This window comes from Mesorhizobium sp. WSM4813, assembly GCF_055811555.1.
Genome location: NZ_JBVVQU010000054.1, coordinates 1 through 45,329, shown reverse-complemented (window position 1 = coordinate 45,329; position 45,329 = coordinate 1). Strand labels below are relative to the sequence as shown.

Below are 45,329 nucleotides of genomic sequence, written 5' to 3'. Positions count from 1 at the left end.
AATCGTCAGGGACCAAAAACCATGGCAAACAGCTTGACTTCCAAGACAGTCGCTCTGTCCTGCCGGACATCTCCCCCCTCGTGCAGGGCTGTCCGGGGAAAGTTTTGAGTGAATCGAAATGCCACATGTGCATGCCCGTAAAACGGGTTTTGTCCGTCTTCTCTCTGGTTGTCGAGACTCAGAAAAGGAACGGGGCATGCGCTTTGCACCTAGCATCTTCGGGCAGCTTCTTGAACCCATCGATCGGCGTCAATTCCAAGCAATTGTGGATCGCCACGACGGGGATGCGTACGACAAATCGTTCAGAAGCTGGGATCATCTGGTGGTGCTGATCTATGCCCAGTTCTGCGGCAGCAGCGGTTTGCGTGGCCTGGAAGACGGCTGGAACGCCAACAGCCAGCATCATTATCATCTGGGCAGCGGTCCCTTGATGCGTTCGACCTTGTCGGACGCCAACAGACGGCGTCCGGTCGCCATCTTTGCCGAGGCGTTCGGTCTGGTGGCGAACCTGCTCGACAGGCAAACGCGGCGCGAGGGCGAAGAAATGCTGCGGCTGATCGACTCGACCCCCATTCCGCTCGGCAAACTGTGCGATTGGGCCAAGTCGAACGGGCGCATCCGCGGCATGAAGGTGCATGTCGTCTATGATCCGAAGGCCGACTGTCCGCGCGTCCTCGACATCACCGACGCCAACGTCAACGACGCCCAGGTCGGCCGCCAGATCACGATCGAAGCTGGAGCGACCTACGTGTTCGACAAGGGCTACTGCCATTATGGCTGGTGGACGGCGATCGCCGAAGCCGGATCGATCTTCGTGACGCGGCCCAAGGCCAACATGGGGCTGGCGCTGGTGTGCGATCGCCCTATAGCCGAGCCGCAGGGCGACGGCTTCCTAGTTGTGGAAGACAGTGAGGTAAGCCTGGTCAGCAAGGGCGTTTGCAAGCTGCCGATGCGTCTGCGTCGCCTGCGCGTTCAGCGCGAAGAGGGCGACACCATCACGCTTTTGACCAACGATCTGGAGCGCTCCGCCGTCGAGATTGGACGGCTCTACAAAGGCCGCTGGCAAATCGAGCTTCTGTTCCGATGGATCAAGCAGCACCTCAAGATCCGCAAGTTCCTCGGCAACAACGGCAATGCAATCCGCCTGCAACTCTTTGCCGCAATGATCGCCTATGCGCTGCTGCGCATTGTCGCGGCCACCCGCCGCGTCCCTATTCCAATCCTGAGGTTCACAGAACTGGTCGCTCAATACTTGTTCGGGCGGCGGAAAATGCCCACCATCCACAAGCCGCCACCGGTCAATCCAAGTCGACCAAAAGACCGAGCCTCTCCCAATCAGATGGCCTTCATATATGAATAACTTTCCCCGGACAGCCCTGCCACAAGGGGGAGATTGGCAGTTCCGCCGACAGCGCCTCTTTTTCGAGGTTGGCGATTGGCGAAATCAAAAGATGACGGCCGATCTCCCCCCTTACAAGGGAGAGAAGGGAAGTCAGCAAGGCGAGAAGGTAAGTCAGCTTTCCGCCGGAACGGCCTTCGGCTTGCCTTCGCCGTCCAGCGCCACCATGACGAAATCGGCATGGGTGACCTTCTCCATCAAATCGGAGAGGTAGCGCTGCGCCCAGGCCTCGACCTTCAGCGTCATCGAGGTGCGGCCGACGCGCTCGACATGCGTATAGATGCACAGCGTGTCGCCGATCTTCATCGCTTTGGCGAACGACATTTCCTTCACCGCCGCCGTCACCACCCGGCCCTTGGCGCGCTCGGCGGCGCGAATGCCGCAGGCCAGATCCATCTGCGCCATCACCCAGCCGCCAAAAATGTCGCCCGCCGCATTGGCGTCCGAAGGCATGGCCAAGGTTCTCAGCGTCAGATCGCCAATCGGCCGCCCGTCTGCGTAATGCACCATGCGCCAAATCCCCTCGATATCGATCTTCTCCCGTATCGGGATGGCACCGATGCGTCAACGCGCACAGCCAGGTGCTAAACTGCGCACGGTGAGTTGAGAAAGGCAGCTGACATGAAACTTACCTTTCGTCCTCTGACATCAGATCTATGGCCCGCGCTCGAGGACCTGTTCGGTGAGAGCGCCGTCTGCGGTCGCTGTTGGTGCATGTACGGGCGTATCGGCAGTTCTTATCGAAAGCGACCAGGCGAGGAAAACAAGGCTGCGTTCCGGCAAGCCGTCGAGCATGGTCCCTCCCCAGGCGTACTTGCTTTCGACGGCGGTACTGCTGTCGGCTGGTGCCAGGTGACACCGCGCGATGCCGTGCCCGGGCTCGATCGGCTGTGGCAGCTCAAGCGAGTGGATGACGCGCCGGTCTGGTCCTTGTCCTGCCTCTACGTGCGAAAAGCATACCGCCGGCAGGGCATCACATCCCACCTGATCGCAGCGGCACTGGATGCCGCAAGGCGCGCAGATGCCCCTGCGCTTGAGGCCTATCCTTTTGATGGCGATGTATCGCCGAGCGCTTCCGGCAGTGGATACGCCTCCACCTTCGCTCGCGCCGGGTTCAGGGTCGTCGCCCGCAGGGTGCCAGCCCGCCCGATCATGCGTTATGATTTCAAGCAAAATGCTGATGATGGCGTATGATGCTTGGACCGCTTGTCCACGAGGCAAGGGCCGCTTCGGGCAGGACGCCGAATGCAAACGAAGTACCGGTCGCTTTTTTCACAGGCGATGCCGGAAGCTCCGGTGATCGCGGCGGCTCGCGGCGTCTAGGTTGGGTTAAAGTTCGGAGCCGGCCGCATCCATCATGCAGACCTTTGATTTCATCGTCGTCGGCTCCGGCTCGGCCGGCTCGGTTCTGGCCGAAAGACTTTCGGCCTCCGGCCGCTTTTCGGTTCTGGTGCTTGAGGCCGGCGGCAGCGACCGCCGTTTCTACGTGCAGATGCCGCTCGGCTACGGCAAGACCTTCTTCGATCCAGCGGTCAACTGGAACTACAAGACCGAGCCGGACCCCGGGCTCGCCGGCAGTGTCGACCATTGGCCGCGCGGCAAGCTGCTCGGCGGATCGAGTTCGATCAACGCGATGGTCTGGATCCGGGGCGCGCGCGAGGATTTCGACGCTTGGGCAGCGGCCGGCAATCCCGGCTGGGGCTTCGATGACCTCCTGCCTGCCTTCAAGGCGCTGGAGGACAATCAGGCCGGCGCCGACCAGTGGCGTGGCGTTGGCGGTCCGCTGCACATCACCGACTGCTCGACCTCAGTCCATCCGCTCACCAAGCGCTATCTGGCGGCCGCCAATCAGGCCGGCCTGCCGTTCAACCCGGATTTCAACGGCGCCTCCCAGGAGGGCGCCGGCATCTATCAGATCACCACCAAAAACGGCCGCCGCATGTCGGCCGCCCGCGCCTTCCTGCGACCGGCGATGAAGCGCAAAAACGTCCGCGTCGAGATGAATGCGCTGGCCACCAGGATCCTGTTCGAGGGCAAGCGCGCCGTCGGCGTCGAGTATCTGCAGAACGGCGAGACGAAAACTGCCCGCGCCGGCCGCGAGGTCATCCTGTCCGGCGGCTCGGTCAATTCGCCCCAGTTGCTGCAGCTTTCCGGGGTCGGCCCGTCGGCGCTGCTTGGCGCGCTCGGCATTCCCGTCGTCCATGCCAACGAGAATGTTGGGGCGAACCTGCAGGACCATGTCGGCATCAACTATACCTTCAAGGGCAGGCTGCCGACGCTCAACCAGATACTGCGCCCGTGGTGGAGCAAGCTCATGGTCGGCATGCAATACATAGTGATGCGCTCCGGCCCGCTGTCGCTGTCGATGAACAATGCCGGAGGCTTCTTCCGCACCGACCCGGCTCTTTCACGGCCCAACATGCAGCTGTATTTCCAGGCATTCTCGACCGTCATCCCAAAGAGCGGCGAACGCCCGATCCTGACGCCCGACCCGTGGCCGGGCTTTTCCATCGGCCTGTCCAACTGCCGTCCATCGAGCCGTGGTGAGATCATGATCCGCTCCAGCGATCCGCTTAACTATCCGAAGATCGTCGCCAATGCCTTTTCGACCGAGGCGGATGTCGCAGAAATGCTGGCAGCGGTGAAGTTCATCCGGACGATCGCCGCCATGCCGGCGATGGCCGAGATCATCGAGGAAGAGGTTTTGCCGGGCCCGTCAATCACGTCGGACGCGGACCTCATTCAGGATTTCAGGAAACGTTCGGGCACCGTTTACCACCCGGTCTCGACCTGCCGCATGGGACCGGACGCTGCGCGCGCCGTCGTCGACCCGCGCCTGCGGGTTCACGGCCTCGCCGGCTTGCGTGTCATCGACGCCTCGATCTTTCCCGATAACATCACCGGCAACACCAACGCCGCCTCGATCATGACCGGATGGAAGGGCGCCGAACTGGTTCTGGAGGATCAAAAATGAAAATCACCGAGGTAAAAACCTGGGTTGTCGGCAATCCGCCGCCCGGCATCGGCGGCAAGTATTTCATCTTCGTCAAGCTTACCACCGACGGCGGCGTGGTCGGCTATGGCGAGGCCTACAACGCCACCTTCTCGGCTCATGTCACCGCCAGGATGGTCGAAGACATGGCCGAGCGCTATCTCATCGGCCGCGACCCGCACGACGTCGAAAACTTCTTCCGCCGCGCCTATTCGTCCGGCTTCACCCAGCGCCCCGACGTGTCCGGCATGGGCTGTTTTTCGGCGCTCGAAATCGCCTGCTGGGACATCATCGGCAAGGAGGCCGGCAAGCCGGTCTACAAGCTGCTCGGCGGCCAGGTGCACGAAACGCTGCGTTCCTATACCTACCTCTACCCACACAGCGGCAGCGTCCACTCGGAGGATGCGCGCGGCAAGAACGTCTACAACGATCCCGATATGGCGGCCGAATGCGCGCTCGAATACGTCGAGCAGGGCTTCAGTGCCGTCAAGCTCGATCCGGCCGGCCCCTACACCGCCTTTGACGGTCACCAGCCGCGTCTCGTCGACATCGATCTCTCCACCCGCATGATCAAGGCAATCCGCGAGGCGGTCGGCACAAGGGCCGACATCCTGTTCGGCACGCACGGCCAGTTCACCGCATCGGGCGCGCTGCGCATGGCCCGCGCCATCGAACCTTACGACCCGCTGTGGTTCGAGGAGCCGGTGCCGCCCGACATGCCGGAAGTAATGGCACAGGTGGCGCGTGGCACGTCTATCCCGATCGCCACCGGCGAACGGCTGACGACCAAGTTCGAATTCGCCCGTGTCATCGAGAACCGCGCGGCGACCATTTTGCAGCCGGACCTCGGCCGTTCCGGCGGCATTCTCGAAACCAAGAAGATCGCCGCCATGGCCGAGGCCTATCACATTCAGGTCGCCCCGCACTGCTATTGCGGACCGATCGTCGGTGCGGCCAACATCCAGCTTGCCGTGACCTTGCCCAACTTCCTCATCCTGGAATCGCTGAAACAGTGGGACGGTTTTCACGAAAACCTGCTGAAGAAAAAGATCGAATGGCAGGACGGCAACGTCATTCCGTCGAAGGAACCCGGCCTCGGCGTCGAGCTCGACGAAGCCGTCTGCGATGCGCATCCCTGGACCGGCACGGACCTGCATCTGCAGATGATGCAGACGCCGCTGATGCCGTGAGCGCGCGCGAGCGTTACGCCTTCATCGGCCTTGGCCATCTCGGCGGTCACCTCGCCGCCAGCCTGATCCGCAATGGTTTCACCATCACCGTCTTCGACCGCGATCCCACCGCTGTCGAGCGCCTGTCGACACTCGGCGCCACCGCCGCAAAGAGCCCAGCCGAGGCGGCCGCCCTGGCCGGCAACGCCATCACCTGCCTGCCGTCGCCTGATATCAGCGAGGCGGTACTGGCCGGCCCCGGCGGATTGCTCGATGGCCTGCCCAAAGGCGGAAGCTGGGTCGAGATGTCGACCAATGGCCAAGACGAGATCCTGCGCCTTGCATCCCTGGCTTCGGCAAGCGGCGTCGAGACGCTCGAATGTCCAGTTACTGGCGGCGTGCATCTGGCGGCCGTCGGCAAGATCACCGCACTGGTCGGCGGCGATCCGGCACTCTATAAGCGCCACCGTCCGGCCATCGAGGCGATGTGCGCAAAGTCTTTCCTGATGGGGCCGATCGGTTCGGCGGCGGTGATCAAGGTCATCACCAACATGCTGGCCTTCATCCATCTCGTCGCCGCCGGCGAAGCGCTCATGCTGGCCAGGAAGGGCGGGCTGGATCTTGCCCAGTCCTACCACGCCATATCAGCCTCGTCCGGCAACAGCTTCGTCCACGAGACCGAGAGCCAGCTGGTGCTGAACGGCTCCTACGACATCGGCTTCACCATGGACCTGGCATTGAAGGACCTCGGCTTCGCCCTGGGCATGGGCGAGAAATTCGGCGTGCCGCTCGAGCTCGCCTCGCGCGTCAACGCCATATTCGAACAGGGCAAGAATACCTATGGCGGCAGCGCCTGGTCGACCATGATCGTCAAGCTTCTGGAAGATGCGGTCGGGACCGACCTTCGTGCGCCTGGTTTCCCGGCCAAGCTCGACGTCTGACATCAGGTAATTGTCACGCGATTTCAGTACATTGACTGGATCGCCGAAATCACGCCCGTAACGACCTGAATCAGTCTCTCAGCGCGTTGATTCAATACCTCAGCGTGAGCGCCCCCGGCAGGATCTCGAAGGTCGCCGGTATGCGCCCCGGCGATTCACCGTCTACGTCGACCAGCGCACCGTTCTTCTGCACATCGCCCAACGGTTCGACAACCACTTTCTTGCCGCGCAAAATGGTGATCGCCGGATGGTTGCGATGCCGCCCGCCATAGAGCAGACGGATATCCCAGATCAGTTTCAGCTTGCCGGCCGCACGCAGGATGACGATGTCGAACTGCCCGTCGTCCAGTTCGGCATCCGGCGCGATCATCATGCCGCCGCCGAAGAATTTTCCGTTTGCCACCGCCACCAGCGCCACGCGCGCCTCGACCGGGACGCCGTCGTCGACGGTGATCACAACGTCCTGGAACCGGTAGCGCATAAATTCCCACACCGTGCGCCAGTAGAACAGCGCTTTGGCCGACACCTTGCCCTTGCGCTTGTCGGCGTTGACCGCGCGATCGGTGGCGCCTGAAAGCCCGAGGCTGGCGATGTTGATGAAATGACGGCTGGCCAGCGCGCCATGGTCGTCAACATAGGAGATGCGGCCGGCATCGACCTTGTGGGCCTTGGCATCGGCGACGCGCTTCAACGTCAGGTCGACCTCGCCAGACAGGCCGAGCCCGCGGGCGAAATCGATGCCGGCGCCGCAGGGCAGCAGGCCGAGCTCGGCCGTCCGGCCGCTTTCCGCAAACGCCTGCAGCAGCCCGTCGGCCACCTCGCTGGCGGTGCCGTCGCCGCCCGCCGCGATCACCAGGTCGAAGCCGCTGGCAGCAAGGACGAGCGCCAGCCGTTCGGCGTCGCCGGTCGCCTGCGTTTCGCGCAGCTCGAAATCGCCGAAATGTTTCCTGAGCGAAGCACTGACCTCAGGCCAATGCCGTTTGAGCCGGCCGCCACCGGCAATCGGATTGAGAACCACCCCGACCTTCAAAAACGCCCTCCCTAAGGACGGCAACGACGCTGCTGTCCTAAAATCCTTTTGCCGGCATTGAAGCCCGCGCCGCTCTGTGGGGCAAGGGCCGAATGCTTGATCACGCTGCTCGCCGCAGATGAGGGCGTGTCCCGCCCCCCTGCATCTCGTCCAGAAAAACGCTCCGACGCCGAACTCAGTCCCCGATGATCCCGCTATCCACAGGCGCGCGGCTGTTTCGCCAAACGCTTATCCGGCGTACATTTAACCCATCTCAGGCGGCTACCGATCGCCAAGTTGAAAGACAAAGCGAAACGGCGGATTTCCTGAGGCCCGTACGGCCCCGAATGAAAGCAGGCTTGCCTGTTTTGAGGACCGAGACCTACGGGGCCGCGGAAAGCGTGCGAACGCCTACGGCGGACCGATGCTGCCATGAAGGACGGCAAAAACCTTCGATGGCGCGCTGGCCGAAGCCCGCAAGGGTGAAACTGGCGAGGTCCCGAACGGACGCTGCCCTCGGGCGGTGGCTGGCAGGACCGTCAACATCAAGGCCGGCATGGCGCGACGTCTTTACGGAAGTTGCTGCCGCGACCGTGTCCTGATCTGACAGGGAGGCGCTGGGAGAAATCCCGGCGCCGACTGTCTTTTATAGCCATCCCGCGAATGTTATGGGCGCGGCTTCAGCGTAACGCCGGACCTTGGGCGAGCGCGATTACGGTGCCGACGGCACGATCTTCATCACCAGGCGCTATCAAGCTGCACTCCGGTCTGCCGCCTGATGAAGGCAGGCGCCAAGCTCGATCACGTCGACGACTACCTGATGCCGTTCGGCCACAGGCGGAACTCCTGAAACTTTCCCTTGTGCTCCGCCACGCACAATCCCCAATCGCGGCCAAATCCCGCCTTGATCCACGGCGATTGGTGACGCATCAGCGCCGCACGTTCTTGAAGCACTGCCAGGCTTTGCGAGTATATCGGCGAGACGCCGGCCAAGTGGTCGACGATCGCCGACTGCGAAGCGGCGATGAAAAGCCAGATGTTGCACGAGCGCAATTTCAACTACCCGCTCCTGTCCGGCATCTGCCGCACAACGCAGACGTTGTCGCGGCTTGCCGCGACGGCCCGACGCTTGAGTTGGCGGCGGCAGCGCAGACCGCCACCGACCCACTCCCGTCCGAATTGAGCCGTCGGCCCAGCGTTGCTGTCGGGTCGCAGGCAACAGCCACGGAAACAGAGGCTGCCAGGCCGGTCGCCTTTGAAGCCGCGGTCGATGGCGGACGCTCGGTGCTGTATCGGACGAAGACCGGTTACGCCTTGGTCAAGACCGACCTTGGCCGGGCCGCATTTGCAACGATCGGCTTGGCGAAGCGGTCGGCGAACTGGCTGGCTGCAAAAATGCCGGGCGGTTTGTAAGCGACTCAAGCGATGCCGCTCAGCGCCTGGATCGCACGGTAGAAGGTCGAGGAGAACAGCTCCGGGTCATGCTGTCGCTTCCTCGCCAGTGCAGCTGGTAGGGCAGAAAGGAGCGCCCACCACGCCTAGTCGTCACGTCGATCAGCGCCCGTGTATTCGTCGGCCATGCCCAGACCGCTTCCATCGATCTTCGGCATGAAGCTGCGCTTGAAAATTCAAGCTCGATGCCTAATGATCGCGGCGTTCTGGTGAAGGTAGAAGGCCGCCGCCCCATGAAGCTTCCAACCCGCACCATGCTGTCCTTGATGTTGGCGCTTGTTCCGGCATCAGCTGGGGCACAAAGCCCTGATCAGGGCGGCGACAGGCTCCTTACCGTGGGCCCGGACGATCCGGAGATGGCGGCGGCGATCGAACAGGCACGCGCCAGCCTCGATCAATTTCTGACACTGTCCGAGACGCCGCCGCCCGGAACAGCCAGGTTCAAATTGAAGGTCGTGGTCGAGGACGGAAACGCAGCCGAACACTTCTGGGTCATCCCCTTCCACCTGACCGCGACCGGATTTGCAGGAACATTGGCAAACGAGCCGCAGGCTGTGCGTAACGTCGTGAATGGCCAGGACATCGAATTCACCCGGGATGATATTTCCGACTGGGGATACACCAAGAACGGTCGCCAGGTGGGCAGCTTCACCGTCTGTGTGATGTTGAAGAAGATGCCGAGAGAAGATGTGGATTCTCTCCGAAACAACTACCGCTTCGACTGTTAAGCGTGACCTTCTGCCAATCCTGCTAACCCGCCGCCTCGTCTTTTGGGCCAATCTTGCGCACCAGCGCCGCCGTCGCCAGCATCGCGCCGATGTCGGCGATCATCGGCGCGATATGCTTGGCGTAGTCGAGCGGCACTGAGCTGTCAGGCAGCTCGAAGAAGTCTTTCGTCTGCGGCAACAGCAGGAAACCGTCGCTGCCATTGAGTGCAACCCGTGCCGGATCATCAGGCCATGTCTCGCTGAGCCATGTCAGGGCCTGCGCCAGCCGGCCGCTCACCAGCGGCTGCGCCGCCTCGACATTGTCGGTGCGGAAGTCGTAGGCGGCATCGAGCTCGGGCACACCGCATGACAATTCCTGCATCTTGCTGGCGAACATGCCGCGAAAGAACCCGACGGCCATGTCAGTCCGGCGGGCGGCCACCAATATGCCGGGGAACGGCACGATGGTTTCGAAGGCGACGACGATCCCCTTGAACGCTATCGTGCCGCTCTTGCCCGTGCCTTGCCGGAGATCGGCTTCGTAAAGCTCGAACGGAAATCCCTCGTAGCGGCCGGATACGATGTCGTCGAAGCGTTTGGTGTTAAAAGTGCCGATAGTCTCGCGCGGCAGCCGGTCGAATGAATTCGGTGTCACATCATGCTGGTAGCGCATGCCCTCAATGAAACCGAAGATGATCGGCAGCAGCGTCTTGCGGAACGATCGCCGCAACGTGCTCGCCGGCTTGATCGCCTGGAAATAGAGCAGGATCGCCGCCACGAACCCGGCGACATAGAGGAGCACATGCGGCGTCGAGAACCATCGCTCGTATGGATCGGCGACCGCGTTGAAAAGCCAGGCCACCAGCGCCACGACCACCAGCACCAGGCCGACGAACAGCGGCACCCGCCAGCGGACTTTCCGGTAGGCCGAAGCCCTCCTGGCCTCATAGGCCGCGAGGTTGCTCTTGATGCCGGCGATGTCAGCTTCATCAGGCATGAAATCCGCCGCTTCCATCGCCATCCCCGTCGAAAGACCGAACACCCAACTCGGACAATAGCCGATTTCGCTGAAAGTCGCGCGACTACAGCGTTGGAATGGTGGTGAGCCCACACGATTTACACGAGCCATCAGTCAACTGTGGCCATCAATTCCGGTTACCAAAAACCGCAACGAAACGGGCCGTAACGTTTTGCCTTAATGCGCCCTCCAGCGCTTCAACGGGAACCAGCTGCTCATGGTCGCCGGCACGCAACCGCATGAAGGGATGCAGCCGGTAGGCGGCAATGGCGCCACGCGTGCCGGCGTCGGCGCTGATATCAGCGGTCAGGATGCCGCCCATGCGGCCGGGCCACGGCTGGCGCGCAAAGGCGGTGCCCAAGAAATCGCCGAGCCCATAGGCGACGAGCGCCTTGCCGATCCGCTCCACCGGCTGCACGACATGGGCATGGTGGCCGGCGATCAGCCCGACGCCTTGCGCGGCCAAATGCCGTGCCAGTGCCCGCGTTGCGGCCTGTGGAAAATGCCGGAATTCCCAGTCCCAATGTGGCACGGCACAGATGATGTCGAAGCCGTGAGCAGCATCGCGCGGCCATCGTGCCGGGTCGCCTTGCATCGACACACGGCCCGCGAACACAGCCGCGCCGGCATTGCGCCACAGCGTGAAGGCGGCAAAGCCTATTGTCAGCGGCCCGACCGCAAGGCGCTCGACCGGACCGGCGGCGGCGGTACCGACACTGCGGATGCCGAGACGGTTCAGCGCCGCCACGGTCTCGTCGAAACCCTCGACGCCTTGGTCGAGCACATGATTGTTGGCGAGCGACAAAACCAGCTTCTCGCGCGCGATGCCGGCGGCCGCCAGCGCCTCGGCGAGAAACCGCTCGGTCATGGCGTGACGGGTGCCAAGCTTCGTTCCCATCGTCGCGCTCGGCCGCTCCACCACCGGGCTTTCGCAATTGCCGACCACCAGATCGGCGGAGGCGAGCAGCGCGATGATCGCCGGGTCGCAGTCCGGCGCGCTTCGATTGGCCACTGCCGAGATATCGCCGACAAAGGCGAGCCGCACCGTCCGCGCCGGCGGCGGCTCGATCATCGTTCCTGCCGCCGGTGCAAAACCACGGGCATCGCCGCCAAGAGTCGGCTTCAGGAAACGCGGCAGCCAAGACAATTTGTAGGAAAGCGGATAGTTCGACACGCGCAGCCTGCACCCGGGATGAACGGCCACGGTAGACGATGCGCCCGATATAGCGAAGCGCCTCCGTTCGAAAGGTCAGATACCTGCAGTAGGCGCAGCACACAAGATGCGTATATGGTTGCCGCCGAACGGCATACCGGAGGACCAAGATGACGCGATTTTCGAACCTGCTGGCATCGGCCCTTATTCTGCTGCTGCCGGTTGCTTCCGCCGGTGCCGCAGCCCCCGAACCGGCCGCCCTGTTCGAGGCAAAAACCGTAGCCCACCGCGACAGCACGCTTACCGCGCTGGAAGCCGCTGCACCCACTGATCCCGCGTCGGCCTATGCCGCCGGCGCCGGCCAATTCTTCACCGCGCTGGAGATCCTGGCCGGCGGCCTGCACCGCCACGGCTTCGAAAGCCCGCAATCCTTCATACTGCCGCTGATGCGGCTGCCGGTGCCCGACAATCCCAATCCCGAGCCGCTGACCTACGACGGCTTCCGCGCCATCCTGGTCGCCTTCCGCGATCGGTTGGAAAAGTCCGCCGCCACGCTTGGATCCGTGCCTGCCGATGCCGACATCGGCATGGAGGTCGACCTCACACGTCTCGGCATCGACCTCAACGAGGATGGCCAGATCGCGCCGGACGAAAGCGCCGCCGCGATCATGGCATCCCTGTCACGCGGCGGTGCGCCAGACCCGGCCGCATCCGCCCTCGCCTTCCGCTTCGACCGCGCCGATGGCTACTGGCTGCAGGGCTATGCCGAATTCCTGATGGCGCAGGCCGATTTCTGGCTAGCGCATGATTTCAGGAACGCCTTCGACGGTTCGTTCCACATGCTGTTTCCGCGCGCCAAACTGCCGCTGCAGGACACGCTCGTTCCGCCAGACGGCGGCATGAGCGGCGGCATGTTGTCGTCCGAGTGGCGCATCGCCGACTTCATCTCGCTGGTTCATCTGGTCAACTGGCCAGTCATCGAGCCGGAGCGCCGGCAGGGGGCGCGTCGCCATCTCATGGAAATGATCCGGCTGTCTCGCGAAGACTGGAAAGCGATCCGCGCCGAGAACGACAACGACCGTGAATGGCTGCCCGGCCCGCAACAGAAAGGCGCCAGCCCGCTCACCGGCCTGGAAGTCGGCGAGGAGCAGGTCCAGGCCTGGCACGCCGCGCTTGATATGGTCGAGGATCTGCTCGAAGGCCGCACCTTGCTGCCGCATTTTCGCTTCGCCGACAAAGGCATCAACATGAAACGCTTCTTCGACGAGCCGAAGCCCTTCGACTTGGTGCTGTCGATCACCGGCCCGGCCATCGCGCCCTATCTCGAGAGCGGAAAGATCCTCACCGGCGAAGAGTTCAACCAGATCCAGCGCCAGTTCGGCGGCGCCGGGTTTTTGACGTTTGCGCTGTGGTTCAACTAAGGGCGCGTTTCGACATCGCTCCTGACACCCTTGTGTCAGCAGCTTGGTTTCGTCTCGCGCCCCTCACCACTCCGCTCTTTCCATTTTGGCCGATACCTCCCATATTCGGGGCATGGCCAAACTTTCCGATAAAAAAACGCCGCCGCCGGCGCGTGATGGTCGCGCTTCGCCGCCCAAGCGGCGCAGCCCGCTGACCGATTTCCTCGATGCCTCGGAGCCGTTGCACAAGGGCGGCTTTGCCGAGGCGCCGCAGGCCGAATTCTCAGGCACGCCGCTGACCGGCTCGATCGCCGATTGGGCCGAGCAGATCGAGCAGGAAGCCGAGAAGGAAGGGCGCCAAGTCGTTCCCGACAAGAATGGCGGCAAAGACGCCGGCAAATCGCCGAAGGCGGCGAAAAAGATCCCCGAGCGCTCCTCCTCTCCGGGCCGTACGGCGCGAGGCACCTCGATGGGCGGCGCGGCGTCGGCGCGGGAGCGCACCGCGGCCGGCCTCAGTCCTGTCGCCGGCCTCGATGTCTCGCTTGAGGAGGCCGAGACCATGGCCTCCGGCGGCGTCACTGCCACCGTTGCTGCGCTGTCGGCACTGATCGAATCCGGCAATCCGCTGCACAAGGATGGCGTGCTATGGACGCCGCACCGCCCGGCCCGGCCCGAAAAATCCGAAGGCGGCATTGCCATCAAGATGGTGTCGGATTTCGAGCCGGCCGGCGACCAGCCAACGGCGATTAAGGACCTTGTCGAGGGCGTCAACGACAACGACCGCACGCAGGTGCTGCTCGGCGTCACCGGCTCGGGAAAAACCTTCACCATGGCCAAGGTGATCGAGGAGACGCAGCGCCCTGCCCTGATCCTCGCCCCCAACAAGACGCTGGCTGCGCAGCTTTATTCCGAGTTCAAGAAATTCTTCCCGGAAAACGCCGTCGAGTATTTCGTCTCCTACTACGACTACTACCAGCCGGAAGCCTATGTGCCGCGGACGGATACCTTCATCGAGAAGGAATCGTCGATCAACGAGCAGATCGACCGCATGCGCCATTCGGCGACGCGCTCGCTGCTGGAGCGCGACGACGTCATCATCGTCGCCTCGGTGTCCTGCATCTACGGTATCGGCTCGGTCGAAACCTACACGGCGATGACTTTCCAGATGCAGATCGGTGACCGGCTCGACCAGCGCGCACTGCTCGCCGACCTCGTCGCCCAGCAATACAAGCGCCAGGATATCAACTTCGTCCGCGGCTCGTTCCGCGTGCGCGGCGACACGATCGAGATATTCCCGGCCCACTTGGAAGACCGCGCCTGGCGCATCTCGCTGTTCGGCGACGAAATCGAGGCGATCACCGAATTCGACCCGCTGACCGGCCAGAAGACCGGCGAATTGAAGAGCGTCAAGATCTACGCCAATTCGCACTATGTGACGCCGCGCCCAACCCTGAACCAGGCAATAAAATCGATCAAGGAAGAGCTCAAGCACCGCCTGGTGGAACTCGAACGGGCCGGTCGGTTGCTGGAGGCGCAGCGGCTGGAGCAGCGCACCCGCTTCGATCTCGAGATGCTTGAGGCGACCGGCTCCTGCGCCGGCATCGAGAACTATTCGCGCTATCTCACCGGCCGCCAGCCGGGCGATCCGCCGCCGACGCTGTTCGAATACATTCCCGACAACGCGCTGGTCTTCATCGACGAAAGCCACGTCACCGTGCCGCAGATCGGCGGCATGTATCGCGGCGACTTTCGCCGCAAGGCGACGCTGGCCGAGTACGGTTTCCGTCTGCCGTCCTGCATGGACAACCGGCCGCTGCGCTTCGAGGAGTGGGACGCCATGCGCCCGCTTTCCGTCGCGGTTTCGGCGACGCCCGGCGGCTGGGAGATGGAGCAATCCGGCGGCGTCTTTGCCGAGCAGGTCATCCGCCCGACCGGCCTGATTGATCCGCCGGTCGAGGTGCGCCCGGCCAAGACCCAGGTCGACGATGTCGTCGGCGAGATCCGCGACACGACCAAGGCCGGCTATCGCACGCTGGTCACCGTGCTGACCAAGCGTATGGCCGAGGACCTGACCGAGTATTTGCACGAACAGGGCATTCGCGTCCGTTACATGCACTCCGACATCGACACCCTGGAGCGCATCGAGATCCTGCGCGACCTGCGCCTCGGCGCCTTCGACGTGCTGGTCGGCATCAACCTTTTGCGCGAAGGCCTCGACATCCCCGAATGCGGCTTCGTTGCCATTCTCGATGCCGACAAGGAGGGCTTCCTGCGCTCCGAAACGTCGCTGATCCAGACCATCGGCCGCGCCGCGCGCAATGTCGACGGCAAGGTCATCCTCTACGCCGACCAGGTCACCGGCTCGATGGAACGGGCGATGGCCGAGACCAACCGCCGTCGCGAGAAGCAGATGGAGTGGAACGCGGCCAACGGGATCACTCCGGAATCGGTCAAGTCGCGCATCTCCGACATCCTGGACTCGGTCTACGAAAAGGATCACGTCCGCGCCGACATCTCGCAGTTCACCGACAGCGCCGGCGCCATGATGGGCAACAATCTGAAAGCCCATCTCGACGCGATGGACAAGCAGATGCGCGACGCCGCCGCCAATCTCGATTTCGAGAAGGCAGCCCGCATCCGCGACGAGATCAAGCGGCTGCGCGAAATGGAGCTGTCCATCTCCGACGACCCGCTGGCCAAATATGCCGATATGGAAAGCCCGGTTTCGGGTCGCGAAAAGGGTAAGCACAACAAGGGCGTGGCCAAACATCGTACATCAGAGGAACAGGAGCGTTTCCGCAAGCTCGACGAGGTACATGCCGCCGAAGAGGCGGCCAAGGCTGCCCGGCCCAACCTCTTCCGAAAGCCGGCGCTCGACGAAATGGGCGCCGACGGCGCCGTGCCGGTGAGGAAGCCATTGTTCGCAAAGCCGTCGCTGGACGATATGGGGCCAGGCACCGACATGCCGACGCCGTCAGGCGCGGTGTCCCGTTCGCTGTTCAAGAAGCAGTCGGCACAGGAGGCGCACGGCTCGGATTTCGGTATACCGGGTGAACCGACCAAGCCGCTGTTCAAGAAGAACTCGCTCGACGAGATGACGGTGCGGCGGACCGAGAAGCCAGTCGAGGGAAAGGTGCCGGCGAAGCCGCAGCCGATCTCCCCCCGTGTGGGGGAGATTGGCAGCTTCAGCGCTCAGCTCACTCCTACACGCCACTTGCCATCGGCCCCACCCTTGGTGTAGCCAATCTCCACACTCGAACGTCTCGAAAGGAGGGCTGCGTGTCTTTCGACCACCACCGTCAGCGCGGCCCTGTTCCTGCCCTGCGAGCTTGCTTGCAGGGCTGACCAGAGACGGTCCGGGTTCTCCCGCTTCGATTTTCTTGGTCTGCCCTTCGTGGTGCTGCAACGCCGAGCCTGATGGCCAGCCTGCGCACCGTCAAAGTGCATCGAACCGGAGCTTCCCTCCGGGCAGACCAGAGAAACCCACATGGCCCTGATCAGCCTCAAGTCCCTCGGCGTCACCATGAGTGCGCCGCTCTTCTCCAACCTCGATCTCACCATCGGCACCGGCGACCGCATCGGCATCGTCGCCGCGAACGGCCGCGGCAAGTCCACTTTGCTGAGGTGCCTGACCGGCGAAATGGAGCCGACGTCAGGCGACATCACTCGTACGCGCGGCCTGCGTGTCGGCCATGTCGAACAGTCAGTTCCCGCAGCATTGGCCGAGCATGGCTTTCAGCAGGTCGTGGCCGACGCCTTGCCGGCCGAGCAGGCTGAAAGCGAGCAATGGCGCGTCGACGTGGTTCTCGATTCACTGGACGTACCGCAGCCGATGCGCGAGCGGCCGATGCGGGCCTTGAGCGGCGGCTGGCAAAGGCTGGCGCTGATCGCCCGCGTCTGGGTCACCGATCCGGACGTCCTGCTTCTCGACGAGCCGACCAACCATCTCGACCTCGCCAAGATCAGCCAGCTCGAAACCTGGCTGAACGCGCTGCCGCGCGAGGTGCCGGTGGTGATCGCCAGCCACGACCGGGCGTTTCTCGACGCAACGACCAACCGGACGCTGTTCCTGCGCCCCGAACAATCGCCAGTGTTCTCGCTGCCCTATTCACGGGCACGCGATGCGTTGAGCGAAGTCGACGCCTCGACCGAGCGCAAATTCCAGCGTGACATGAAGGTGGCGCAGCAATTGCGCCGGCAGGCGGCCAAGCTCAACAACATCGGCATCAACTCGGGCAGCGACCTACTGACGGTCAAGACCAAGCAGCTCAACCAGCGCGCCCAGCGCCTCGAGGAGGTCGCGGCACCGGCGCATCGCGAAAGATCTGCGGGTGCGATAAAGCTTGCCAATCGCGGTACCCATGCCAAGGTGCTGATCACGCTCGACGACGTGGCGGTCGAAACGCCTGACGGCACGCTGCTGTTCAGGACCGGCAAGCGCCATATCTGCCAAGGCGACCGCGTCGTGCTGGTCGGCCGCAACGGCGTCGGCAAGTCACGGCTCATCAGTCTGATCAGGAATGCCATCGTCGGGCCGGAGACGGCGGCGCAAGGCGTGAAGGTGACGCCGTCGACGGTGCTCGGCTACAGCGATCAGGCATTGTCTGATATCAGCGGCGACGACACGCCGCTGGCGATGCTCTCGCGCAGCTTCGACGTCGGCGAGCAGCGCGCCCGCTCGCTGCTGGCGGGTGCGGGCGTCAGCATCGACATACAGGAGCGCAGCATCGACGTGCTGTCGGGCGGGCAGAAGGCGCGGCTGATGATGCTGGCGCTGAGGCTCGCCAATCCCAATTTCTACCTGCTCGACGAGCCGACCAACCATCTCGACATCGACGGCCAGGAAGTGCTGGAAACGGAACTGCTCGCCCATCAGGCAAGCTGCGTGCTCGCCTCGCACGACCGCTCCTTCATCAGGGCGATCGGCAACCGCTTCTGGCTGATCGAGAAGCGGCGGCTGACCGAGATCGACAGCCCCGAAGGTTTCTTCCGGGAGGTCGCCGAGGCCGCGGGTTGAGTGATTGGCGGCAGGATGTCTGTCGAGGATCTCTGGCAGATGTGATCTGACCACGAAGGCGCCGCTTGCTCGGCTGAGCGGCACTTCTGAATGCCCTTCATAGGTGGAGCAATAACGCCCCGGATGGAGACAGACACTTATGACGACGTTCCGACGCGCCAGCGCGACCTTCAGATCGCTAAAATTTCGTATCACACTATGAGACGCTTCCTTGAGTTCCGCGACGTATCATGCGACGGTACGTCTATAAGAGACAGCAGCAGATGATCCGCTCGTTTAAGGATAAGACCAGCGAGGCGGTTTCGAAAGGCAAGGCCCCAAAAGGCTTCCCCTCTGATCTTGTTCGTTCGGCTCAGCGCAAGTTGTTCATGATCGATAACGCCGCTGAACTGGCGGACCTGAAGACGCCACCCGGCAACAGGCTTGAACCGCTGAAAGGCAATCGTGCCGGTCAGCATTCAATCCGCATCACGGATCAGTTCCGCGTCTGCTTTCGGTGGGTGGACGGGCAAGCAGAGGATGTCGAAATCACCGATTAGCACTTAGGGCTCGATACCACGATGCACGACGCATGATCATCGCTTTCCTTGGCAATTAACCGTTGTCAAACCGCTCACTGCCAGGAGTTTGTTATGTTGTATTTTGACACCCCGATCCATCCCGGAGAAATCCTTCGAGAGGAATTTCTTGTTCCGCTTCGTCTGAAGCCTTACACGCTGGCCAAAAAGCTGCATGTTCCGCGCACGCGCATCGAGCGCCTGGCCAGCGAGACGACACCGGTAACTCCCGACACCGCGCTGCGCCTTGCCAAGTTCTTCGGAACAACGCCGCAGTTTTGGATGAACATGCAGTCCCGTTACGATCTCGCGGTAGAGGGCGAAGCCAAGAAGGCCGAACTCGACGCAATCGAGCAGATGGAAGCTGCTTGAGATCATCGACGGCGGAGTAAATCCGGCCTTGCGGCAGAAAAATTCCGCCAGCCTGTCGGATCGCGAGCGCACGCCACGTCCTTGGGTTGCCGACACGGTGATGCCGGCGCCAATCGAGGAGAGAGCATCATGTCTATTCTGTCATCCGTAGGTCGCATCGCGATCCGTTACTCGGCAGCTCGCGCCCGCTACCGCAGCGAGTGCGCCCTCCTTTCATTGCCGATCGAACTGCGCAAGGACATCGGCTGGCCGGAAATCGTCGTCGACGCACAGAACAGCCCGCGGATTGGCCTGGCTCCGTGACAAGGGCCGGCCATCGCACGGTCGGCACCAAAAAAACGCATCGGCCATGTAGGATCGCCGCTGCCTCATTCGTCCTGTGGTTCGCAACGCCCAACCAAAGAGGAGCAAGACATGAACGATCAGCCCCAAACCCAGCCTGCCGCGAAAGTTCTCGGCGGATTGACGCCCTACCTTCAGCTGGACGGCGCCTTCAAGGCTTCAGAGTTCTATCAGAAGGCATTCGGCGCCGAGCAGGTCTTCTTCTACCCGCCGGACGAGCAGGGCCGGACGATGCACATCCATCTCCACATCAACGGTTCGACCTTGATGATTTCCGACTTCTATCCCGAGCACGGAATGGCCGCGGTGAAGCCGCAGGGCTTCACCATGCAGCTCCATCTCGGCAGCGACGACATCGACGCCTGGTGGCAGCGCGCCATCGATGCCGGTTGCCAGGAAGTGATGCCCTTGCAAGTGATGTTCTGGGGCGATCGCTGGGGTAACATGCGCGATCCGTTCGGTGTCGAGTGGGCAATGAACGCGCCCGTGAAGGCCGCCTAGCTGAACAGCGCCACCAGCCAAGGAGAACCATAATGTCCTATGTCGATGGCTTCGTACTCGCCGTGCCCAAGGCAAATCTCGATGCCTATAGGGAAATGGCGCAGCTCGGCGGCACCGTCTGGAAGGAGCATGGCGCGCTCGCCTATGTCGAATGCATAGGCGACGACGTGCCCTATGGCGAGGTCACCTCGTTCCCGCGCGCCGTGCAGGCCGGGGAAGACGAGGTCGTCGTCTTCTCATGGGTCGTCTATGAATCGCGGCAGAGCCGCGATGCGGTAATGGCCAAGGTGATGGCCGATCCACGCCTGAAATCCGACTGGTCGGCGATGCCGTTCGACGGCAAGCGCATGATCTTCGGCGGCTTTCAGCCTTTCATTGAGCTGTAGGGCCGCGTTACGCTAGGCGGTCGAGCAGCGGCTTGAGCCGGTCGCCATAACGTTTCCACAGATCGACCGAGCCCTGGTACATCGGCTGGCGCACCTGCGCTGCCGACGCTGTGCGCACCGGCCGGTCGGTCTCGTGGAACGACAGCACCGCTTCGTCCCATGGCAGATCGAGATGGGCGATCAGCGCCCGCGTCTGCCCTTCCTGGTCGGCGACGAAATCCTCGTAGCGCACATCATGCACGACATCAGGCAGAACGGTGCGCCAATGCGCCATGATATCGGTGTAGAGATTGTGGAAATCGGCGAGCTCGCCGAGGTCGTAGCCGTAGCGGTGGCTGTCGCCGCGGAAATGCACCTTGTAGATCGACAGGCATGTCGCCGCCGCATCGCGCACGCAATGAATGATCTTGGCCTTGGGCAGCATCAGATGGATGAAGCCTACCAAAAGGAAATTGCCGAGCATCTTGTCGGTGACGTGCCGGAAACCAGGATAGCGGGCGTGCAGCAGGTCAAGATAGGTTTGGCCTGCCTCGGCATAGGCCTTGTCGGGCAAGTCGGCGATGCCCCAGGGAAAACCGCCCTTCATCCCAGGTGGAAACTGCTTGCCGACCGCCGTCTTCAATATGCTGAGCTCACCGGCGCCATAGACCTGCGGATGGCTGGCGATGATCTGCTCGATCAGCGTGGAGCCGGAGCGCGGCATGCCGACGACGAAGATCGGCGTGTCGTCGGCGATCCCGCTCGGTCTGTGCTTGTCGAAGAAGGGCTTGTCGAACACCGCCTTCATCGCCTCGAATTCGGCGCGTGTCTTGACCGCATCGTAGTCGATGCCCGTGCGGCGGATCGCATTGCCTTCGGCGAAATAATCGAAGGCACGGCCATAATCCTTCAAATCGTCATTGGCCTTGCCGAGGCCGAACGAAAGCTGCATGCGCGCCAGGCTGCCTTCCGGCGCCTTGGCGTGCTGCGCCTCCATCCCGGCAAGCTCGGCGTCGCGCTCCTGCTGGCGCTTGACCTGGGTGAGCATCAGCCAGGCCCTGGCCATGCCGGGATCGACCGCCAGCGCCTGCCGGAAATGCTCCGCCGCCTCTCCGAGGCTGCCCTTCTCCATCAGCCCGACGCCCAGACCGTGCAGCAAATCGGCGTCCTTCGGCCGAATTGCCAGTGCTTCGCGGAAGACGGCAAGCGCCTCGTCGAGCCGCCCAGCCTCCTGCAGCGTTTCGGCAAGCCCGATGCGGGCGCGGACATGGAACGGGTTGCGACCGATGGTGCCGCGATAGATCTCTTCCGCGCCCTCGAACTGGCCAAGCTGCTTCAGCGAGGAGCCGAGATTGTCGCGCGCCGCGAGTTGGTCCGGCCGGATTGCCACCGCGCCACGAAAGAAATCGACGGCTGCACTAACACGGCCGAGGTCGCGCATCACCGTGCCGAGGTTGTTGAGGAAATCCGGATTCTTGGGCTGCAGGCGCACCGAATGTTCGAGGAGATCGAGTCCTTCGGCGCTGCGCCCGGTCTGGTGCAGCAGCAAACCGAGGAAATGCGCCGCCACCGCATGATTGGCCTTTTGCGCCAGCACCTGCCGGTAGAGCATCTCGGCTTCTTGCCGGCGGCCGGCCTGATGCAATTGCAGCGCCTGCTGCACGCGCTGATCGAGGCCCAGCGGCGGCTGTCCGCCTGAGCCGAAATTGGCGCCCGCGCCTGCCGGTCTTCTCTGATCTCTGTTGATGGGAAACCTGCCGTGTTTTGTCCGCCTGCCGCGATCTAGGCCATCGGCGCGGCAGGTTCAAGGGTTCGCAGGCCAGCTTACCGGAAATCGGCCTGGGTCAATACATACATGTTCTTGCGGCCGTGCGAATAGGCTTCGCGCGCAACATCCTGGATCGACGAACGCTCCGCATCGAAGGCGCTGAGATACTCGGCTTCCGCTCCGCTCGTGGCCGTTGCCGCCGAAAGCGCTGCAATCTCCACAAAGAACGGCACTTCGAACATGCCGTCATGGCCGACAAAACGAATGCGCCTGGCCGCAGCGTCGTAGGAGCGGCTGCGGTTGGGGAAATTGAGCGTCATGATCGAGTCCCTCAGCGTATGACCCCGAACCGGAGGCTCGGAAAGGATCATGTTCAAAATCAAGATACTACAGCGCCCTTTGCGCGTCCAAAAGGGCGCGGCGCTGTAGGGCACAGCAAGCCGGCCATGTCAGATCAGGCGATTGGTCTCCGCAACCTGTTTGGCCCGCCGCACCGTGCCGTCGGTGTCGGCGATCCTTCGCCGTGCCGCCTCGTCACTTCGTATCGTCAGACGCGCCGACATGACTTTCGCAGGCCCGACGGTCGGCTTGGCGACGGGATTGATTGTTACGGTTACGCCACTCGGCGTTTTCACAGAGATCATGAAATTTTTCCTTCCGAACGAAATAAAACATAGATGCCGGCACAAAAGTTCCGGCGACATATCAGACATTTTCAGAAATCTCTTGAATCATATCAGCATTCTACAAATAATCATAGAGAGCGAATTTTGTGAATCGATCATGATCCGGCAGGAATCTTCTTGAATAAACCGCAATTTCGGATTAAAGAATTGAGATCGTTTTTTGGGCCAAGCTTGGCATCTCGCGGCGTCAGAGGTTCTCGACCCGCCAAACTCATTCCAGATCGCCGATACCCAAATTGCCGCTACAGTGACACACGACATTTAAGTCCCCGGTGCCGCGAAGCGGGCGCCACCTTATCGGATCCAAGCTGGAAACGAGACTTCGAGGCACGAGAATGTCTGGCCGAACTACCCATTCCATAGCGCATTTCGAGGCACCCTTCGGGCTCGGCGGGCTGGAAGGAAAATTGCCGGCCGGCGACTACGACATCGACCACGATGAGGAGCTTATCGATGGCATGTCGTGGCTTGCCTGGCGCCGTGTCGCCACCTTCATCCATCTACCGGCAAGGACGGTGAAAAGCCAGACCAGCCAATTGGTCGCCATCGACCTCGCCGAACTCGAAACCGCGCTGAGGCGCGACCAGGAGAATGCCGCATGATACGTTTCCAGCAGAACGCGCGCCCGCGCACCGACACGCCCGCGCATCTTTTCGCGATCGGCCAGACCGTTCGCATGAAGAGCCGCACCGGCCTTGTGCAGAAGACCGCAGAGCTGTTCCAAATCAAGAGCAAGCTGCCGGTCAAGGACGGCTCGCCGCAATACCGCATCCGCAGCGACGAGGAGACCTATGAGCGGGTCACCACGGAAGACAATCTCGAGGTGGCCGACAATCCGAGCGCCTAATGCATGTCGCCCAAAAGCATGCCCACGGGCCTGACCCGAGGGTGCGAAGCGGTTTGGGACAACGACATGCATAAAACAGAAATTGAAAGCGCGTCGGCTGAATCCTTTTCAACGCGACGCGCTTTAGGCCCACATCAGCCGCCACCGTTAACCAATCACGAGGGACCAGGAAATGGCCAAGGGTCAACAGCGCAGCAACCGCGAGACACGCAAGCCCAAGAAGGACAAGGCGGCGGCAAAGCCGGCTTCGCCCTTCGGCTCGGCCGTCAAGCAGGCGGAAGCGGGTTTGAAGCCGAAATCCAAGGGCTAAAGCGCGTCGCGTGCGACCCGCCTCATGCGACGCGCTTTAGGTTGTTGTTTTACGCATGTCGTTATCACAAAACCGCTGCACACTTTTGCGCGACATGCATTAGTGGCGGACGGATGAGCAACCCTGCATTCATCTAGCCCCCGCGCGGATCGGATTAAAGATCACGTAACGTCGAAGCCATATGGTCAGGATTGGCTAGGGCCGAGTTCATCGCCCATTGCCATAACGCTAGGCTGCCGGCGTAGAGGCAAGAGGTGCCGGTTGCCGTCGCCCGCCTGTGTCCAGCTAACAGATGGAGCCCTCCCCGTCCGGAGACGGGGAGGAAACCAGCCTCTCAGCAGGGACCGTCGTCAACGATGCGATAGTCGGCGGCGCGAGCCTCGCAGGCGTTGGGGAAGGTGCGCAATTCGCCACGGCGGCGTGCGCAGACAGGGGCATACTCGCGCGTGCAGAATGTCTGCTCTTCACCACCGCCGCCGCCGTCGCGGCACTGGCCGTCGCGGATGATGCGGTACCCGGCCCGCTCGGCAAGGCAGGCATTGGCGAAGGTCTGGCGGTCGCCACCGCGCCGGGCGCAGACCGGATCATACTGCCTGGTGCAGAATTGCGGCCCGGGCCTTGGCGGGCGGTACCCCGGTCCTTCCTCCACCACCACCGCGGTACAGGCTGCAAGAACTGCCGACAGCAACAGGATGGCAAAACCCTGCCGCGAGAAGATTGCCGCAAGAAATTTCATAACTATACCTCCCGAGCCCCCGCTCCGGCGCAAGATGCGCTCCACTCTAGGCCGATCCTCGCCATTCCGCTGCCAAATGCAACCCCTGTTTGCAAGCTGCCCCAGCCCGCTGGACCATCCGTGGCCAGGCTCTGGCCGATGACCGGGCGAGCCCCCGTCCTATCGATGCCATGCGTCGGAATGCGCCCATCTGGCGGCCCGCGGGCGCTACCTTGCAACGATCACCTTTCCGTGCGATAAATTTCGTGTTCGGGCATTTGCGACCCGGAGAGCGGAACGTTTTGGACGACCTTTCCCCGATACTGTGAATCTCTGACGGCCCCGTTTTTCGGCGGGGGGTTTTGACCATGCGCCAATGCATGACTGCCGAAGCAACCACCGGGACTTGCCCACGGCGTCAGGCGGCGGGCAAACCACAAAGACTGACACGGGTGAAGGAGTTTCCCCAATGGCCCAGACCGGCACCGTTAAATTCTTCAACGCTACCAAAGGCTTCGGCTTCATCACGCCAGATGACGGCGCCAAGGACGTGTTCGTCCACATCTCCGCGATCGAGGCTTCGGGCCTGCGCACGCTCGTCGATGGCCAGAAGGTCACCTTTGACGTCGAGCCCGACCGCATGGGCAAGGGGCCGAAGGCGGTCAATCTCCGCGCGGACTGAACCGTCGGCGCGCGCACGTCCGCGCGGACGTGCCAGGAATGTGTCCGAGGCCCCTCCAAAGGCCTTGAACCGGCTTTCAGGGCCGACCCGAGTTTCGAAGGCGCGGCGGTTTCGTCGCGCCTTTTTCGCGGCAGGGCGGCAAGCCAATGCTCGCAAAACTTTCTCTTGCCGATAGCGCTAAAATAAAGGACAAATTTCCACTCGGGCATTTGCCGGCCCGAGACTGGACTTGATGGGATCAAAGGAGCTTCCCATGCCGCAGACCGGCACCGTCAAATTCTTCAATCATGCCAAAGGCTTCGGCTTCATCACGCCGGATGATGGCGCGAAGGATGTCTTCGTCCATATTTCGGCCGTGCAGGCGTCGGGTCTTCCCGGTCTTGAGGATGGGCAGAAGGTAACATTCGACACCGAGCCGGACAAGCGCGGCAAGGGTCCGAAAGCCGTCAACCTGTCGATCGGCTGAGCCGAGTTCGAGACAGCGTCGGACGGTCCCGTGGCGCAGGTCCGCTCCTTGTTGAGCGTACGATATTTGTGCTTTGCGCCCATGCCTGATCGATGAATATCGACTGGTCCCCAGCCCGCCAATTTCGTTCAGCCCCCGTTCAGCCACGGTCGCCTATTAGCTTCGGCAAAGCCGGACCGCATCCCCAGATTACCCGGGCCGGCACGAAGGAGACCGACATGAACCGAATTTTCAAGACCACCATTCTGTCCGCCGCGATTGTTGCGACCACGCTCGCGACCTTGCCAGCGGCCAGCGCTGGTGACTGGCGCCACCGGCACCCCCATCGTGGCAATGGCGATGCGATCGCGGCAGGCGTCCTAGGCCTCGCGGCCGGCGCCCTGATCGTTGGTGCGCTCAACAACCCGCAGCCCAGCTATTACGACCCCGGCTATGACGATTATGGTCGTTATCCACGGCCCGCCCCGGTGCGCCGCTACTACGCGGAACCGCGAGTAGTCTACAATGACGGCTATGCCGAGCCATGGACCCGTGGCTGGTATGAATATTGTTCGGATCGCTATCGCTCGTTCAACGCCCGCACCGGTACGTTCACCGGCTATGACGGCGAACAGCATTTCTGCACCGCGAACTGAGGCTTCCCTGCCCCCAAACAAAAGCGCTGTCCGCCAGGCCAGCGCTTTTTCTCGTCGGCATGCATAAAAGCAGGAGACCGATGCGCGTCGCGTGAGTATCCTCAGCCGCAACGCGTTTTAAATCAGGAATGGATTGCTCCGGCGCTCTTCGCCGAAGCGGCCGCCGGGACCATGGCCGCAGATGAAGCCGATGTCGTCGCCGAGCGGCAAAAGCTTGTCCTTGATCGAGGCGATCAGCGCGGCGTGGTCGCCTCCCGGCAGGTCGGTGCGCCCGACCGAGCCGCGAAACAACACGTCGCCGACATGGGCGAACTTCGCAGCACGATTGTAGTAGACGACATGGCCGGGCGCGTGACCGGGGCAATGAAAGACTTCGAACGCGTGCTGGCCGAACGAGACGGTATCGCCTTCGCTGAGAAAGCGGTCGGGCACGCAATTGCGCACCGGATCGGTGATGCCGTAGTGTTTCGCCTGTTTCTCGAGATTGGCAAGCAACGGACGGTCGGCCTCATGCGGGCCGATGATCTCGACGCCGAGCGCCTCCTTCAGCTCCATGGCGCCGCCGGCATGGTCGATATGACCATGCGTGATCCAGATCGCGCCGGCGTTGATCGCATTGTCCTTGAGCACCGCCAACACCTTCTCGATGTCGCCGCCCGGATCGACGACGACGCCTTGTCTGTCGTCCATGTCGAAGAGGATGGTGCAGTTTTGCTGGAAGGCCGTGACCGGCACGACGCCGGCGTTGAGCTGACCCATGATCGTCCTTTCGCTGTGTCACCCCTGATGTAGATCCACACGCGAACGTCGTCCACCGCATCCGGCTGTCGCCACAACGCAAAAAAAGAAATGGGCGGCCGAAGCCGCCCATGCAAAAGCCCGAAACCGCTAGGCTGCCTTCTTCGTCGCATTCATGACCGCGCCGATGATGGCCGTCAGAATGGCGCCACCACCGGCCCCGCCGAGGATGTTCTGCACATTCAGCGCGCTGCCCAATCCGCCCGTTGCCGCTGCGGCTGCAGCCGGATCGATCGTGCCACCGCCGAGCAGGCTGCCGAGGATGGCCGCACCGCCGACGCCGCCAAGGGCGCCGCCCAGGATTTTGGTAAGCTGCCCCACTGCCGCTGTCTTGAGCGCCGCGCCCACCGCCTGGCCACCGATGATACCCATAATCACCTGAACAATGATCGGAAGAAGCGTGTTCATGTCCATATTACCAGTCCCTCCATAGCTGCCAGCCTCCCGGGCCGGCAGCATCATGAGACGCCGAATTGGACGAAAGTCAAATGCAGAAGTGCTTAAATAAAAGGGGCGGCCCGAAAACCGCCCCTACTTATAAAAAAAGCTGTGACTTTCGTTATTCTGCTGCGATTGCGTGCTTGGGTTGAACGGCTGCAGAATAGTCGTTCATCAGAGTCTTGGCGATTTCACCCACCTCGAATCGGTATGGACCGATCTCTGAGACGGGCGTCACCTCGGCCGCTGTTCCGGTGAGGAAGCACTGCTGGAAGCCTTCGAGCTCTTCCGGCATAATGGTGCGCTCGATCACCTCGAAGCCGCGATCCTTGGCAAGCCCGATCACCGTACGGCGGGTGATGCCGTCGAGGAAGCAATCGGGGGTGGGCGTGTGGATCTTGCCGTCCTTGACGAAGAAGATATTGGCGCCGGTCGCTTCCGCAACCTGGCCGCGCCAGTCGAGCATCATGGCGTCGGCATAGCCCTTGGCTTCGGCGGCATGCTTGGACATGGTGCAGATCATGTAGAGGCCGGCAGCCTTCGATTTCGACGGCGCGGTGCGCGGATCGGGGCGGCGCCATTCGGCCAGATCGAGACGGATGCCCTTCAGCTTCTGTGCCGGATCGAAATAGCTCGGCCACTGCCAGATGGCGATGGCGCAGTTGATCCGGCTGTTTTGCGCCGAAACGCCCATTTGTTCGCTGCCGCGCCAGGCGATCGGCCGGACATAGGCATCCTGGAAACCCTGCTTCTTCAACAGCGTGCGGCAGGCGTCGTCGATCTCGGCAACCGAATAGGGAATCTTGAAGCCGAGCAGGCGTGCCGATTCGTGCAAGCGCTCGCTGTGGTCTGTCAACTTGAAAATCTCGCCGCCATAGGCGCGTTCGCCCTCGAACACCGCGCTGGCGTAGTGCAGGCCATGGGTCAGCACGTGGATCTTGGCGTCGGCCCATTTGACGAACTCGCCGTTCATCCAGATGAAGCCGTCCATTTGGTCAAAGGGAACGGATGCCATGGTAACCTCCCGCGGGCGACCGCCCGCACATTATCGTTGCGCGTTTCTTGTCAGCCGCACCGGGCGGCCGGTATCTCGAAGCGTAGGCGGATATATAAGGTCTGGCAAACTCAGGAAGTTCCGGAAAAACGGCTTTCCCTTGCCTTTTCGTTCGCAATCCGCCGAAAAGCTTGTCAAAAATTACCATTGCCGGGAAATTACGTCAATAGTACTGACATAATTTCCCTTTCGCACGGAGAAAAGATGACGGATCGCAGCCACCCAGCCGGAAAACCGATCAGGACGGCGATCACCGACGAGGACGGCATCGACTTTGCCATCATCGAATTGTTCTTCTTCGCCTATCGCGATTTTACCTCCGATCCGGACCAGATCCTGTCCGACTATGGCTTCGGCCGCGCCCATCACCGGGTTCTGCATTTCGTCAATCGCAGGCCGGGCCTGACGGTCGCCGAACTCCTCGACGTGCTGAAGATCACTAAGCAGAGCCTGGCGCGCGTGCTCAAGCAACTGATCGACACCGACCACATCGTCCAGTTGCAGGGTCCGCGCGACCGCCGCCAGCGCGAGCTCTATCCGACAGCCAAGGGCCGCGCCCTGGCGCTGGCGCTGGCACGGCCACAGTCACGCCGCATCCATGCTGCATTGGAAGATTCCGGAGCCACCGAACGCGCCTTGATCGAGCGCTTCCTGGAAGCGATGGTCAATCCGGAACTAAGGGCGCAGATCGACATTGTGCCCGCAAAAACGTCAGGGGAAAGCCATGGAGACCATTGAAAGGGTTGATCAACCGGCAGCACCGGACGACGACGCGCCGCATCTGCTGGTGATTGATGACGATACCCGTATCCGCAATCTTCTCAAACAATATCTGACCGAGAACGGCTTTCGCGTCACCGTTGCCGGAAATTCCGGCGAAGCGCGGCGCAAGCTCGCCGGCCTCGATTTCGATCTGCTCGTGCTCGATATCATGATGCCGGGCGAAACCGGTGTCGATCTGGCCAAGGCATTGCGGGCAAGCAAGAACGTGCCGATCCTGATGCTTACCGCGCTCGCCGAGACCGACAGCCGGATTACCGGGCTCGAGGCCGGCGCCGACGACTATCTGCCGAAGCCTTTCGATCCCCGCGAATTGATCCTGCGCATCAACAACATCCTGCGCCGCGGCGGTCCGGCAACGACGCCCAAGGTCGAGCAGCTGGTCTTCGGTCCCTACACGTTCCAGATCGCCAGGCGGGAGCTCAAGCGCGGCGGCGAGGCTCTAAAGCTGACCGACCGCGAGCAGGAGATCCTGGCGATCTTCGCGGCGCGGGCCGGCGAAACGATACCGCGGCATGAGCTTGTCGGCGACGAGTCGGAAGTCGGCGAACGCACCATCGACGTCCAGATCAACAGGCTGCGCCGCAAGATCGAACGCGATCCGTCCAATCCGGTCTGGCTGCAGACCGTGCGCGGTATTGGGTATCGGCTCAGCGTGGAATAGACTGCCGTCTGCAGCCCCTTGTTGAGTGGCTGAAGATGAGCAAAAAGGGCGAATGGCGACCACACAACTGGAACGGCCGGGAGATCGCGGCTTGAGCGCTCGCGCCACGCGGGCGCTCAAGGCGGTACCGCTCGCCTGGAAACGGTTCTGGCGCCTCGTTTCGCTTTACATGCCAAAGCGGCTCTATGCCCGCTCGCTGATCATCGTCATCGCACCGATGATCCTGCTGCAATCGGTCCTCGCCTTTGTTTTCATGGAACGCCACTGGCAGACCGTGACACAGCGCCTGTCGCAGGCCACGGTCCGCGACATTGCCGCGATCGTCGACCTGGTAGAAACCTATCCGAACGACGCCGACTACGCCAACATCATCCGCATCGCGCAGGATCGCATGCAGCTGAAGATCGATTTGCTTCCGCCCGATCCGCTGCCGGCGCCCGGTCCAAAGCCGTTCTTCTCGATCCTCGACGAAATTCTCTCGTCCGAGATTACCCATCAGATCAACCGCCCGTTCTGGATCGATACGGTCGGCAATTCCAATATCATCGAGGTCCGCGTCCAGCTCGAGGGCAAGGTGCTGCGCGCCTTCGTGCGCCGCAGTCAGGCCTATGCCTCGAACACGCACATTTTCCTGATCTGGATGGTCGGCACCTCGCTGGTGCTGCTGATGATCGCTATCCCTTTCCTGCGCAATCAAATCCGGCCGATCCTGACGCTGGCCGAGGCCGCCGAAAGCTTCGGCAAGGGCCGGCCGATGCCGCTCGATTTTCGTCCGCGCGGCGCCGAGGAGGTTCGCCGCGCCGGCTTTGCCTTCATCCAGATGCGCGAACGCATCGAACGCCAGCTTGAACAGCGCACCGCCATGCTGACCGGCGTCAGTCACGATTTGAGAACCATCCTCACCCGCTTCAAGCTGCAGCTTGCGCTGACCGGGACCAAGGCCGACACCGAGGCGCTCGGCCAGGATATCGATGACATGCAGTCCATGCTGGAAGGCTATCTTGCCTTTGCCCGCGGCGAGGCAGCGGAAGACGCCGGCCGTTTCAATCTTGAAGCCTATTTCGAGAAGCTCGGCGAGGAGGCCACGCTGCGCAAGCGCAAACTGTCGACCGCTCTCGCCGGCGATCCAAATGTGCATGTGCGGCCCCACGCCTTTGCTCGGCTGTTGTCCAATGTCGTCGGCAACGCCTTCCGTTACGCCAAGACGGTTGAGATCAACGCCAACCACGGCCGCGGCTCGCTGCTCGTCACCATCGACGACGACGGCCCGGGCATTCCGCCCGAAAAGCGCGAGGACGTGTTCAAGCCTTTCGTGCGGCTTGACGAAGCCCGCAATCTCGACGCCAGCGGCACCGGCCTTGGTCTTTCCATCGCACGCGACATTGCCCGCAGCCATGGCGGCGACATCATGCTGGACAAGAGCCCGCTCGGCGGCTTGCGCGCCGTCATCAAGGTTCCGGCCTGATTAGAGCGACGTGCGTCCAATTGGACGCACAAAGTACGCTCTACACTTTGAAACCACGCGACGTGCGTCCAATTGGACGCACAAAGTAGGCTCCAACGCTTTGAACCTACGCATCGTGCTTTGCGAATTCGATTTTCGGGCCGATGCGCTGCTTTCCAGTGGTTGTAAACGACCATCGACTATGCCTTCATCGGCGCGTCATGAAACCATGCTGAAGAGCGCGCATGAAGCGCGTGATCCTGATTGATTCGGCCTTGCGGCCTCGCATCAAGGAAACCGACGACCTTTCAAGCAAAGGGCTGCTATGCGCATCCTGATGGTCACCGACGCCTGGCGCCCGCAAGTCAACGGCGTCGTCCACACGCTGGAACGGCTTTCGGAAACCCTGAAATCCTTCGACGTCGAGACGGACTTCCTGACCCCGAACATCTTTCGCACCTTGCCCCTGCCGACCTACCCGGACATCCGGCTGGCGCTGACGACGCCAGGCCACGTCGCCCGCCTGATCGAAGCGCGCAAAGCCGATCATATCCATATCGTCACCGAAGGCCCGCTCGGCATCATGGCGCGGCGCTATTGCCGCAAGGCCGGCCGGCCGTTCACAACAAGCTATCACACACGCTTTCCAGAATATCTGAGCGCACGGCTGCCAATACCGGAAGCCTGGGCCTATCGCTGGCTTCGCGATTTCCACAATTCCGGACAAGGCACGCTGGTCGCCACCCAGTCGCTGGCGGACGATCTGTCGGCGCGCGGCTTCACCAAGCTAAGGCCGTGGACGCGCGGCGTCGACACTGACCATTTCCGGCCGGACAAGAGGAAGGATCTGGAGCTCAGCGGACCGATCTTCCTCTGCGTCGGCCGCGTCGCGATCGAAAAGAACCTGGCCGCCTTCCTCGACCTCGACCTGCCCGGCAGCAAGGTGATCGTCGGCGAGGGACCGGAGTTGGCCCGGCTCAAGGCCAGATACCCCGATGCCCATTTCCTTGGCCACCGCCCGAACGACGAACTGGCCGAAATCTACGCCTCGGCCGACGTCTTCGTGTTTCCCAGCCGCACCGACACGTTCGGCAATGTCATCATCGAGGCGCTGGCCAGCGGCACGCCGGTCGCAGCCTATCCGGTGACGGGACCAATCGACATTGTCGGCGACGGCATTGGCGGAGCGGTGTCGAACGATTTGCGTGAAGCCGCGCTCGCCGCGCTTCATGTCGATCGTGCCGAGGCGCGCCAACGGGCAATGCGCTATAGCTGGAAGGCCTGCGCGGAAATGTTCCTGGAAACGGTTGAAGAGGCGCTGGGTACCACGCGCAAACTGACACCAACTTTCGTCATCCACGGGCGAAGCGGGAGCGAAGCCGACGCGCAGACCCGAGGATCCATTCCGTGACCTGCGAGCGGCCCGTTCGGTGAAGAACTTGTTGGGTTGAGGCGATGGCGAGCCGCACTCGCTCCACAGGAGCGGCCAAGGAAAGAACAACGCCATTCTGGACCGTCCTATTCTTCGAGCACTGCTACGGCATGGATCCTCGGGTCTGCGCGTCCGCTTCGCTCCCGCTCCGCCCGTGGATGACGAAGCTAGAACAATCGACCGCCGTCAGGCACCCTGCGCTCGATTGCACCGAGGACGACGGCACCCTCCTCGTCGGGAAAGCCAAGCGTCAGCACTTCCGACATGAAGGGGCCGATCTGCCGCGGCGGGAAATTGACCACCGCGAACACCTGCCGGCCGATCAGCGTCTCGGGCGCATAATATTTGGTGATCTGCGCCGACGATTTCTTTATCCCGATCGCCGGACCGAAATCGATCTTCAGCTTGAATGCCGGCTTTCGCGCCTCCGGAAAAGGCTCGGCCTCGACGATCGTGCCGGCGCGGATATCGACCCGGTCGAAATCCGCGAAGCTGATCTCGGGCTTGCGCTGGCTGCTCGAACTCATTGAGGACTTGGCTCAGGCGTTTCCGTAGGTCTCGAACAGGACGCCGGCCAGCGCATCCTTGGCCGAGGTTCCCGACCAGACGACGAACTGGAACGCCTGGAAATAGCATTCGCAGGCTTCCAGTGCCGACGACAACAGCACCTCGACCTGCTGGCTCGACGGCTCGACCCCGCCGGCGAGCAGCAGCGACTGGCGGAACATGATCGCGCCCTCCTGCTCCCAGAGGTCGAAATGGCCGAACAGCATCTGCTCGTTGATCAGCGAAAGCAGCCGCATCACTTCTAGCGCACGCGCCTCCGGCACCTTGATGTCGAAAGCGCAGGCCAGATGCAGCGCCTCGAAATCCTCCATCCAGGAGAATGAGACGTGGTAGTCGGTCCAGCTTCCGGCAACCGAAATCGAAATCTCGTCGTCGCCGGCCCGTTCGAAGGACCACTCGTTGTTATGCGCCACCTGCTCGATAACATCCACCGGATGGATTTCGCGCGAGAATTCGAGTTCGAGAAGTTCCATGAATGCTTCCTGTCGTTCTGTGAGCGGAGCGCCACCACACGCTCCGCGGGAGAGGCACGCACAACGAACAATTTTGTCGAACTCGGACGGCCGGGATTTCGTCAACGCAAAGACCCAGACCGGACCCCACCGCCCGGCGCATGACCCTGCTCCGAATCATGCAACGAATTCAGTCTATTGATCGGGAGTCGCGTGACCAGCCCATTTTTTCGCACTGCGTCATTCGCATGTGGAAAGCCGCTGTCACCAAGATTCACGCAATGCCGGTAAGCGATTCACGACAAAGCGCTTTTTGCGATTGTGCTTTGTGGAAAAGTTTAACGATTATTTTTTTGATCTGGGCTTTGCCGCAGCCGCAGATGTTGCCTGTCCGGTCAATTCGGCGAGCTTCGCCTCGAGCGCTTCGAGGCGCGTCGCGAGACGGGTATTTTCTTCCCTGGCTTTTACCGCCATGTCGCGGGCGGCCTCGAATTCTTCGCGCTGCACCAGGTCCATCGAGTTGAGAACGCGCTCGGCCTGCCCCTTGAAGGCGGTTTCCACCTCGCGGCGCACGCCTTGCGCGGCCCCCGCGGCGTCGGTCATCAGCTTGGCGAATTCATCGAGAATGCGGTTCGGTCCGGTCGACATGGCAAATCCTCGCTTGCTCGATTTGACGTAGTGGCGCGCGACGCGGAATGCAAGAACGTTGAGACCGATGAGCACCGACTGTCGGTGCACTTTGGTCAACTGGACACTGGCTTAGCGGAACAATAACTATTATTATCACCCGAAGAGCATCTCTGAGGAGCATTCCATGGCCATCAGCGCAGATTTGGGCAACCGTCTGGAGGATGTCGTAAACCAGCTTGTCAGCACGGGCCGCTACAATTCGAAGAGCGAAGTGCTGCGCGAAGGTGTTCGCCTCGTCGAAGAGCGAGAGAAGCGCCTGGCAGCACTCGACGCCACGCTCGCCAAAGGCGTCGGCGATGCCGACGCAGGGCGGGTGAAGCCCGCGGAAGACGTGCTCGACCGCCTAGAGGCCAAATACCAGGCGATGGCCGAGAAGACCAGGTGAAGCGGCTGATCTTTACCCATCAGGCTGAGGCAGATATTGAAGCCATAGGCGATCACATCGCGTTCGACAGCCCGGTTCGCGCTGTGACATTCATCTGGGAATTGCGTGCCGATTGCCTGGAACTGCGGACCATGCCGGAGCGATATCCGCTCCTGCAGCGTCATCGGTCTTCCGGCGTCCGCCGCCGCGTTCATGGCAACTATCTGATCTTCTACCGCATCACCACCGAAGCAGTGGAGATACTGCACGTCTTGCACGGCGCGATGGATTTTGATGCCATCCCGTTCCCGGGGAAGTGACAGCATCCACATCGCCTTGACCCCGCCAAAACCCTGCCGCATGGTCCGCGCCCGAACGCGATCGCAACCCGGAGATCCTGTTGAGCGAGTATCTTATGCTGCCGTTGGCCGCCCTGCCCTTCCCCAACATCGACCCGGTCATCGTCCAGATCGGGCCGCTGGCGGTGCATTGGTATGGCGTCGGCTACATCGTCGGCATTCTTTTCGCCTGGTGGTATGCCAAGCGGCTCGTCACCAATGCAAGGCTCTGGCCCGACGGCACCGTGCCCATGAGGCCCGAGGATCTCGACGACTTCATCGTGTGGGCGGCCATCGGCGTGGTGCTTGGCGGGCGTATCGGCTACGTGCTGTTTTACGACCTGCCGCGCTACATCGCTCAACCGTTCGACATCCTTGCCGTCTGGCAGGGCGGCATGTCGTTCCATGGCGGGCTGCTCGGCGTCATTCTTGCCATGACGCTGTTTTCCTGGTCCCGCGGCATCCGCACATGGTCGCTGTTCGATGTGGTGGCGGCCGGCGTGCCGGTCGGCCTTGGTCTCGTCCGCATGGCGAATTTCATCAACTCCGAACTTTGGGGCAGGCCGACCGACGTGCCATGGGCGGTCGAATTCCCCAATGGCGGCCCATTTGCGCGCCATCCGAGCCAGCTCTACGAGGCGCTGCTCGAAGGCTTGGTGCTGTTCATGGTCTTGCGCTTCCTCACCCATTCCAGGCTCAAGCTGAAGACGCCGCGCTTCGTCGGCGGCGCCTTCATCGCCGGCTACGGTCTCTCGCGCATCTTCGTCGAATTCTTCCGCGAGCCCGACCAGCAGCTCGGCTATCTCCTCGGCACCGGCTGGCTGACGATGGGCATGGTGCTGTCGCTGCCGATGCTGCTGGCCGGCATCTGGGCGATGGCGACCGCAAAGCCGGTTACGCAGCCACAGCCGGTATGACCCGACTGAAAACCCGCATCGTCGAGATGATCGGTGCGGCGGGGCCGATACCCGTCAACCAATACATGGCGCTTTGCCTGTTCGACCCGCGGGACGGCTACTACACGACGCGCGAGCCGTTCGGGGCTGCCGGCGACTTCGTCACCGCGCCGGAGATCAGCCAGATGTTCGGCGAGCTGGTCGCCGTCTGGCTCTACGAAGCCTGGCTGGCAACCGGCCGGCCGATGCCGGTTACCATCGCCGAGATCGGCCCCGGCCGCGGCACGCTGATGAAGGACATGCTGCGCACGCTTTCGCGGCTCGATCCGACGCTGACCTCCGGCGCATCATTCGCCATGGTCGAGACCAGCCCGCGGTTGGCCGATGTCCAAAGGCAAACGCTTGCCGCCACGCCGGCCGCGATCGGCTGGCACGAAAGCATCGACACCTTGCCGCAGACCCCGCTTTTCATCGTTGGCAATGAATTGTTCGACGCGGTGCCCATCCGCCAGTTCGTCCGCGCCGGAACAAGCTGGCGCGAACGGATGATCGGCCTCGATGACGCGGACGAATTGCACTTCTTCGCCGGCGCCGGCTCGGTCGATCCAACGCTGTTGCCGAACGATGCCGAAAACGCGCCACAGGGCGCGATTGTCGAGGTCGCGCCGGCCCGAGCCGCGCTGATGGCGACCATCGCTGAGCGATTGGCCCGGCTCAGTGGCGCCGGCCTATTCCTCGACTATGGCTATCTCCGACCAGGGATCGGTGACACGTTGCAGGCCTTGCGCAAGCACGATCACGAAGATGTGCTGGCCAATCCGGGCGAAGCCGATCTCACCGCCCATGTCGATTTCGCCGCCCTTGCAGCGATCGTGCGGGCGCATGGCCTTGATGCCTATCTTTCCACGCAAGGCGAATTCCTGGTGGAAATGGGTCTTCTCGAACGCGCCGGCCAGCTCGGCGCCAATGCCAATGAGGCGGCTCGCGACAAGATTGCGGGCGAGGTCGAACGCCTCGCCGGCCCGCAAGCAATGGGCGACCTGTTCAAGGTGCTTGCCGTCCTGCCTGCCGGCATCGCCGTTCCCTTTGCAACGGCGGATTGACTTTTCGCTGCCGCCTCTCCCAGTCTCCCAATTTCCGACTGTCGCCGATCTTTGGAGTGTAGCCCATCTTTGAACTGTCGCGATCTTTGCACTGTCGCTTGACGAAATCGCTCTCACGGACAACAACGCAGCCATGCTGAATCAGACCAAACCGGATCCCGTTCGGTCGCCCCTGCTGGAGAAAGCGCGGGCGCAAGGCATTCGCCACGGCTATTTCACCCGCGTTGGCGGCGTCTCCAGCGGCATCTACCAGGGCCTCAACATCGGCACCGGCTCAAGCGACGACCAGACGCAGGTAGCCGAGAACCGCCGTCGCGTCGCCGACTGGATGGGCGTGCCATCAAGCCATCTCTTGACCGCCCACCAAATCCATTCGCCCGACGTCGTCATCGCCAGGGCGCCGTTTCCCGGTGAGCGGCCGAGGGCCGACGCCGTCGTCACCGACCGGCCGGGCATCGCGGTGGGCGCCTCGACCGCCGATTGCGGACCGGTGCTGTTCGCGGATGCCGAGGCGCGTGTCATCGGTGCAGCCCATGCCGGCTGGAAGGGCGCGTTGTCAGGCGTGCTGGAAAACACCATCGCGGCGATGGAAAGCCTCGGCGCCCGGCGCGAGCGCATCGTTGCCGTTCTTGGTCCTTCCATCGGCCCAGAAAACTACGAAGTAGGACCGGAATTCGTCGCCCGCTTCGTCGAGGCCGACGCCGGCAACATCCGCTATTTCGCGCCTTCCGCGAAACCAGGGCACGCGATGTTCGACCTCAACCTCTATACGGTCGATCGGCTGACCCGGGCCGGCGTAGTCGCCGACGGGCTCGGCCGCTGCACCTACGCCGAGGAGGATCTGTTCTATTCCTACCGGCGCAGCACGCATCGCAAGGAGCCGGATTACGGACGGCAGATTTCGGCAATCGTTTTGGAGACAGAATAATGGCGCTGCATTTCGAACGGTCGGAATTTGACGCGCGGCGCGATCGGCTGATGATCGAGATCGCCGAAAAGAAGCTCGATGCCGTCCTGCTGTTTGCGCAGGAGAGCATGTACTGGCTGACCGGCTACGATACGTTCGGCTTCTGCTTCTTCCAGTGCCTGGTGGTGAAGGCAGACGGTTCGATGATCCTGCTCACGCGCTCGGCGGATCTGCGCCAGGCGCGCCACACCTCGATCATCGACAACATCGTGCTGTGGACCGATCGCGACGGCGCCAATCCGGCGATCGACCTGCGCAATTTGCTCAACGACCTCGACCTGCTCGGCGCCCGCATCGGCGTCGAATACGATACCCACGGCCTGACCGCCTACAATGGCCGGCGCCTGGACGAGCAATTGCAGACCTTTGGCCAGATCGCCGACGCGTCCGGCATCGTCAGCCGGCTGCGCCTGTTCAAGAGCCCGGCCGAAATCGCCAAGGTAGAAAAGGCCGCAAATCTCGCCGACGACGCGCTGGACGCGGCCCTGCCGCTGATAAAGCAGGGTGGCGACGAAGCATTGATCCTTGCCGCCATGCAGGGCGCGATCTTTGCCGGCGGCGGCGATTATCCGGCCAACGAGTTCATCATCGGCTCTGGCGTGGACGCACTGCTTTGCCGTTACAAGGCCGGCCGCCGCAAGCTGAGCAAGAACGACCAGCTGACACTGGAATGGGCTGGCGTCTTCCACCACTACCATGCGGCGATGATGCGCACGGTGCTGACCGGCAAGGTGTCGAAACGTCACCAGGAACTGTTCGATGCGGCGCGCGCCGCACTTCTGGCCGTCGAAAAGGCGATGACGCCCGGAAATACCTTCGGCGACGTGTTCGACGCACATGCCCGCACGCTCGAGGCGCACAACTTGACCAAACACCGGCTCAACGCCTGCGGCTATTCGCTCGGCGCCCGCTTCACCCCATCATGGATGGACATGCCGATGTTCTATCAGGGCAATCCCGAACCCATCGCGCCAAACATGACGCTGTTCGCCCACATGATCATCATGGACTCCGAAACCGAGACGGCAATGACGCTCGGCCGCACCTATCTGACGACTGAATCGCAGCCGAAACCGCTGTCCCGCCATGATCTCGACTTGATTGTGCAATGAATCCATAATGGTACGGATGCAAAGGGCGTTCATCGCCAGGGAGTTTTGAGGGAATGAGGCGATCGCATGTGACGACCGTGTCATTGCTCGCGGCGCTGACGCTGGCCGCCTGCACCAACGCGAAGGACGTTCTCGAACCCTCAGCCATCGCCCCGCAGTCGACACAGGCGGTACCAACGACCGGAACCGGCACGGCTGCAACGCCCACCACACCTGCAACAACCGCCCATCCTTCCGCAGCAACAGAGCCTTCCGCCCCTGCGCAGCCCGCAACCACGACCGTGCCGCCCGCAAAGAGCGCCGCCGTCATCGCACGAACCCGCCTGCAGGTAGCGCCGATCGTCGGCGCCTCGGTGGAAGCCGCGACACCGCTGACCGCGGAGCTTCAGACGCGAGCCAAGCAGCGCGGCATCACCTTGGCCGGCAGCGCCGGCCAGACCCCTACGCACGTGCTGAAGGGCTATTTCTCGACGATGTCGGAAGGCAAGGACACCACCGTCATCTATGTCTGGGACATCTATGACCCGGCAGGCAACCGGCTGCATCGCATCAACGGCCAGCAGAAGGCGCCCTCGGCCAATGGTGGCGAAGGCTGGGCTGCGGTCGCGCCGGAGACTATGCAGGCGATCGCCGACCAGACGATCGACCAGTTTGCCACATGGCTTGGCGGCCAAGCGGGGTGACTGGCGGGCTGACATGTTGCCGGCTTTCGCCGTAGACGTTTATTGAGATTAGCCGGCGGATTCCGATCACGACGCTTGCAATACCGGCACGGGCCGCTAAAAGCCCCGACTAAGGGGCTCAAGAGAGTCTGCCAGAGTCTCCATCCTTCACCAGGAACGGTGCATGAAGCTTTTTGCGGGCAATTCCAACAGGGTGCTGGCCGAAGCGGTCGCCCGCTATCTCAACATCCCGCTGGGCAAAGCCAGCGTCAGGCGCTTCGCCGATCAGGAAATCTTCGTCGAGATCCAGGAGAATGTGCGCGGCGAGGATGTCTTCATCCTGCAGTCCACCTCGTTCCCGACCAACGATCACCTGATGGAACTGCTCATCATGATCGATGCCTTTATGCGCTCGTCGGCCAAGCGCATCACGGCGGTCATTCCCTATTTCGGCTATGCCAGGCAAGATCGCCGCGCCTCGGGCCGCACGCCGATCTCGGCCAAGCTGGTCGCCAACATGATCACGCGGGCGGGCGTCGATCGCGTCTTGACGCTGGATCTCCACGCCGGCCAGATCCAGGGCTTCTTCGACATCCCGACCGACAACCTGTTCTCCGTGCCGGTCATGGCCCGCGACGTGAAGGCGAAATACAAGAAGCTTGCCAATGTCATGGTCGTGTCGCCGGATGTCGGGGGCGTGGTCCGCGCCCGCGCGCTCGCCAAGCGCATCGATGCCCAGCTTGCCATCGTCGACAAGCGTCGCGAGCGCCCCGGTGAATCGGAAGTCATGAACGTCATCGGCGACGTGCGCGGCAAGGATTGCCTGCTGATCGACGACATTATCGATTCGGGCGGCACCTTGTGCAATGCGGCCGATGCGCTGCTTGCCGCCGGCGCCACCAGCGTCACCGCCTACACCACCCATGGCGTTTTGTCCGGCGGCGCCATCGCCCGCATCGGCGCATCGAAACTGCAGGAACTGGTCATCACCGATTCCATCCAGCCGACGCAGGCGGTGCTCGACGCCAGCAACATCCGCGTCATCTCCATCGCCGACCTGATGGGCGAGGCGATCTCGCGCACGGCGACCGAAGAATCGGTATCGAGCCTGTTCGACTGAAATCTGCCAGCGCCACAGCGCCGCGCGTCCAGCGGACGCGCAAAGGACGCTGTAGCACTTTGACGCGCATGATCCTTGCCGAACCGAAGGTTCGGGGTCATGCGCTACCCGTTCGACATCCTGATGTTGTCCCTTGACCCGCGCATATAGACGCGCGGCGATGCCCCCAGCATGCGCTTGAACATGGTGATGAAGGCCGGCACGCTGTCATAGCCGAGGTCGAGCGCCACCCTTGTGATCGGCTCGCCATCGGCCAGCCTCGGCAAGGCCGCGAACAGGCAGGCCTGCTGGCGCCATGTCGACAGCGACAACCCGGTCTGGCGATGAAAGGCGCGGGTGAAGGAACGGCGGCTCATGCCGACGATATCGGCCCATTCGTCGATTGTCGCGTGCGGCGAGGGTGCTGCGACGAAGCGCCGGCACAGTGCCGCAAGCTTTGGATCCATGGGAAAAGGCAGGCCGAGCGGCCGTTCCGGCAGGTTCGGGATTTCATGCAACAGGAGGCTCATGATCAGCCCGCCGCGCCCCTCCAGCTCGGCGCCCTGCGGCAGCTTTTCCGATTCCACGATAAGGCTGTGCATCAGATCGGTGATGCCGACGACGCGCAGCCCATGCGGCAGCCCGGCGATGGCGTCCGGCATCACATAGACCGAGCGCATGCTGACGTCGCCAAGCATCTCGACGGAATGCTCTGTGCCGGCGGGAATCCACATGGCATGATCGGGAGGCACCATCCAGCGCCCATGCCGCGTCGTCACCAGCACGACGCCGACAAGCGCATGCAGCAACTGACTGCGACTGTGACGGTGCTGCGGCACGTGGTAGCCGTCGGGATATTCGGTCGGCAGGGCCACCGCCGGCCCGACGGCCTGCTCCAGCCACTGCCAGCGGCGCTGATGCAACTGCCCGAGATCGGTGCACTGGCCGAGATCGGTTTCGCCCGCTTGGAAAATTTCATTGCCACGTGGCATCGAGTAATGGCCCACTCGCGAAACTATTGGACCAAACCACGAAAGAAGTCGCCCGACAAGTGACTTATATAAAGCAATCGGGCTATGGGGCCGCTGCAGCGCCCGCCAAAAAGACCACGGAGCATGCCTTGACCGATACGACAGCCACCACCGCCGCCACGCCTGCGACGGCCAGCCACACTTCGGCGCAAGCGGCGGCCTTCAGCGTCATTCTTGCGGTGAGCTTCTGCCATTGTGTCAACGACATCATGCAGTCGCTGCTCTCGGCCATCTATCCGCTGCTGAAGGACAATTACGGTCTCGATTTCTGGCAGATCGGTCTTTTGACCTTCACCTTCCAGGTGACGGCGTCATTGCTGCAGCCGCTGATCGGCATGGTCACCGACAAGCGGCCGATGCCCTATTCGCTGCCCTATGGCATGGCGTCCTCGCTGATCGGCCTGATCGTGCTGGCCTATGCCGGACATTATTGGCTGCTGCTGATCGGAGCGTCGCTGATCGGCATCGGCTCGGCGATCTTCCACCCGGAATCCTCGCGCATCGCCCGCTTCGCCTCGGGCGGCAGGTTCGGCCTGGCGCAATCGCTGTTCCAGGTCGGCGGCAATCTCGGCCAGGCCATCGGGCCGCTGCTGGCCGCCTTCATCGTCGTGCCGTTCGGCCAGACCAGCATAGCGTGGTTCGCCGCCGGATCGCTGATCGGCATCATCGTGCTGTGGCGGGTCGGCGGCTGGTACAGCCGCCTGCGCGCCTCGCTCGCCAACCGCAAGGCGCCAGGTTTTGTCTCGCCCTTCCCGCGCCGCAGGATGATGGGCGCGTTGGCGGTGCTGACCCTTCTGGTGCTGACCAAGAACGCCTACATCGCCAGCCTCGCCAGCTACTACACCTTCTACGCCATCGATAAATTCGGCGTTTCGGTGCAGATGTCGCAGGTCATGCTGTTCCTGTTCCTCGGCGCCTCGGCGCTGGGCATCCTGCTCGGCGGCCCGTTCGGCGACCGCTACGGGCAGAAGGCGATGATCTGGTTCTCGATCGTCGGCGTGCTGCCCTTTACGTTGGCCCTGCCCTACGCCAATTTCGAATGGACGATGATCCTGACCGTGCTGATCGGCCTGATCCTGTCCTCGGCCTTCTCGAACATCGTCGTCTTCGCTCAGGAACTGGTGCCCGGCCGCGTCGGCATGATCGCCGGCATCTTCTTCGGCTTCGCCTTCGGTATGGGCGGCATCGCCGCGGCCGTGCTCGGCGTCGTCGCCGATATGAAAGGCATCGACTTCGTCTTTCAGGTCTGCTCGTATTTGCCGCTGCTCGGGCTGCTGACGGTGTTCCTGCCGAACATGAAGCACGCGAGGAAGCTCGAGGAAGAGGCCACGATCGGGTGAAGCGTGAGTTGGACTTCGGCCTCTGCAGATCACCGATCAGCAGGTTCAAGAACCAATCGGCCGCTATGCGCGCAGATGGCGCAACCAGCGCACCGCTCTCCAAGCCGCGCTCGACCTCGGCTTCTGTCAGCCGCTTTCGTAGTTCATGCCGTCGACATCAAGGCATGAGTTCAGCCACTCGGGAAAGCCGCCTTCGAACCGGCGTGAGGCCCAGCCTCGCGCCCTCAGGATTGCCAGCGCGTCGGCAGAGAGAACGCACTGGACACCCCGGCAATAGGCGACGATGACCTTCTCTCGTGGAAGTTCCGCAAGTCGTTCTTCCAGCTCATCCACGGGAATGTTGATCGCACCCGGCAAATGCCCCGCCGCGTATTCCTCCTGCGGCCGGACGTCGAGCAGCACGATTTCATCGTTCCGCATGCGGCGCACGAGTTCCTCGCGCGAGATGTTCTCCAGCCTGTCCGGCCGGCTCATAGTGTCGTTGATAAGTTCGCGGATTTGCTCGCGCCTGTGATTCGCAAGGCTGTGCAGGCCCGCGAGCACGTTTTCGATCGGGCAATCTGCCAAACGATAGAGCACGCGTTTCCCGTCTCGCCGGGTCTGCACCAAGCCGGCCCGCTTGAGGTGTTGAAGATGCTGCGACGTGTTGGCCAACGCGACCCCGGAAAGTTGCGTCAGCTGCTCCACGGCGAGTTCGCCGTCGGCAATGTGGCGGAGAAGAACCAGCCGGTGTGCATGTCCCAGCGTGCGGGCGAGATCCGCTATTTCGTCAAAGATCGGATGATGGACACCTGCGTTTTTCATATCGCATGCCTACCATAAATCCATCACTCAATCAATACATTGAATGATTGATTTCAGTCAGCTAGTGTCTGACGGCCGAGCGAAGCATGGATGGGACAGGAGCATAGAATGAACGAGCAGTTGGAGTTCGTTGTCCGCGCAGCGGCGATCGGAGCGGGCGCGACGGCCGTGATGGATCTTTGGGGATTGTTTCTGAAGCGAGCGTTCGCGATTCCATCGCTCGATTATGCCTGGGTCGGCCGCTGGATCGGGCACTTTCCGCGAGGACGTTTCGCGCATGCGAATATCGCGCAGGCGCCCCGAATTCGGGGCGAAACGCCGATTGGATGGGTCGCGCATTACGCGATCGGCATCATCTTTGCTGCATTGCTGATGGGAGTATGGGGCCTCGACTGGGCACGACACCCGACATTGATTCCTGCCCTCCTTGTCGGCATGTCCACTGTGGTCGCCCCGTTCTTCCTAATGCAGCCAGCTTTTGGAGCCGGGATTGCAGCCTCCACAACTCCCAATCCGCACACTGCGCGTCTGCGCAGCCTCCTGACTCATCTGTCCTTCGGGGTCGGGCTGTATGTCGCTGCGTTGCTTTCCGCACTCCTGTTTCCGGTCTGACACTGATCGGTTGCGGTCGGCTTTCAAGATACAACCCCAAATGTTTGAAAATGGGGGAGCAAGGCCGAGATTCAAAGCGAGATACTGCCCACCCGCCTTTGGCTGTCGGTAGCTTTTCAAGTTGTCCGGTTTTGGTAGCACGTCACATGTCCGCTTCTGTTTCTGTCCGGTGGGCCGCT

The 45,329-nt window shown here is 62.3% G+C and carries 53 protein-coding genes; 36 read left to right on the top strand and 17 right to left on the bottom strand.

From position 1 onward, the window contains the following. Window positions 1–196: 196 nt before the first annotated feature. Complete coding sequence (locus AC0L25_RS25770; RefSeq protein WP_473598090.1) at window positions 197–1,360, top strand: IS4 family transposase; 1,164 nt, start codon at window positions 197–199, stop codon at window positions 1,358–1,360. A 153-nt stretch (window positions 1,361–1,513) separates the two neighbouring features. Here AC0L25_RS25770 and AC0L25_RS25765 read toward each other — a convergent pair whose 3' ends face one another. After that, complete coding sequence (locus AC0L25_RS25765) at window positions 1,514–1,909, bottom strand: acyl-CoA thioesterase (protein WP_027151084.1); 396 nt, start codon at window positions 1,907–1,909, stop codon at window positions 1,514–1,516. A gap of 111 nt (window positions 1,910–2,020) precedes the next feature. Between AC0L25_RS25765 and AC0L25_RS25760 the strand changes: the two genes are divergently transcribed. The 4 genes from AC0L25_RS25760 to AC0L25_RS25745 all read left to right on the top strand — a co-directional run bounded on the left by AC0L25_RS25760 (window position 2,021) and on the right by AC0L25_RS25745 (window position 6,501). Then, window positions 2,021–2,593: a GNAT family N-acetyltransferase gene (locus AC0L25_RS25760; protein WP_473598089.1), complete on the top strand. Its 573-nt coding sequence runs from the start codon at window positions 2,021–2,023 to the stop codon at window positions 2,591–2,593. Between the two features lie 163 nt (window positions 2,594–2,756). After that, a complete protein-coding gene (locus AC0L25_RS25755; protein WP_473598088.1) occupies window positions 2,757–4,373 on the top strand; it encodes a GMC family oxidoreductase in 1,617 nt (538 codons plus the stop codon). Continuing rightward, window positions 4,370–5,581 carry a mandelate racemase/muconate lactonizing enzyme family protein gene (locus AC0L25_RS25750; protein ID WP_473598087.1) on the top strand — a complete coding sequence of 404 codons (1,212 nt, stop codon included), beginning with the start codon at window positions 4,370–4,372 and terminating at the stop codon, window positions 5,579–5,581. Before AC0L25_RS25755 ends, AC0L25_RS25750 begins: the two co-directional genes overlap by 4 nt. Next, entirely contained in the window at window positions 5,578–6,501 is a 924-nt protein-coding gene (locus tag AC0L25_RS25745; RefSeq protein WP_473598086.1) for an NAD(P)-dependent oxidoreductase, read from the top strand. The genes AC0L25_RS25750 and AC0L25_RS25745 overlap by 4 nt, the downstream gene beginning before the upstream one ends. 91 nt (window positions 6,502–6,592) lie before the next feature. On the opposite strand, the gene AC0L25_RS25740 is transcribed toward AC0L25_RS25745, so the two are convergent. Continuing rightward, window positions 6,593–7,531 (bottom strand): diacylglycerol/lipid kinase family protein, encoded by a 939-nt coding sequence (locus AC0L25_RS25740; protein WP_473598085.1) that lies wholly within the window; start codon window positions 7,529–7,531, stop codon window positions 6,593–6,595. A gap of 792 nt (window positions 7,532–8,323) precedes the next feature. Then, window positions 8,324–8,569, bottom strand: a complete 246-nt coding sequence (locus AC0L25_RS25735) for a hypothetical protein (RefSeq protein ID WP_473598084.1) — start codon at window positions 8,567–8,569, stop codon at window positions 8,324–8,326. A 75-nt stretch (window positions 8,570–8,644) separates the two neighbouring features. Here AC0L25_RS25735 and AC0L25_RS25730 point away from each other — a divergent pair, with 75 nt between their 5' ends. Continuing rightward, window positions 8,645–8,923 carry a hypothetical protein gene (locus tag AC0L25_RS25730; protein ID WP_473598083.1) on the top strand — a complete coding sequence of 93 codons (279 nt, stop codon included), beginning with the start codon at window positions 8,645–8,647 and terminating at the stop codon, window positions 8,921–8,923. A gap of 224 nt (window positions 8,924–9,147) precedes the next feature. After that, window positions 9,148–9,690: a YegJ family protein gene (locus AC0L25_RS25725; protein ID WP_473598082.1), complete on the top strand. Its 543-nt coding sequence runs from the start codon at window positions 9,148–9,150 to the stop codon at window positions 9,688–9,690. Between the two features lie 22 nt (window positions 9,691–9,712). Here the strand turns inward: AC0L25_RS25725 and AC0L25_RS25720 are convergent, their stop codons facing one another. After that, the gene (locus tag AC0L25_RS25720; RefSeq protein WP_473598081.1) at window positions 9,713–10,684 is read right to left on the bottom strand and encodes a hypothetical protein; all 972 of its coding nucleotides are present in this window, start codon (window positions 10,682–10,684) and stop codon (window positions 9,713–9,715) included. Window positions 10,685–10,814: 130 nt separating this feature from the next. Then, window positions 10,815–11,861, bottom strand: a complete 1,047-nt coding sequence (locus tag AC0L25_RS25715; RefSeq protein WP_473598080.1) for a CapA family protein — start codon at window positions 11,859–11,861, stop codon at window positions 10,815–10,817. 149 nt (window positions 11,862–12,010) lie between these two features. On the opposite strand from AC0L25_RS25715, the gene AC0L25_RS25710 reads away from it, so the two are divergent. The 8 genes from AC0L25_RS25710 (at window position 12,011) to AC0L25_RS25675 (ending at window position 20,415) form a co-directional block, all read left to right on the top strand. Beyond that, window positions 12,011–13,261, top strand: coding sequence for a hypothetical protein (locus tag AC0L25_RS25710; protein WP_473598079.1), 1,251 nt, complete (start codon window positions 12,011–12,013; stop codon window positions 13,259–13,261). A gap of 112 nt (window positions 13,262–13,373) precedes the next feature. Continuing rightward, the gene (gene uvrB, locus AC0L25_RS25705; protein WP_473598078.1) at window positions 13,374–16,481 is read left to right on the top strand and encodes an excinuclease ABC subunit UvrB; all 3,108 of its coding nucleotides are present in this window, start codon (window positions 13,374–13,376) and stop codon (window positions 16,479–16,481) included. A 246-nt stretch (window positions 16,482–16,727) separates the two neighbouring features. Continuing rightward, window positions 16,728–18,257 (top strand): ABC-F family ATP-binding cassette domain-containing protein, encoded by a 1,530-nt coding sequence (locus AC0L25_RS25700; protein ID WP_473598077.1) that lies wholly within the window; start codon window positions 16,728–16,730, stop codon window positions 18,255–18,257. Between the two features lie 263 nt (window positions 18,258–18,520). Then, entirely contained in the window at window positions 18,521–18,796 is a 276-nt protein-coding gene (locus tag AC0L25_RS25695; protein WP_473598076.1) for a type II toxin-antitoxin system RelE/ParE family toxin, read from the top strand. Between the two features lie 93 nt (window positions 18,797–18,889). Beyond that, on the top strand, window positions 18,890–19,186 hold the full coding sequence (locus AC0L25_RS25690) for a HigA family addiction module antitoxin (RefSeq protein ID WP_473598091.1): 297 nt from the start codon (window positions 18,890–18,892) through the stop codon (window positions 19,184–19,186). Window positions 19,187–19,315: 129 nt separating this feature from the next. After that, window positions 19,316–19,489 (top strand): hypothetical protein, encoded by a 174-nt coding sequence (locus AC0L25_RS25685; protein ID WP_473598075.1) that lies wholly within the window; start codon window positions 19,316–19,318, stop codon window positions 19,487–19,489. Window positions 19,490–19,600: 111 nt separating this feature from the next. Then, window positions 19,601–20,029, top strand: a complete 429-nt coding sequence (locus AC0L25_RS25680; protein ID WP_287097602.1) for a VOC family protein — start codon at window positions 19,601–19,603, stop codon at window positions 20,027–20,029. Between the two features lie 32 nt (window positions 20,030–20,061). Beyond that, window positions 20,062–20,415, top strand: coding sequence for a DUF1428 domain-containing protein (locus tag AC0L25_RS25675; protein WP_352953059.1), 354 nt, complete (start codon window positions 20,062–20,064; stop codon window positions 20,413–20,415). 7 nt (window positions 20,416–20,422) lie between these two features. On the opposite strand, the gene AC0L25_RS25670 is transcribed toward AC0L25_RS25675, so the two are convergent. Then, complete coding sequence (locus AC0L25_RS25670) at window positions 20,423–21,886, bottom strand: tetratricopeptide repeat-containing sulfotransferase family protein (RefSeq protein ID WP_473598074.1); 1,464 nt, start codon at window positions 21,884–21,886, stop codon at window positions 20,423–20,425. Between the two features lie 3 nt (window positions 21,887–21,889). Here AC0L25_RS25670 and AC0L25_RS25665 point away from each other — a divergent pair, with 3 nt between their 5' ends. Continuing rightward, the gene (locus tag AC0L25_RS25665) at window positions 21,890–22,093 is read left to right on the top strand and encodes a hypothetical protein (RefSeq protein ID WP_473598073.1); all 204 of its coding nucleotides are present in this window, start codon (window positions 21,890–21,892) and stop codon (window positions 22,091–22,093) included. 125 nt (window positions 22,094–22,218) lie between these two features. Here AC0L25_RS25665 and AC0L25_RS25660 read toward each other — a convergent pair whose 3' ends face one another. Together AC0L25_RS25660 and AC0L25_RS25655 are read right to left on the bottom strand one after the other, a co-directional pair. Beyond that, window positions 22,219–22,482, bottom strand: coding sequence for a DUF1488 family protein (locus tag AC0L25_RS25660; RefSeq protein ID WP_352953057.1), 264 nt, complete (start codon window positions 22,480–22,482; stop codon window positions 22,219–22,221). Between the two features lie 129 nt (window positions 22,483–22,611). Continuing rightward, complete coding sequence (locus AC0L25_RS25655; RefSeq protein WP_473598072.1) at window positions 22,612–22,806, bottom strand: hypothetical protein; 195 nt, start codon at window positions 22,804–22,806, stop codon at window positions 22,612–22,614. Between the two features lie 377 nt (window positions 22,807–23,183). On the opposite strand from AC0L25_RS25655, the gene AC0L25_RS25650 reads away from it, so the two are divergent. The 3 genes from AC0L25_RS25650 to AC0L25_RS25640 all read left to right on the top strand — a co-directional run bounded on the left by AC0L25_RS25650 (window position 23,184) and on the right by AC0L25_RS25640 (window position 24,005). Then, window positions 23,184–23,450 (top strand): hypothetical protein, encoded by a 267-nt coding sequence (locus tag AC0L25_RS25650; RefSeq protein ID WP_473598071.1) that lies wholly within the window; start codon window positions 23,184–23,186, stop codon window positions 23,448–23,450. Next, window positions 23,447–23,695, top strand: a complete 249-nt coding sequence (locus AC0L25_RS25645; RefSeq protein ID WP_292164145.1) for a hypothetical protein — start codon at window positions 23,447–23,449, stop codon at window positions 23,693–23,695. Before AC0L25_RS25650 ends, AC0L25_RS25645 begins: the two co-directional genes overlap by 4 nt. Before the next feature lie 172 nt (window positions 23,696–23,867). After that, window positions 23,868–24,005 (top strand): hypothetical protein, encoded by a 138-nt coding sequence (locus AC0L25_RS25640; protein WP_164547135.1) that lies wholly within the window; start codon window positions 23,868–23,870, stop codon window positions 24,003–24,005. A 334-nt stretch (window positions 24,006–24,339) separates the two neighbouring features. Here AC0L25_RS25640 and AC0L25_RS25635 read toward each other — a convergent pair whose 3' ends face one another. Further along, complete coding sequence (locus AC0L25_RS25635; RefSeq protein ID WP_127318329.1) at window positions 24,340–24,741, bottom strand: Kazal-type serine protease inhibitor domain-containing protein; 402 nt, start codon at window positions 24,739–24,741, stop codon at window positions 24,340–24,342. 448 nt (window positions 24,742–25,189) lie between these two features. Between AC0L25_RS25635 and AC0L25_RS25630 the strand changes: the two genes are divergently transcribed. The 3 genes from AC0L25_RS25630 (at window position 25,190) to AC0L25_RS25620 (ending at window position 26,503) form a co-directional block, all read left to right on the top strand. Continuing rightward, window positions 25,190–25,402 carry a cold-shock protein gene (locus AC0L25_RS25630; RefSeq protein WP_023799871.1) on the top strand — a complete coding sequence of 71 codons (213 nt, stop codon included), beginning with the start codon at window positions 25,190–25,192 and terminating at the stop codon, window positions 25,400–25,402. Between the two features lie 253 nt (window positions 25,403–25,655). Beyond that, a complete protein-coding gene (locus tag AC0L25_RS25625) occupies window positions 25,656–25,868 on the top strand; it encodes a cold-shock protein (RefSeq protein WP_006202521.1) in 213 nt (70 codons plus the stop codon). A gap of 218 nt (window positions 25,869–26,086) precedes the next feature. Further along, complete coding sequence (locus AC0L25_RS25620; RefSeq protein WP_473598070.1) at window positions 26,087–26,503, top strand: BA14K family protein; 417 nt, start codon at window positions 26,087–26,089, stop codon at window positions 26,501–26,503. Between the two features lie 117 nt (window positions 26,504–26,620). On the opposite strand, the gene AC0L25_RS25615 is transcribed toward AC0L25_RS25620, so the two are convergent. The 3 genes from AC0L25_RS25615 to AC0L25_RS25605 form a co-directional block, all read right to left on the bottom strand. Continuing rightward, window positions 26,621–27,262, bottom strand: a complete 642-nt coding sequence (locus AC0L25_RS25615) for an MBL fold metallo-hydrolase (RefSeq protein ID WP_127211760.1) — start codon at window positions 27,260–27,262, stop codon at window positions 26,621–26,623. Between the two features lie 129 nt (window positions 27,263–27,391). Further along, window positions 27,392–27,715, bottom strand: coding sequence for a hypothetical protein (locus tag AC0L25_RS25610; protein ID WP_352953053.1), 324 nt, complete (start codon window positions 27,713–27,715; stop codon window positions 27,392–27,394). A gap of 145 nt (window positions 27,716–27,860) precedes the next feature. Continuing rightward, a complete protein-coding gene (locus tag AC0L25_RS25605) occupies window positions 27,861–28,754 on the bottom strand; it encodes a branched-chain amino acid aminotransferase (RefSeq protein WP_029349987.1) in 894 nt (297 codons plus the stop codon). Window positions 28,755–28,997: 243 nt separating this feature from the next. On the opposite strand from AC0L25_RS25605, the gene AC0L25_RS25600 reads away from it, so the two are divergent. The 4 genes from AC0L25_RS25600 to AC0L25_RS25585 all read left to right on the top strand — a co-directional run bounded on the left by AC0L25_RS25600 (window position 28,998) and on the right by AC0L25_RS25585 (window position 33,092). Next, window positions 28,998–29,531 (top strand): MarR family winged helix-turn-helix transcriptional regulator, encoded by a 534-nt coding sequence (locus tag AC0L25_RS25600; protein WP_473598069.1) that lies wholly within the window; start codon window positions 28,998–29,000, stop codon window positions 29,529–29,531. Then, entirely contained in the window at window positions 29,518–30,237 is a 720-nt protein-coding gene (locus tag AC0L25_RS25595) for a response regulator transcription factor (protein ID WP_352953050.1), read from the top strand. The genes AC0L25_RS25600 and AC0L25_RS25595 overlap by 14 nt, the downstream gene beginning before the upstream one ends. Before the next feature lie 52 nt (window positions 30,238–30,289). Continuing rightward, window positions 30,290–31,702 carry an ATP-binding protein gene (locus AC0L25_RS25590; RefSeq protein ID WP_352953049.1) on the top strand — a complete coding sequence of 471 codons (1,413 nt, stop codon included), beginning with the start codon at window positions 30,290–30,292 and terminating at the stop codon, window positions 31,700–31,702. Between the two features lie 304 nt (window positions 31,703–32,006). Next, the gene (locus tag AC0L25_RS25585; RefSeq protein WP_473598068.1) at window positions 32,007–33,092 is read left to right on the top strand and encodes a glycosyltransferase family 4 protein; all 1,086 of its coding nucleotides are present in this window, start codon (window positions 32,007–32,009) and stop codon (window positions 33,090–33,092) included. Window positions 33,093–33,280: 188 nt separating this feature from the next. Here the strand turns inward: AC0L25_RS25585 and AC0L25_RS25580 are convergent, their stop codons facing one another. The 3 genes from AC0L25_RS25580 to AC0L25_RS25570 all read right to left on the bottom strand — a co-directional run bounded on the left by AC0L25_RS25580 (window position 33,281) and on the right by AC0L25_RS25570 (window position 34,780). Beyond that, window positions 33,281–33,640: a tRNA-binding protein gene (locus AC0L25_RS25580; protein ID WP_473598067.1), complete on the bottom strand. Its 360-nt coding sequence runs from the start codon at window positions 33,638–33,640 to the stop codon at window positions 33,281–33,283. A 12-nt stretch (window positions 33,641–33,652) separates the two neighbouring features. After that, a complete protein-coding gene (locus AC0L25_RS25575; RefSeq protein ID WP_095491597.1) occupies window positions 33,653–34,153 on the bottom strand; it encodes a type III secretion system chaperone family protein in 501 nt (166 codons plus the stop codon). A gap of 324 nt (window positions 34,154–34,477) precedes the next feature. Continuing rightward, entirely contained in the window at window positions 34,478–34,780 is a 303-nt protein-coding gene (locus AC0L25_RS25570; RefSeq protein WP_473598066.1) for an accessory factor UbiK family protein, read from the bottom strand. A 166-nt stretch (window positions 34,781–34,946) separates the two neighbouring features. Here AC0L25_RS25570 and AC0L25_RS25565 point away from each other — a divergent pair, with 166 nt between their 5' ends. The 8 genes from AC0L25_RS25565 to AC0L25_RS25530 all read left to right on the top strand — a co-directional run bounded on the left by AC0L25_RS25565 (window position 34,947) and on the right by AC0L25_RS25530 (window position 41,384). After that, window positions 34,947–35,207: a type II toxin-antitoxin system ParD family antitoxin gene (locus AC0L25_RS25565; protein ID WP_473598065.1), complete on the top strand. Its 261-nt coding sequence runs from the start codon at window positions 34,947–34,949 to the stop codon at window positions 35,205–35,207. After that, a complete protein-coding gene (locus AC0L25_RS25560) occupies window positions 35,204–35,506 on the top strand; it encodes a type II toxin-antitoxin system RelE/ParE family toxin (RefSeq protein ID WP_473598064.1) in 303 nt (100 codons plus the stop codon). Before AC0L25_RS25565 ends, AC0L25_RS25560 begins: the two co-directional genes overlap by 4 nt. Before the next feature lie 80 nt (window positions 35,507–35,586). After that, window positions 35,587–36,441: a prolipoprotein diacylglyceryl transferase gene (lgt, locus tag AC0L25_RS25555; RefSeq protein ID WP_473598063.1), complete on the top strand. Its 855-nt coding sequence runs from the start codon at window positions 35,587–35,589 to the stop codon at window positions 36,439–36,441. Further along, window positions 36,438–37,523, top strand: a complete 1,086-nt coding sequence (locus AC0L25_RS25550; RefSeq protein ID WP_473598062.1) for a class I SAM-dependent methyltransferase — start codon at window positions 36,438–36,440, stop codon at window positions 37,521–37,523. The genes lgt and AC0L25_RS25550 overlap by 4 nt, the downstream gene beginning before the upstream one ends. Window positions 37,524–37,656: 133 nt before the next feature. Further along, window positions 37,657–38,451 carry a peptidoglycan editing factor PgeF gene (gene pgeF / locus AC0L25_RS25545; RefSeq protein WP_473598061.1) on the top strand — a complete coding sequence of 265 codons (795 nt, stop codon included), beginning with the start codon at window positions 37,657–37,659 and terminating at the stop codon, window positions 38,449–38,451. Continuing rightward, window positions 38,451–39,602, top strand: coding sequence for a M24 family metallopeptidase (locus AC0L25_RS25540; RefSeq protein ID WP_091598395.1), 1,152 nt, complete (start codon window positions 38,451–38,453; stop codon window positions 39,600–39,602). The genes pgeF and AC0L25_RS25540 overlap by 1 nt, the downstream gene beginning before the upstream one ends. A gap of 53 nt (window positions 39,603–39,655) precedes the next feature. Further along, the gene (locus AC0L25_RS25535) at window positions 39,656–40,285 is read left to right on the top strand and encodes a hypothetical protein (RefSeq protein WP_473598060.1); all 630 of its coding nucleotides are present in this window, start codon (window positions 39,656–39,658) and stop codon (window positions 40,283–40,285) included. A 163-nt stretch (window positions 40,286–40,448) separates the two neighbouring features. Then, window positions 40,449–41,384, top strand: a complete 936-nt coding sequence (locus AC0L25_RS25530) for a ribose-phosphate pyrophosphokinase (RefSeq protein ID WP_095491603.1) — start codon at window positions 40,449–40,451, stop codon at window positions 41,382–41,384. 104 nt (window positions 41,385–41,488) lie between these two features. Here AC0L25_RS25530 and AC0L25_RS25525 read toward each other — a convergent pair whose 3' ends face one another. Beyond that, window positions 41,489–42,355, bottom strand: coding sequence for an AraC family transcriptional regulator (locus tag AC0L25_RS25525; protein ID WP_473598059.1), 867 nt, complete (start codon window positions 42,353–42,355; stop codon window positions 41,489–41,491). 128 nt (window positions 42,356–42,483) lie between these two features. Here AC0L25_RS25525 and AC0L25_RS25520 point away from each other — a divergent pair, with 128 nt between their 5' ends. Beyond that, entirely contained in the window at window positions 42,484–43,734 is a 1,251-nt protein-coding gene (locus AC0L25_RS25520) for an MFS transporter (protein ID WP_473598058.1), read from the top strand. A 126-nt stretch (window positions 43,735–43,860) separates the two neighbouring features. On the opposite strand, the gene AC0L25_RS25515 is transcribed toward AC0L25_RS25520, so the two are convergent. Continuing rightward, on the bottom strand, window positions 43,861–44,538 hold the full coding sequence (locus AC0L25_RS25515; protein WP_473598057.1) for an ArsR/SmtB family transcription factor: 678 nt from the start codon (window positions 44,536–44,538) through the stop codon (window positions 43,861–43,863). Between the two features lie 108 nt (window positions 44,539–44,646). Here AC0L25_RS25515 and AC0L25_RS25510 point away from each other — a divergent pair, with 108 nt between their 5' ends. Then, on the top strand, window positions 44,647–45,150 hold the full coding sequence (locus AC0L25_RS25510; RefSeq protein ID WP_473598056.1) for a DUF2938 domain-containing protein: 504 nt from the start codon (window positions 44,647–44,649) through the stop codon (window positions 45,148–45,150). The last annotated feature ends 179 nt before the right edge of the window (window positions 45,151–45,329 follow it).

Bases quoted from the DNA above. Each gene is read 5' to 3' on its own strand.
- AC0L25_RS25770 (WP_473598090.1), top strand. From the start codon at position 197: ATGCGCTTTGCACCTAGCATCTTCGGGCAGCTTCTTGAACCCATCGAT.
- AC0L25_RS25765 (WP_027151084.1), bottom strand. From the start codon at position 1,909: ATGGTGCATTACGCAGACGGGCGGCCGATTGGCGATCTGACGCTGAGA.
- AC0L25_RS25760 (WP_473598089.1), top strand. From the start codon at position 2,021: ATGAAACTTACCTTTCGTCCTCTGACATCAGATCTATGGCCCGCGCTC.
- AC0L25_RS25755 (WP_473598088.1), top strand. From the start codon at position 2,757: ATGCAGACCTTTGATTTCATCGTCGTCGGCTCCGGCTCGGCCGGCTCG.
- AC0L25_RS25750 (WP_473598087.1), top strand. From the start codon at position 4,370: ATGAAAATCACCGAGGTAAAAACCTGGGTTGTCGGCAATCCGCCGCCC.
- AC0L25_RS25725 (WP_473598082.1), top strand. From the start codon at position 9,148: ATGCCTAATGATCGCGGCGTTCTGGTGAAGGTAGAAGGCCGCCGCCCC.
- AC0L25_RS25720 (WP_473598081.1), bottom strand. From the start codon at position 10,684: ATGGAAGCGGCGGATTTCATGCCTGATGAAGCTGACATCGCCGGCATC.
- AC0L25_RS25710 (WP_473598079.1), top strand. From the start codon at position 12,011: ATGACGCGATTTTCGAACCTGCTGGCATCGGCCCTTATTCTGCTGCTG.
- uvrB (WP_473598078.1), top strand. From the start codon at position 13,374: ATGGCCAAACTTTCCGATAAAAAAACGCCGCCGCCGGCGCGTGATGGT.
- AC0L25_RS25700 (WP_473598077.1), top strand. From the start codon at position 16,728: ATGGCCCTGATCAGCCTCAAGTCCCTCGGCGTCACCATGAGTGCGCCG.
- AC0L25_RS25695 (WP_473598076.1), top strand. From the start codon at position 18,521: ATGATCCGCTCGTTTAAGGATAAGACCAGCGAGGCGGTTTCGAAAGGC.
- AC0L25_RS25690 (WP_473598091.1), top strand. From the start codon at position 18,890: ATGTTGTATTTTGACACCCCGATCCATCCCGGAGAAATCCTTCGAGAG.
- AC0L25_RS25685 (WP_473598075.1), top strand. From the start codon at position 19,316: ATGTCTATTCTGTCATCCGTAGGTCGCATCGCGATCCGTTACTCGGCA.
- AC0L25_RS25680 (WP_287097602.1), top strand. From the start codon at position 19,601: ATGAACGATCAGCCCCAAACCCAGCCTGCCGCGAAAGTTCTCGGCGGA.
- AC0L25_RS25675 (WP_352953059.1), top strand. From the start codon at position 20,062: ATGTCCTATGTCGATGGCTTCGTACTCGCCGTGCCCAAGGCAAATCTC.
- AC0L25_RS25665 (WP_473598073.1), top strand. From the start codon at position 21,890: ATGTTCGAGGAGATCGAGTCCTTCGGCGCTGCGCCCGGTCTGGTGCAG.
- AC0L25_RS25660 (WP_352953057.1), bottom strand. From the start codon at position 22,482: ATGACGCTCAATTTCCCCAACCGCAGCCGCTCCTACGACGCTGCGGCC.
- AC0L25_RS25655 (WP_473598072.1), bottom strand. From the start codon at position 22,806: ATGATCTCTGTGAAAACGCCGAGTGGCGTAACCGTAACAATCAATCCC.
- AC0L25_RS25650 (WP_473598071.1), top strand. From the start codon at position 23,184: ATGTCTGGCCGAACTACCCATTCCATAGCGCATTTCGAGGCACCCTTC.
- AC0L25_RS25645 (WP_292164145.1), top strand. From the start codon at position 23,447: ATGATACGTTTCCAGCAGAACGCGCGCCCGCGCACCGACACGCCCGCG.
- AC0L25_RS25640 (WP_164547135.1), top strand. From the start codon at position 23,868: ATGGCCAAGGGTCAACAGCGCAGCAACCGCGAGACACGCAAGCCCAAG.
- AC0L25_RS25635 (WP_127318329.1), bottom strand. From the start codon at position 24,741: ATGAAATTTCTTGCGGCAATCTTCTCGCGGCAGGGTTTTGCCATCCTG.
- AC0L25_RS25630 (WP_023799871.1), top strand. From the start codon at position 25,190: ATGGCCCAGACCGGCACCGTTAAATTCTTCAACGCTACCAAAGGCTTC.
- AC0L25_RS25625 (WP_006202521.1), top strand. From the start codon at position 25,656: ATGCCGCAGACCGGCACCGTCAAATTCTTCAATCATGCCAAAGGCTTC.
- AC0L25_RS25620 (WP_473598070.1), top strand. From the start codon at position 26,087: ATGAACCGAATTTTCAAGACCACCATTCTGTCCGCCGCGATTGTTGCG.
- AC0L25_RS25615 (WP_127211760.1), bottom strand. From the start codon at position 27,262: ATGGGTCAGCTCAACGCCGGCGTCGTGCCGGTCACGGCCTTCCAGCAA.
- AC0L25_RS25610 (WP_352953053.1), bottom strand. From the start codon at position 27,715: ATGGACATGAACACGCTTCTTCCGATCATTGTTCAGGTGATTATGGGT.
- AC0L25_RS25605 (WP_029349987.1), bottom strand. From the start codon at position 28,754: ATGGCATCCGTTCCCTTTGACCAAATGGACGGCTTCATCTGGATGAAC.
- AC0L25_RS25600 (WP_473598069.1), top strand. From the start codon at position 28,998: ATGACGGATCGCAGCCACCCAGCCGGAAAACCGATCAGGACGGCGATC.
- AC0L25_RS25595 (WP_352953050.1), top strand. From the start codon at position 29,518: ATGGAGACCATTGAAAGGGTTGATCAACCGGCAGCACCGGACGACGAC.
- AC0L25_RS25590 (WP_352953049.1), top strand. From the start codon at position 30,290: ATGGCGACCACACAACTGGAACGGCCGGGAGATCGCGGCTTGAGCGCT.
- AC0L25_RS25585 (WP_473598068.1), top strand. From the start codon at position 32,007: ATGCGCATCCTGATGGTCACCGACGCCTGGCGCCCGCAAGTCAACGGC.
- AC0L25_RS25580 (WP_473598067.1), bottom strand. From the start codon at position 33,640: ATGAGTTCGAGCAGCCAGCGCAAGCCCGAGATCAGCTTCGCGGATTTC.
- AC0L25_RS25575 (WP_095491597.1), bottom strand. From the start codon at position 34,153: ATGGAACTTCTCGAACTCGAATTCTCGCGCGAAATCCATCCGGTGGAT.
- AC0L25_RS25570 (WP_473598066.1), bottom strand. From the start codon at position 34,780: ATGTCGACCGGACCGAACCGCATTCTCGATGAATTCGCCAAGCTGATG.
- AC0L25_RS25565 (WP_473598065.1), top strand. From the start codon at position 34,947: ATGGCCATCAGCGCAGATTTGGGCAACCGTCTGGAGGATGTCGTAAAC.
- AC0L25_RS25550 (WP_473598062.1), top strand. From the start codon at position 36,438: ATGACCCGACTGAAAACCCGCATCGTCGAGATGATCGGTGCGGCGGGG.
- pgeF (WP_473598061.1), top strand. From the start codon at position 37,657: ATGCTGAATCAGACCAAACCGGATCCCGTTCGGTCGCCCCTGCTGGAG.
- AC0L25_RS25540 (WP_091598395.1), top strand. From the start codon at position 38,451: ATGGCGCTGCATTTCGAACGGTCGGAATTTGACGCGCGGCGCGATCGG.
- AC0L25_RS25535 (WP_473598060.1), top strand. From the start codon at position 39,656: ATGAGGCGATCGCATGTGACGACCGTGTCATTGCTCGCGGCGCTGACG.
- AC0L25_RS25530 (WP_095491603.1), top strand. From the start codon at position 40,449: ATGAAGCTTTTTGCGGGCAATTCCAACAGGGTGCTGGCCGAAGCGGTC.
- AC0L25_RS25525 (WP_473598059.1), bottom strand. From the start codon at position 42,355: ATGCCACGTGGCAATGAAATTTTCCAAGCGGGCGAAACCGATCTCGGC.
- AC0L25_RS25515 (WP_473598057.1), bottom strand. From the start codon at position 44,538: ATGAAAAACGCAGGTGTCCATCATCCGATCTTTGACGAAATAGCGGAT.
- AC0L25_RS25510 (WP_473598056.1), top strand. From the start codon at position 44,647: ATGAACGAGCAGTTGGAGTTCGTTGTCCGCGCAGCGGCGATCGGAGCG.